Here is a 55,791-nt window from a genome sequence, read left to right on the forward strand (position 1 = left end):
GATCTGGACGGTCCAGGCCGCCCGGAACGCTCCGGGCGTGAACTCACCTCCGGGTGACAGGGCGTCCAGGACCACCCCGATCAGCAGGATCGTGACGAGGGAGGCGACGAAGCCGCCGACGTTGACGATGCCGGTCGCGGTGCCCTGCCGTCCCGGCGGGTTGAACGTCCGGGCGTAGTCGAAGCCGATCATCGAGCCGGGGCCGCCGGGCGCGACGCACAGCACGAGCAGGACCAGCAGCCAGGGCGGCGCGGGCGGCGGCACGGCGAGGACGGCCGCCCACGCCGCCGCGTTGAGCGCGACGATGCCGAGGACGAGCCAGGACCGGCGCAGCGGGTAGCGGGCGACGAGCCGTCCGATGAACGGTCCGGACACGACGTTGACCAGCACGAACAGCGTCAGCAGCGTGGAGGCGGTCGCGGGGCGCAGGCCCTGCCCGGACACCAGGTACGGGTAGCCCCACATCAGCGCGAAGGTGTTGGACGAGAACTGCGTGACGAAGTGCGACCAGAGGCCGAGGCGCGTGCCGGGGTGGCGGAACGCCTCGGCCAGGTTGGCGCCCGTCTCGCGCAGGGACGGGACGTCCGCGCGCCCGGGGCCGTCGCGCAGCACGGCGACGGCGAGCACCGCCATGAGGGCGCCGAGCGCGGCGGCGGAGCCGAACGCTGTGCCCCAGCCGGGGCCGTGCAGGAGGGCGACCAGGGGGATCGCGCTGAGCACCTGGCCGAGCTGGCCGAGCTGCCCGGTGAGCTGGGTCACGACCGGGACGTAGCGCCCGGGGAACCAGGTCGCGACGATGCCGAGGACGCTGATGAACGTCATGGCGTCGCCGGCGCCGACCATCACGCGGGCGGCGACGGCCGTCCCGACGCCGGTGGAGACGGCCATGAGCGCCTGGCCGCCGGCCATCAGCAGCGCGCCGCCGGCGACCATCCGGCGCGGGCCGACGCGGTCGAGCAGGAGCCCGACGGGGATCTGCAGGCCCGCGTACACGAGCAGCTGCAAGACGGTGAAGGACGCGAGGATCCCGGCGGACGCGTCAAAGCGGTGCGCCGCGTCCAGGCCGACGACGCCGAAGGACGTCCGGTGCAGTACCGCCACGGCGTAGGCGAGGACGCCGACGCTCCACAGCACCCACGCCGTGCGGGCGGGCTTCTTCCGGGCAGGGGCTTTCTGGGGAGTTTGGGCGGTCTGCACGTTTACTAAATTTATGTCACCCTTGCCGTCTCATGACCGGCGGGGCTTCGCGCGCAGGTGCATCCGCTCCCCCTGCGGCCCGAAAAGGCTGAGCACCTCGACCGGCCCGCCGTCGCCGCCGAACCAGTGCGGCAGCCGGGTGTCGAACTCGGCCGCCTCCCCCGGCTCCAGCACCATCTCGCGGCCGGCGAGGAAGAGGCGCAGGCGTCCGTTCAGCACGTACAGCCAGTCGTAGCCCTCGTGGGTCCGCGGCTCGGGCGGCGGGATCCGCTCGGGCACGACCATCTTGAACGCCTGGACGCCGCCGGGCCGCCTGGTGAGGGGGAGCACGACCATGTCGTGCATCCGCAGCGGCCGCGGCCTGATCCGCGGGTCGCCGACGGCGGGGGCGCCGACCAGCTCGTCCAGCGGGACCTGGTGGGCCTGGGCGAGCGGGAGCAGCAGCTCCAGGCTCGGCCGCCGCTTGCCCGACTCCAGCCGCGACAGCGTGCTGACCGAGATGCCGGTGGCCTCCGCGAGCGCGGCCAGCGTGACGTTGCGCTCCTGCCGCAGCCTCCTCAGCCGCGGCCCGACCCCGGCCAGGACCTCCTCGGTCGTCTCCATGCCCTCATTGCAGGATTGGCAACGAAGTTTGTCAAATCCGGAAGGCGTCGCGCACCCTCGGGGCATGACCGAACGAGACGTACTGATCATCGGTGGGGGGCCGTCCGGGCTGAGCGGCGCCCTCACCCTCGCCCGCGCCCGCCGCTCCGTCACCGTCGTCGACGCGGGCGAGCCGCGCAACGCCGGGGTCGACCACATGCACGGGTTCCTCACCCGGGACGGGATGCCGCCCGCCCGCCTGCTGGAGACCGGCCGCACCGAGGTGCGCGGCTACGGCGCCGAGATCGTCGAGGGGACGGTCGCCCGCGCCGAGAAGGGCGCCGAGGAGGGCTTCGTCCTCACCCTCGGCGACGGCACCCGGTTGCGGGGCCGCCGCCTGCTGGTCACCACCGGCGTGACCGACGTCCTGCCGGACGTCCCCGGCCTGCGGGAGCGGTGGGGCCGCGAGGCGCAGATGTGCCCCTACTGCCACGGCTGGGAGGTCCGCGACCAGAGGATCGCCGTGCTGGGAACGTCCCCGAACTCCGTCCACCAGGCGCTGCTGCTGCGCCAGTGGTCGCCCGACGTGACGTTCGTCCCCGTCGCTCCCGGCGACGCCGCGCCCCCGGCGGGCGAGGACGCGGCGCGGCTGGCCGCGCGCGGCGTCCCCGTCGCGCCGAGCGGGGTGCGGCGCGTCGTCGTCGAGGACGACCGGCTCACCGGCCTGGAACTGGCCGACGGCTCGGTGCTCGGCTGCGACGCCGTGTTCCTCGCGCCGACGTGGGTCCCCAAGGCCGGGCCGCTGACCGACCTCGGCTGCGAGACCGGCGAGGACGGCTTCGTGAAGACCGACCCGACCGGGCGGACCAGCGTGGCCGGCGTGTGGGCGGCCGGCAACGTCGTCGTCCCGGCCGGCCAGGTCGTCATGGCGGCGGCGGCCGGGGCGATGGCCGGCGCGATGATCAACGCCGACCTGGTCGAGGAGGAGGTCGCCCGGGGAGTCAGTGTCGCAAAGTCCCGGCCCACTTCGCTCGCCTAGGGGCTCGCTACGTGACCGTGCCTGGGCGAACGCGGCATCGCTTCGCGATCTGCCCGGCTCCGCTCGCCTCCGGCTTCGCTCCACCGGCCAGGTCACGCGTTCGCGCTCATGGCCGAGGCCACCTCGAAACCCGTCCTAGGCTCGGGGGTGTGGCGGACGAGGAGGAGTGGCGGCGGGCGCGGGCGGAGCTGAACGCGGGCCGCGGACGGCTGGGCGAGGTCGCGGACGGGCTGTACCCGGACGTGCCGCGCGTCGCGGGGACCCCGCTGCTCTGCCGCGACGACTGGATCCCCGGGGCGCCGATCCCGCTGGAGGAGATCCGGCTGGAGTGGGACGCCCGTCCCGTCCCGGCCGCGATCGCCGACCCGGCCGACGGGCTCCCGGAGGGGTACCGGACGTACGCGGAGGCCGTCGCCGCCCTCGCCCCTCCGAAGGTGTTCGAGGACCGTCCGAGCTACCGGCTGGTCGCGGCCGAGCCGCCGGTGCTCCGGCTCGGCCCCGCCCGCTACTTCGACGCCGTCAACGTGGGCGAGTCGGTCGCCCACGAACTCGCGGCCGGGGTGGACGGGCTGCCGCTGCGCGACCGCGTCGGCGACCCGTGCGACCTGTCACGCAGGGCCGCGCTGCCCGCCGTCACCACGGTCACCGTGACGACGTCCGGGCGGTACGTCCTGCACCGGCGCGACGCGGCGAAGGTGGCGCACGCCGGCGGGCTCTTCCAGGTGATGCCGGTCGGGGTGTTCCAGCCGCTCGGTGACGAGCCGCCTGATCTGTGGCAGTGCATGGTTCGCGAGTACGCCGAGGAGCTTCTCGGCGCCGACGAGGACTACGGCGACGGCTTCGTCCAGGAGGACTGGCCTTTTCACCAGGCGATGACCGCCGCGCGCGACGGGGGACGCCTCCGGGCGCACTTCCTGGGGCTCGGAGTGGACCCGTTGACGCTCGCGCTCGACCTGCTGACGGTCGTCGCCGTCGACGACGCGCTGTTCGGCGAGCTCTTCGGCGGCCTCGTCGCGGTCAACGACGAGGGCGAGGTGTCGATGGCGCCGTTCGACGGGGCCGTTCCCCGGCCGATGCAGCCGGCGGGGGCCGCCGCGCTGGGTCTGGCGCGGCGGCACCGGGCGGCCCTCGGGCTGTAGCGGCCTCATTCGCGGCAGAGCGAGCGCAGCTCGTCGAGCGCGTCCACCAGGTGGTCGATGATCTCCGAGGGGTCGGGGATGAGCTCGCGGCAGGCGACGATGCCGACGTCCACCTTCCCGTCGTAGGAGAACACGGTGATGTTCAGGCCGCCGCTGACGTCGGTGATGACCGAGATCGGATAGTAGGCGAGCACCTTCGCGCCGCACAGGTACAGCGGGAACTGCGGGCCGGGCACGTTGGAGATGACCAGGTTCACCGCGCGCAGCGACACCGCCGGCGCGGCCCGCAGCGCGAGCCGCGTGACCGCCCCGGCGAAGGGCGCCGGGAGCAGCCCGCTCATCTCCCGCACCCAGCCGCCCGACGTCCCGGTGAACCGCCGCTTGGCCAGCTCCATGTCGCGCTGGACGGCGGAGTACCGGTCGGCGGGGTCGGGCAGGTGCGTGGCCAGCGGCGTGGTCATGATCGAGACCTGGTTGCCCGGCTCCGCGGCCGCGCTCGCGCCGCGCCGCAGCGACACCGGGACGGCCGCGACCAGCGGGCGCTCGGGCAGGTCGCCGCGCTTGTCGAGCCACTGCCGCAGCGCCGTCGCGCACAGCGCCATGACCACGTCGTTGACGCTGCCGCCGAGGGTCCGCCGGATCTCCTTGATGTCGGCGAGCGGCAGCTCCCCGCAGGCGACCGCCCTGCGCCGCCCGATCGGGCGGTTGAACGGCGTCGGCGGCGCGCTGATCCGCGGCGCCCTCGGCAGCTCCGGGCGGCCCAGCACGCCCTGCATCCACGACGACATGAGCCCGACGCCCGGGACGGACGCCAGGCCCGGGACCTCGTCCAGGTACGGGGCCGTGCGCACCGCCGACACCGCCGACCGCACCGGGTGCAGCGCCGTCCGCAGCAGCCCCGTGCCGAGCATGCTCGCGGTGCCGGGCGCGCGGGCCGGGACGGTCTCGTCGGCCGGGAGCTCGCGGGGCTCGGGCGTCAGGTCGAGCAGCGCGGCGAGCGTCTCGGCGGCCATCACGCCGTCGACGGCCGCGTGGTGCACCTTCACGTAGACGGCCGTCCGGCCGCCGGCGAGGCCCTGGATGAGGACCATCTCCCACAGCGGGCGGGACCGGTCGAGCGGCTGCTCGTGGAGCATCGCGACCAGGTTGGCGAGCTGGCGGTCGCTGCCGGGCTCCGGCAGCCCGAACTCGGAGATGTGCCGCTCGGGCTCGAAGTCGGGGTCGTCCTCCCAGTACGGGTTGTCCAGGCCGAGCGGCACCTGGACGAGCCGCTGCCGCAGCGGCCGGGCCGCGAGGTGCGCGCGGGCGCGGATCAGCTCGGCGACGTGCGGGACGGTGAGCCGGCCGCCGGGGCAGGTCCCGGGGTCGACGATGCCGAGCCCGGCGATGTGGGCATGGGTCGTCGCGTTCTCGGCATGGAGGAAGGTGGCGTCCACCGTGGTCAGCTGGGTCATGCTCTCTCGTCCGTCCGCTCGTCCTGGGCCGGCTTACTCTCTAGGAGTTATGCGCTGGAAGTCCGCAGGTCAATGAAGGCCGCCAGGAAGTAACAGCGACTTAACGGGACGTTTCACCCAGTTCATCGACCACTTTTCGCGGCGCTGGAGAACATTTGCCCGTGTCCCGACCTGATGTGGTCAGAAAACTTCACAACATCGATCAAGCGGGCAATCGTTCACCGGCGCCAAGATCATCCCAGTAGGCTCGTACCCCATGACGGCACGACCACTCTCGGAGATCGTCGAGGCGGGATGGGCGGCCGCGCTGGCCCCCGTCGCCGGGACGATCGCCGCCGCGGGCGACTGGCTGCGCGCCGAGGTCGCCGCCGGGCGCCGCTACCTGCCCGCCGGGAACCACATCCTCCGCGCCTTCACCCAGCCGTTCGACGACGTGCGCGTCCTCATCATGGGGCAGGACCCCTACCCGACGCCCGGCCACCCGGTCGGCCTCAGCTTCTCGGTCGCCCCGGACGTCCGGCCGCTGCCCGGCAGCCTCGTCAACATCTTCCGCGAGTACGGCGACGACCTCGGCCACCCGCAGCCGTCCAACGGCGACCTCACCCCCTGGACGCGGCAGGGCGTCTGCCTGCTCAACAGGTCGCTGACCGTCATGCCGGGCAAGCCGGGCTCGCACCGCAACAAGGGCTGGGAGGAGGTCACCGAGCAGGCCATCCGCGCCCTCGCCGCCCGGGACCGCCCCCTCGTCGCCATCCTGTGGGGCCGCGACGCCCGCAACCTCAAGCCGCTGCTCGGCCGCGTCCCCTGCGTCGAGTCGGCCCACCCGAGCCCCATGTCGGCCGACCGCGGCTTCTTCGGCTCCCGCCCCTTCTCCCGCGCCAACCAGTTGCTGGAACAGCAGGGCGCCGCCCCGGTCGACTGGAAGCTGCCGTAGCCCCAGGGGGCGACCCCCTGGAACCCCCGTTACGAGCCGGGCGATCCTTACGCCACGGTGCGGGTTTCCGTGCCCGTGCGGTCTGGTGTCGTGTCGCTGCGGTCGCCCGGCTCGGCGGGTCGTGCGACCTCCAGGCGCCAGAGCGCCTTCCGGCCACCCGACCCGCGCCCGTGGCTGAGGCCTAGCTCATTCCTTGGGGAGCTTGCGGAGGAAGAGGGCGAACTCGCCGGCGCCCTCGGCCGCGTCCGGGGAGAGGGGGGTGAGGCGGCGCTCGCCGTGGCTCCAGTAGACGCCGGGGGCGCAGGGGTCGTCGGCGTTGGCGTGCATCTCCCGGACGACGTCGGCGAAGACGGGCAGGACCTCGCGGACGGCCGTGGAGGTGATCGGGTACAGCAGCAGCGTGCTGTGGCAGGGGACCCCGACGAGGGCGCCGTGCTCGTTCGGCCACGGGACGAACTGGTGGACCTCGCTGAGCAGCGCCGACACGTAGCGGCTGCCGGGCTTGCCGACGACGCGGACGTTGCGGCCCGGCAGGAGCGGCTGGTCGTGCACGGACACGTCGGCCAGCTCGCGGTCGTGGGTGTTCGTCATCACGTAGCCGAGCTTGTGCAGGCCGAGCAGGCCCGCGCGGGCCTTGGTGAGGGGGCCGCCGTAGCGGGGGTGCTCGATCATCACCATGGCGTCGAAGTGGTCGCCGGCGGGGACGACGACGAGGCCCTCGCGGTCGCGGGGGTCGAGCTTCGGCACGATGCGCAGGCGCAGCAGCTCCCGGACGTCGCCGAACAGCTCCATCTCACCGACGGCGAGGAACGCGCGGTCGCCGACCTCGCGGACCCACTCGTCCACCACCTTCGGCCACGCCGAGCGCGGCTCGCGGGCGCAGCGCTCCAGCACCGTCCAGCTGGAGGCGCGCGCCTCCGACCGGCCCACGGGCAGCACCACCTCGGAGGTGCCGTGATCGAACCAGGCGCTGGGCGCCAGGGCGGGCAGCACGTCGCGGATGAGCGCGTGCACGTCCGCCGCCGCGTCCAACGGTTCCATGGGGCTCATCCTCCCTCAGCATTCGGCGGATCAGTTGCACACCCACCTTCTCAGAGTTGGACCCGGTTGTGCGATGCATCGCGATCCCCGCCTCGCACTCGCTGATCAGGAGTTGCTCAAGTACGGTGCCTACATGCGCGAACTCGTGTACCCACCGGTGATCAAGACGGCTCTCGGCGTGTTCAAGGCCCTGAACATCAGAATCCGTCTGGAGGGGACCGACCAGATCCCCAGTACCGGCGGTGCGGTGCTCGTCAGCAACCACGTCAGCTACCTGGACTTCATCTTCGCGGGCCTCGCCGCGCACCCGGCCGGCCGGCTGGTGCGGTTCATGGCGAAGAAGGAGATCTTCGACCACCGGATCGGCGGCCCGCTGATGCGCGGCATGCACCACATCCCGGTGGACCGCGACGCGGGCGCCTCCTCCTACGCGGCGGCGCTCAAGGCGCTGCGGGGCGGGGAGATCGTCGGGGTGTTCGCCGAGGCGACGATCAGCCGCTCGTTCACGGTGAAGGACATCAAGAGCGGCGCGGTGCGGATGGCGGTGGCGTCCAAGACCCCGCTCGTCCCGGTCGCGATCTGGGGCCCGCAGCGGTTGTGGACCAAGGGCCGCAAGCGCCGGCTGTTCCAGCGCAACGTGCCGGTGACGATCATCGTCGGCGAGCCCATGCACCCCAAGCGCGGCGACGACTACGAGCAGGTCACCCGGGATCTGCACGCCCGGATGGCGGAGCTGCTGGAGAAGGCGCAGCGCGAGTACCCCGACGTCCCGCGCTCGGACGAGACGTGGTGGCAGCCCGCCTACCTCGGCGGCACGGCGCCGACGCCGGAGGAGGCCGAGAAGCTCGACCTGGAGGAGGCCGAGGCGCGCAAGGCCGCCCACGCGGAGCGCGAGGCCCGGGAGGGCGGCGGCTCCTGACCCGCCCCGGCCCCGACGAGCGGGCCCGACCGCGGTGCGCGGCGCGTCCGGCTAAATCGGTGGACGCGGCGCGCCGCGGGGCGTGATCATCGGTGTCATGACCATGTCGCAGGAGAAGCCGCAGGAGGTCCTGCATCTGATCGAGCCCCGGGAAGGCGCCGAAGCGCCGGAGCCCGCGCTGCCCGTGGTCTTCAACCTGTCCGACAACAACTCCCCCGCCGACGTGATGGACGTGCTGTCGCTGCGCCCCTTCGCGTCCGGGGAGCAGCCCTGGTCGCGGTCGACGCGGCTGGAGAACGTCCGGACGGAGGCGCCGCTGCGCCCGGACGGTGCCAGGCTCGTGCGGGTCGCGCACGAGAAGGGCAAGGAGTCGGTGCTCGCCGAGGGCGACGGCTGGACGCTGCTGAGCAACCGGTGGAAGAGCGGCATCGCCTACGTCGCGGTGTCCGCGGTGACCGACGAGCTCGCCGAGACCGTGCTCGCGGCGTCGGTGAAGGACGCGACCGAGCCGCCGAAGGTGGACGAGACCAGCGTCGAGATGGGCTTCTGGCACATGGGGGCGCACGGCCCCGTCCGCAGCGAGCGCGCCATCACCGCCGACGCGTGGGAGGACATCCGGCGCAACTACACCGCGCCGGTCGCCGACGCGCTCGACGCGGTGATGAAGCTCACCCGCGAGGAGGTCTCCGGACGGCTGCTGCTCCTGCACGGGCCGCCCGGCACCGGCAAGACCACCGCGCTGCGCGCCCTCGCCCGCTCCTGGAACGACTGGTGCCAGTCCGACTGCGTCCTCGACCCCGAGGCGCTGTTCGGCACGCCCAGCTACCTGATGGAGGTCGCGGTCGGCGACGACGAGGACGAGAACCGCCGCTGGCGGCTGCTCATCCTGGAGGACTGCGACGAGCTGATCCGCGGCGAGGCCAAGCAGTCGACGGGCCAGGGCCTGTCGCGGCTGCTGAACCTCACCGACGGGATGCTCGGCCAGGGCCGGGACGTGCTGGTGGCCATCACCACCAACGAGGACCTCGCCATGCTGCACCCGGCGGTGGTCCGTCCCGGCCGCTGCCTCGCCCAGATCGAGGTGGGCCGGCTCACCCGCGCGGAGTCGCTCGCCTGGCTGGACGGCACGGACGTGCCCGGCGCGGAGATCGGCGCCGACGGCGCGACGCTCGCCGAGCTGGCCGCGCTGCGCAAGGGCGAGAAGCGTCCCGAGGGTCAGGACGCCCCCGCCACCGCGACCGGCTTCTACCTCTAGGGCGTCTCCTTTCTAGGCGGCCTTCCGCAGGGCCTGCTCGATGTCGGCCCAGAGGTCGTCCGGGTGTTCGAGGCCGACGGCGAGGCGCACCGTTCCCTCGCCGATGCCGGCGGCGGCGAGGGCCGCGGCGTCCAGCTGCCGGTGGGACGTGCTGGCCGGGTGCATGACCAGGGTCGCGATGTCGCCGAGCGACGGGCCGAGCGAGACCAGCTCGACGGCCTCGGAGAAGGTCCGGCCCGCGTCCCGGCCGCCGGCCAGCTCGAACGCGAGGACGCCGCCGGCGCCGTCCGGCAGCAGCCGCCGGGCGATCTCGTGCTGCGGGTGGTCCTCAAGCCCCGGGTAGTGGACGCGGGCGACCGACGGGTGACCGGCCAGGCGCCGGGCGATGTCGAGGGCGGACTCGCTCTGCCGGGCCACGCGCAGCGGCATCGTGGCGAGGCCCCGGACGGTCAGCCAGGCGGCGAACGGGTCGGGGGTGGAGCCCAGCTCGACGGCGTGCTCCCAGACCCGCCGGTGGACGGCCGGGTCGGCGAAGACGGCGGCGCCGCCGATGGTGTCGCCGTGGCCGCCGAGGTACTTCGTCGTGGAGTGGACGACGATGTCGGCCCCGTGCTCGATGGGCCTGCACAGGAGCGGGACGAAGGTGTTGTCGACGACGGTCAGCACGCCCGTCCCGCGGACGGCCTCGGTGAGCGCGGGCAGGTCCGTCACGTGGGTGGTGGGGTTGGCGACGGTCTCCAGGTAGAGGATCCTCGTCGTGTCGCGGAGCGCGTCCCGCACCTCGGCCGGGTCGTCGCCGGAGACGAACGTGACCTCCACGCCCCACCGCGCGGCGAGGTCCTGGAGCAGCGCGTGGGTTCCGCCGTAGAGGGCGGCCTGCGCGACGACGTGGTCACCGCTGCGGAGCAGGCCCGTCAGCACCGCGTTGACCGCGCCCATGCCCGACCCGGTGGCGAGCGTGCCCGCCCCGCCTTCGAGTTCGGTGAGCGACTGCTCCAGGGCGCGGACGGTCGGGTTGGCCATCCGGGCGTAGAAGAACGCCTGGTCGGGGCCCTGGAACGCGGCGGCCAGCGCGTCGGAGGCGTCGAAGGAGAACAGGTGGCCCTGGTAGATGGGGACGCCGAGCGGGCGGCTGCCCTCGGGCACGATCACGGGCGGGTGCACGGCTCGGGTCTGCGGGTGATGTGCGGTCATGCTCCCAGCGTGCGGCGGGATCGGCGCGGCGGAAACGGCCAATCGCGACCAGTGGCCCGGTGCGCCCCCTTGCTCATGCTCGTGCTCGCACCGCGCCGGACCACCGGCCCGGCCGAAGGCGCCGCGTCCCCGGCCGGCCGGTACCGTCTCGCCGCCGGCCCGCCCACCCCGCAGGGGCGAACCGGCGGTCGAGGCCGTCCGGCCGGGGAATGAAGCGGCGTCCTCGACCGGAGACTCGATCATCGCCCGCGCCGGGGCCCGCCCGCCATCCGGGAGATCACTGGCATTCGGCGGGGTTTGTACGTACCACCTCCCCCGCGCACTACGGGGTCGCCCGGGCGAACAGCCTCCGGTACACGCTCCGCAGACCGTGGAGATCACTGACGGGCTCGGCGAACGGGAGCCGCACGTCGAACGAGGACGGCGCGTCCGGCGGCGGCGCCGGGCAGCGCAGCCACATGCCGTACCGGTCGAGCCCGAGCGGCCGGACGGGTCCGGGCGGGACCGACTCCGGCAGCAGCCGCGGCAGTTCGGCGCGGTGGGCGGAGTCCAGGTGCGTCAGGATGCCCGCCTCGACCGCGACGAACGGGTCGGGCGCGGCGCCGGCGTACTCCTCCGGCTCCAGGATGGCGCTCCCCCAGGCGTCGTCGATCTCCACCTGGGCGACGTCGAGGGCGAGGACCGTCCATTCGCGGCCGTCCCGCCCGGCGCCGAGGTCGAGCAGTTCGGGACGCGGGTGCGCGTGGGAGAGGCGCAGCGCGGCGGCGCGCAGCTCTCCGTCCGGCACCTCGCCCAGCCAGCCGTGCAGCCAGGCCCGGCCGCGGACGCGGTCCGGCAGCGGCACCGGCGCGACGTCGCTGATCCGCAGCGTGGCGGGCACGTCGTCCTCGCCGGCCAGGGCCGCGGCGATGGGCGCGTCCGCCCGGACGAGCAGCAGCGGCCGGCCGTCCCGGTCGGTCGTGTGCGCCGGGACGGGGGCGTGGGGCACGCCCGGCGCGACGAGCACGCCGTCCGCGACGCCGTAGGCGAGGGTCCGCGCGCGCTCCGCCGCCGTGGGGCCCTCGATGGTGTGCGTGGCCTGCGTGGTCTCCGCTCGCGGCACCGTGCCTCCTTGACGTCTCAGGTTAGGCTTACCTAACTTAGGATTACCTAACCATCAAGGAGCGTGATGAACAACCCCCGTCCCAAGGTGCGGCTCTCCCGGGCCCTCGGCATCCCGCTGACGCCGAAGAGCGTGAAGTACTTCGAGGCGCGCCCCTACCCGCCCGGCGTGCACGGCCGCGCCCGCAAGCAGGAGAGCGACTACAAGGTCCGGCTGCGCGAGAAGCAGCGGCTCCGCGCGCAGTACAACATCCGGGAGGCGCAGCTCCGCAACGCCTTCGACAAGGCCGCCCGGACGGGCGGCAAGACCGGCGAGGCCCTGCTCGTCGACCTCGAACGCCGGCTGGACGCGCTCGTCCTGCGCGCCGGCTTCGCCCGGACGATCTACCAGGCCCGCCAGTTCGTCGTGCACCGCCACGTGCTGGTGAACGGCCGCCGCGTGGACCGCCCGTCCTACCAGCTGCGGCCCGGCGACGTCATCACGGTGGCCGAGCGGAGCCGCGCGATGGTCCCGTTCCAGGTCGCGGCGGCCGGCGGTCACGCCGCCGAGGTCCCGCCCTACCTGGAGGTCCGGCACGACGCCCTCGCCGCCCGGCTCGCCCGGCTGCCGGAGCGCGCCGAGATCCCGATCCTCTGCGACGAGCAGCTCGTCGTCGAGCACTACTCCCGCTAGCGGACGCTCGGCGCCGTGCTAGCGCAGGTCGCCGAGTTCCTCGCGGGCGGTGGTGCGCAGGACGCGCAGCGCGTCCACGAGGACGCGGCGCTGCTCCTCGGTCAGAGGGCCCGCGAAGTGCGCGCGGAGCGTCTCGGCATGCACCCGCAGGGCCTCGTCCAGCTTCGCCCGCCCGGCCGGGGTCAGCGCCACGTTCTGGCGGCGCCGGTCGTCCGGGGCCGGCTCCCGGCGGACGAGCCCGGCCTCCTCCATCCGGTCGACGATGCGGGTCATGCCGCCGCTGGTCAGGATCAGCTCGCCGGCCAGCCCGCCCATCGACACCGCGCAGTCGCCGCCCTCGCCGGACAGCCTCAGCAGCACCTCGAAGACCGCGTGCCGGATGCCGCAGCGGCGCTCCAGCTCCCGGCCGGCGATCCGCTCCAGCACCGACGCCGCGCCCAGCAGCGCGCCGAACTCGTGCACCAGCGCGTCCGGGACGGCCGTGCCCTGCCCGTCCTGCTCCGTCACGATCGCCATGATGCCCCCGTCTCCGTCCGGCCGCCCGCCGGCCGCGCGGCACCGTCGCCCGCATAACGCGCGAGCGCCCCGCACGGCTTCCGTGCCGGGGCGCTCGCTCGGGCCTCGCGGGCTCAGTTCTTCGGCTTGCCGCTCTTCTCCGCCGCGGGCGACTTCGACGCGCCCCCGCCCGGAACGGCCGGCAGCTGGTTCTGCTGGTTCTGGTTCTGGTCGTTGACGCCCGACGCGTACTGCTTGGTGACCTTCCACTTCCCGTCGATCTTGGCCAGGGCGAGGCGGAGCAGCGTCGCCGGGGCCGCGGTCGCGCCGTCCTTGGTCCGGACGTCGATGTCGACCATGACGACGGCCGTGGCGAACCTGCCGTCCACGCTGCCCACGAAGACCTGGTTCGTCTTGGACGTCAGCGACAGCTCGGGGTTGCTCTTGAACGTCTCGCCGAGGCTGGGCAGCGTGGTGTTCTTGAAGCTCTCCAGCAGGTCGCCGCCCATGAGCTTCTGGGCCTTGTCCATCTGCGTCTGGTAGTTCTGCGCGTTGTAGTTGAGCGCGACGTCGCCGTAGTCGGACGCCACCTCGCTCACCGCGTCCCGCTCGTCCTGCTTCGACGACAGGGAGCTCGCGCTCGTCCACTGCCAGATCGCCAGGCTCGCCAGCAGCGCGACCAGGACGACCACCACGACCGCCTGCGCCATGCCGAGACCGAAGACGCCCGGCCGGTCCGAAGAGGACGCCGAGGCGCTCGGACGTGCCGGGGCCTTCTTCGGCGTCTCCTCCTCCTCCTCGACCTCGTCCTCCGGCGGTTCGAGGCGGGTCGGGCGCGGCCTGGGCCTGGCGGCGGGCTTGGCGGGGGCCTTGGCCGCGGGCTTCGCCGCCGGCCTGGCCGGACGGGCCGGAGCCTCGTCCGGGGCCTCCTCGTCCTCGGCGTCGAGCGCCTCCAGAACCTCGTCGAGGTCCTCGTCGTCGATGACCTCGATGACCCGCACCCGGCGCTTGCGCCTGGCGGCGGGCCGGGCGGGCCGCTCGGCGGCCTCCGGCTCCGCGGCCTCGGCCGTCTCGGGCGCCGCCTCCTCGGCCGGGACCGCCTCGACCTCGTCGGACCCGCCCTTGGTGGTCTTGGCTGTCACTTCGGATACTCCTCGGGTTGGGGTCAGTCCTTGCCCCGACGCAGTCGGGAAAGGCGGGACACCACGGGCACCGAGCCCATCATGACCCTGATCAGCACCAGAAGGGCGATGATCGGGGGAACGTACACCAGCCAGATCGGCGGTCCGCCGGGAGAGTCGCTCTCGTTCGCGGCCTTCCTGGCCTGCACGTTCCGCTGGAGGGCGGGATCGTGGGTGGGGATCGTCTCGCCCGGGTTCTTCGCCTTGTAGGGCTTCTGCTTGGTCACCGCGGGGGTGCGGCCGCCGGGGCAGGTCGGAATCCGGTTCACCGCCGGCTGCGCGCGCGGGTACTTGTACTCCAGCGTGGCGAGCCTCTTCAGCGTGACCTGGAAGACGACGTTCAGGACCGGCTGGCCCTGGTCCCTCCCGATCACGTTGTCCAGGACGACCTTGAGCTGCGGCGCCACCGCGAGCGTCTTGCGCAGGTCGTCGAGGTAGTTGGGGTCGTAGCTCCCGATGCCGAGGTTGCCGAGCATGTCCACGGCGCAGCCGAAGTCGGGGCCGGTCTGGTCGAGCAGGTCGTTGACGGTGGCGAGCAGGCCGGGGCCGCGGTCGCGCAGCTCGGCGATCTGCCCGCGCACCTGGCTGAGCGCGGCCATGAGCGCGGCCAGGTCGTCGATCCCGGCGCCGAGCGAACCGCGGTTCTGGTTCAGCACGTGGGTGATGCGGCCGAGGTCGTTGGTCAGCCCGTCCAGCAGCTCGGTGTTCTGCGCGAACGTCTGGGTGAGGTCGTCGCTCCCGTTGACGATCTGGCGGAGCGAGCCCTCGCGCCCGGCCCATCCGGCGGCCAGCTCCTGGGTGAGCACCTTGGCGTCGTCGGGGTCGATCGCCTTCAGGGTGTCGATGACGGCGCCGAACAGGTCGCCGTACTTCGGCGGGACCTTCGTCTGCGACACCGGGATGACGGTGCCGGGCTTCATCGGCGGGGCGCCGGACCTGCCCGGCCCCGGCGTCAGCTCGACCACCGGCTCGCCCACCGCGGACTTGCGCGCCGCGGCGGCGGTAACCCCCTGCGGGATCTTGACGCCGCGCTCCATGTCCAGCCGGACGACGACCTTGTCCTTCTCCAGCCGCACCGAGTCGATCTTGCCGACCCGCAGGCCGAGGTAGTCGACCTCGAAGTTCGGGTGCAGGCCCGGAGACGACTCGAACTCCACGGTGATGTGGTACGGCCGGTCGATGAAGTCGAAGCGGACGACGTTGTTGAACGCCCACACGACCATCACCGCGGCGAGCACGCCGAACGCCGCCAGGTTGATCGTCAGCCGTCTGTTCATCCGCGCGGCTCCAGGATCTTGTCGAGGTCCGGAAGGGCGCCCTGGAGCTGCTTGGGGATCTCCGGCGTCCCGGCCTGCTTCTTCTTGGGGCTCTGGCCGAGGCCCGGGAAGATCGGCGTCCCGTCCGGCCAGACGATCCGCAGCAGCGGGTACAGCAGCAGCTGGCCGTCGTAGGTGGCCCGGGGCAGCTTGTCGGTGAACTGGACCAGGCCGTCCACCAGCGCCGTGAGCCGCCTGCGGTTGCTGCCGAGCTGCTGAAGGACGGGGTCGAGGTCGCGCAGCAGCGAGCGGAACCGCTGGATCCGCCCCTCCAGCACCTTGTCGTTCAGCTCGTGGGCCGTCTTGGTGAGCTTGTCGACCATCTCGATGATCTTGTACTTGTCCTTGTTCAGCAGCCGCGTGGTGCGTTCGAGCTGCGCGGGCGTCTCGTTCAGGGCGTCGCTGCCCCGGGCGAGGGACCGGCCGAGCCGGGCGAACCGGTCGACCGACTCGCCGAGCTCGCGGCGCTGCTCGGCGAACATCCCCAGCAGCGCGTTCACCTGCGCGATCGTCTTGTTGAGCTTCTGCCCGTTGCCGTCCAGGGCGGTGGCGCCCGCGTTCACGACCGTCGCGACGTCGTTCCCGGCCAGGGCCTGGACCAGCGGCCCGGCCTGCCCGACGACCTGCTCGAACGCCGGCTGGACGCTGGTGTCGGTGATCGCCGCGCCGGTGGCGAGGAACGGGCCGCGGTCCATGCTCGCGCCGGGCGGCATCTGCAGGTCCACGTAGTTCTCGCCGAGCAGCGAGGTCACCTTGATCTCGGCCCGGGTGCCTCGCGGGATCCTGACGTCGTCCTCGATGGCCAGCGTCGCCTTCGCCCGGTAGCCGGCGAGCTCGACCTTCGTGACGGTGCCGATCGTGAGGTCGGACATCTTCACGCTGTGCCCGGCGACGAGGCCCTGCGCGTCGTCGAACGTGGCGGTCAGCGTCAGGCCGCCCTTCGGCGCGCCCGCCGTCTTGTAGGAGCAGCCGGAGACGGCGAGGGCCGCGACCGCGACGAGCACCAGCAGCAGCCGGCCGGTGAGGAGGGACCTGCCCATCAGTTGCCTCCGTTCTGCCAGGGACAGTTGGAGTTGGGTGCGGGCAGCGGGCAGTCGACGTCGTCGGAGTTCATCAGGCCCTTGAGCCAGGTCCGCAGGAACGCGTCCGTGGCGAACCGGATCTGCAGCGACTTGTTCTTCGGGTTGTAGCCGCCGATGAGCGCGTCGCTGATGCCGGGCAGCACGCGGATGAGCTGCGCCAGCTCCCTGGCGTTGCCCTTGAGGATCAGGGCCGTCCGGGTGAGGACCGCCAGGTCGTAGGGCAGGTTCCCCTTGTACTTGCGCAGCAGCTTGTCGCCGTTCTTCGCCAGCTCCAGGATGCCGCTGATCAGCTGCTGGAGCTCGCCGCGCTCGGAGCTCAGCACCTGGCTCGCGGTGCCGAAGTCGCGGATCATCGTGCCGAGGATCTGCTCGCGCCCGCGCACCACCCCGGCCAGCCGGCTGAGGTTCTGCGCGACCTCGATGAGCTCCTTGTCCTGCCCGGCGACGTTCTCGACGAGGCGGGCGCTCTGCTCCAGGGTCGCGTTGAACTCCCTGCCGTTGCCCCTCACCGTGTCGGCGGCCGTGCCGAGGGCGGTCTGCATCTTGGTCGGGTCGAGCGCGTTGGCCAGGTTGGTGAACGAGCTGAGCGCGTCGTCCACCTCGACGGGCACGTGCGTGCGCTCGATCGGGATGACGTCCGCGGTCTCCTTGGCCTCCCCCGGCTTCCACGCCGGGTGCAGGACGAGGTTGCGCTCGCCGATCAGGTTCAGCGGGACGATCGAGGCCTGCACGCCCTTCGGCAGCGGGACGTCCCGGCGCAGATGGAACGTGACCTTCACCCGGTCGCCCTGGTTCTCGACCTTGTCGACGAGCCCCACGTCGGCGCCCATCACCTTGACCTTCGACTCCTTGTAGAAGGAGCGGGCCTTCGGGACGTAGACGACCATCGTGCGCTCGCCGCCCGCGGACGGGGCGAGCGAGCAGCCGCCGAGCGAGGCGGTCAGGGCGAGGCCGAGCGCGACGGCCACGCCGCGCAGCCGGCCGCGCCCGGGGACGGAGCCGGGGCCTTCGGGGGGCCGTCCCCCCGTGCCGTCGCCGCTCATCAGTTGCCTCCCTGCGGTCGCCGCGTGGAGATCGGACCGGCCGGCTGCAGCGGGCCGAGCCCGGTGAGCAGGCCCTCGATGTACCGGCCGTTGCCCTTGAGGTTGGCGACCTGCTGGAACGTCGGGCCGAGCAGCGAGAAGTCGGTGTTCAGCGCGTCCATGTTGGGCGCGAGCCGGGTCGTCAGCAGGTGCAGGTTGTCCAGCAGGGTGTCGAGCTCCTTCTGGTTCCTGGAGATCACGTTGGACAGCGTCCGGACGGTCCGGCTGCCCTGCCCGATCGCCGCGGCCAGCTCGTTGCGGCGCCGGACGAGCGACTGGAGCAGCACCTGGCTGGCGTCGATGATCTGACGCAGCTCCTGGTCCTTGCTCGCCAGCGTCCCGGTGATCGTCTTGCTGTTCTCGATCAGCCGCTGGATCTCCGGATAGGAGTCGTTCAGCGTCCGGGACAGCTCCTGGATGTTGGCCAGGATGCGGCCCAGCTTCACCGCCCCCGGCGACTTGATCTTGTTGATCTCGGTGAGCAGCTTGTCGACGCTGCGCTGATCGAGTCTGCCGACGATGTTCTGCGCGCCCTCCAGGGCCTCCGGCACGGTGAACGGGACGCTGGTGCGCGACAGGGGGATCCGCCGCCGCGACTCCGGCACGTCCGCCAGGTAGGGCTTGGAGACCGGGCCGGACAGCCGCAGGTACCGGCCGCCGAGCAGCGTCGTCGTCTGGATGTCGGCGCGGGTCTTCGGGCCGAGGTCGATGCCGGCGTTCACGTGCCAGGAGACGATGACCCTGCCGTGGGCGAAGTCGGGCTCCACGGAGGTGATCCGGCCGGACTTCACCCCGGCGACCCGCACGTCCTGGCCCTTCTTCAGCCCGGCGGTGTCGCTGAACTCGCCGCTCATCGTGTAGCCGCGGTCGAGCAGGTGCAGCTGGCCGAGGGCGAACGCGAACACGCAGCCCGCGCCGAGCGCGGTCAGGGTGACGATCGCGACGATCTTGTGGTTGACGTCGCGGAGCGACTTCAGCGCCATCAGCCGCCACCCCCCATCAGCATCTTCCTGAGCTTGGTGAGGTCGTCCTTGCTGGGCTGCCCCGCGCCGGGCGATCTCGGCAGCTCCATCGGGAACGGGCAGGGGCCCTGCACGACGTTCAGGCAGAGCGCGTTGGTGCGCAGGTAGTGGCCGCCGTTCGCCGACGCGAACAGCTGCCGGAGGGTCAGCGGGAGCTGCTGCACCATCTTCTCCAGCTGGTCGACGTTCAGCCGGAACGTCTCGCTGAACCTGCCGAGGTTGGCGATGATGCGGGCGAGCTGCGCGTCGTTGCCGCCGAGCACCTGGTTGAGGTTGGTGGTGACGCCCGCGACCTCCACGACCGCGCTCTCCAGCAGCTTGCGGTTGTTCGCGAAGACCCGGGTCAGCGACTCCAGGTTGTCGGCGCTGGCGGCGATCTGCCGGTCCCGGGTGGCGATGGCGTCGCTCACCGTCTCGTAGTCGTCGATCATCCCCTTGATCGTCTTCTTCCGGGCCGCGAACGTCTGCAGCAGGAGGTCCAGGTTGTCGGTCAGCAGCGAGATGTTCTGCTCGTTGCCGTCCAGCGCCTGGGAGAAGGCGAACAGGATCTTGTTGAGCTGGTTCGGGTCCAGGTTGCGGGTGAGCGGGCCGAGGCTGTTGACGATGGCGCCGAGGTCCACCACCGACCTGGTGTGCGGGACGCGGTCGCCGTCGCCCAGCCTGCCCCGCTCCTTCCCGGGCTCCAGGTAGACGACCCGCTGCCCCATCACGTTCCGCCAGCGGATCGCGGCGGTGGAGTCGGAGGGCAGCCGGACCTCCTTGTCGACGGCCATCTTCACCACGGCCTTGCCGCGCACCACCTTGATGCTCTCGACCTGGCCGACGGGCGTGCCGGCCACCTTTACGGCGTCGCCCTCCAGCAGGCCGGTGACGTCGTCGAACGTGGCGGACAGGCGGTAGCGGGACGTGAAGCTCGTGCCGAGGATCTGCTGGCCGATGTAGAACGTGAGCAGCCCGGTCAGCGCCACGAACACCGTGAACTTCAGGATCGTGATGTACTCCGGCCCGCGCGCGGTCTTGCCGCGCAGCCGCGGGCTCACGGCCGCGTCCCCGTCGCCGTGCGGCGCTGCCCGCCCTGGTTGCCGCCCGCGCCGGGGAGCGGCACGTCGAACGCGGTCGTCTTGGGCTTGACCGGGCAGACGTCGATGAGGATCTGGCAGATGTCCAGCGGGAGGTCGTCGCGCGCCTGGGCGATCAGGGTGCCCTCCGGGCCGGGGATGCGGATGATCTGCGCCAGCAGGCCGAAGAACCCGGTCAGGCTGTCGAGCAGGACCGGGACGTTGCGGCGCTGCCCGTTGAACACGCGCACGACCTCGCCGCCCGAGTCGATGATCTTGCCGATGTTGCGGCCGTGCTGCTCCAGGTTCGTGCCGACCGTCTGGCCGAGCCGCGCCGACTCGTCCAGCAGCTGGGTGACCTTGTCGGGCCGCTCGTTGACGACCTGGGAGAGCCGGTTGAAGTCCCCGGCGAACCGGGTCAGGGTGTCGCCGCGCGACTCGAACGTCCCGGACAGGCCGTTGATGTCGCTCAGCAGCGACTGGATGGCGGCCCGGTCCTTGTAGGTCGCGTCGACGACGATCGCGCCGTTGTCGATCGTGCGGCGCAGCGCCGGACCCTGTCCGGCGAGCCCGGCGCCGAACGTCTGCAGGATCGTCGCCACGTCGTCGGGGTTGATCGCCCGGGTGAGCCGGTAGGTGGGCCAGGCCGTGTCCGACAGCTCCTGCGGGTCGTTGGTCTTCGCGATGCGCCCGCCGTCCCTGAGGTAGGGGCCGGTGAGCTCGTGCGCGCCGAGGTCGAGGGCGAGGTCCTTCGGGCCGAACACCGAGACCGGCTCGACCGTCGCGACCGCCGTGTCGGCCACCTTGACGCCCCTGTCGACCCGGAGCCGGACGGTGACCCTGCCGTTGCGGTCGAGCTTGACGGCCTCGACGGCCCCGACGGCGATCCCGCGGACCTTCACGTCGGACTTGCCGGGGTCGAGCCCCTGCCCGGCGCGGCCGAACGTCGCGTCGTAGTAGGTGGAGCCCGCGTGGGACGGCGTGGAGCCGACCGCGACGAAGGCCGCGGCCGCCGCGATGACGCCCGCCCCGACCAGCCCGAAGACCGTCCGGGAGCGGCTCGACATTGATTCGTCGCTCATCCGGTCAGCCTCACCGTGCTGCCGTGGCCCCAGAAGATGTACGACAGGACCAGGTTCATCAGGATCATCAGGATGGTCGACTCCCGGATGGCGCGGCCGGCGGCGACGCCGACGCCGACCGGGCCGCCCGCCGCGTAGTAGCCGCGGTAGCAGTGGATGAACATGATGATGAAGGCGAACACCGCGACCTTGATGACGCTGTAGAACACGTCGATCGGCGGAAGGTAGAGGTGGAAGTAGTAGTCGTAGATGCCGGGCGACAGGCCGAAGTACTGGATCGTGATGAACCTCGTGGCGAAGAACGCCATGAACAGCGAGACCAGGTACAGCGGCACCAGCGCGATGACGCCCGCGGCGACCCTGGTGCACACCAGGTAGGCCAGCGAGTTGATGCCCATGACCTCCAGCGCGTCGATCTCCTCCGAGATCCGCATCGCGCCGATCTCGGCGGTGAACCCGGTGCCGACCTGGGCGACCAGCGCGACGCCCGCGATGATCGGGGTGACCTCGCGGACGTTGGAGTAGCTCGCGACCAGGCCGGTGAACGCCTCGGCGCCGATGCGCTCCAGCCCGGGGTAGCCCTGGAGGCCGACCATGGCGCCGGTGGCGAGCGACATCGTCGCGATCACGAAGATCATGCCGCCGCCGATGACGAGCGCGCCCACGCCGACGGTGATGTCGCTGACCTGCTTGGCGAGGGTCTTGCCGTACTTGCGCCGGATGATGATGTCGAACAGCAGGTGGTACAGGACCCGGCCGAGGAACACCGGCAGGTCGGCCGACGCGGCGAGGCCCGCGGTGCGGCCCCTGACGGCGCGGCCCAGCTTGCGGACGGGGGATATGGCGACCATCAGAACCTCGGGGGGAAGAGGACCTGGTAGATCATGGTGAGGATGTAGTTCGTCGCGAACACCACGATCGAGGTGACGACCACGGCCCGGTTCACCGCGCGGCCGACGCCGACGGGGCCGTAGTCGCAGTTCATGCCCATGTAGCAGGCGACCGCGGCGGCGATGAATCCGAACACCCACGCCTTGAACAGCGTGATCATCAGGTCCGAGAACTGCAGCAGGGTGGTGGCGCCGTCGAAGAACGCGCCGGGGCTGACGCCCTGCTGGATGACGTTGAAGTAGTAGCCGCCGATGACGCCCGCGAGGATCACCACCGAGCAGAGCAGTCCGGACACCGTGCTCGCCGCCCACAGCCTGGGGGTGACCAGGCGGTGGATCGGGTTGATGCCCATGACCTCCATCGCCGCGAGTTCGTCGCGGATGTTGCGGGCCCCCATGTCGGAGGTGATGGCCGATCCGCCCACGCCGGAGACCAGCAGGGCCGCGGCCAGCGGCGCCACCTGCTGGATCATCGCCGCGGTGAGCAGCGCGCCGGTGCCCGACTGCGCGCCGAGCTGCCGGGCGATGTCGCCCACCTGGAGCGAGATGGTCGCGCCGAGCGGCACGGCGATGAGCATGACCGGCACGCTCGTGACGCGTGCGAGGAACCAGCACTGTTCGACGAATTCGCCCCACCACTGGCGCAGGTCCCAGGTGCGGCGCAGCCCCTCCAGGAGGGTCACGCACAGCAGTCCGGTCTCGTCGAGTGCTCTCCCGACGCGTCTGCGTGCCAGGTCCGGGGCCTTGGTCAGGCTCAGGGCCATCAGCCGGTGCCCTCCCCCGGGGCGGGGTTGAGAAGGGTCACTCCAGCCTCCTTCGTGCTCGGACGTCGGCGCCCATCCGAAACACCGGATCCTGCCGGTACCGCGGGGGCGCCCTCGTCATGCTCGTTCGCGCGCCACAGCGGTCTCGGCCGAGACCGGTACCACAGGCGACTCCGCGCACCCTCCAGAGCACACGGGCTCCGCCTGTGATTTGAGGCACTCTATTGGAAGAAGGTCTAAGAAGCGAGTACTTACATCTGGTTTTGTCCGAAGCTACGATCAGCCGGTGCAGACCGAGGCGCGACGAGGCGTAGAAGACGAGATGGACGACGGCGTGGACCCGCTGGTCATGGGCGTGCGCGACCGCTGGGAAGGCCAGGGGCTGCTCGGCGATCCGTGGCCGTTCCTGGCGATCTGTTCGGTCGGGCGGCTCAACCAGCTGCTCAAGAAGGCCCTGGACGTGGAGCTGAAGCGGCTGGACCTCACCCGGACCGGCTACTTCCTGCTGACCACGCTCGCGCTCACCGTCCACGGGCGGGCCCGGCTGAGCGCGCTCGGCCGGATCCTGATGATGCACCCGACGACGGTGAAGCTCACCGTCGACCAGCTGGAGGCGGCCGGGCTCGTCGGCCGGACCCCGCATCCCCGCGACCGGCGCGCCACGCTCGTCGAGATCACCGCGGCGGGACGGGAGCGGGCCAACGAGGTGAGCATGGCGCTGGAGGCGCCCGGAGGCGCGCTCGCGGCGTTCGACGGGATGCACCGCGAGCTGTTCGAGGCGCTGCAGCCCGCGCGCCTGGCCGCCGGCGACGTGGAACTGCTGAACCCCGCCGGGGAACGCGGCCGTGGACGTCGGGCCGGGTGAACCGGGTATCGTCCGGCCTGCGTACTTGCTCTTCGAGAGCACCACACCCGGGCGATAAGGCAGTCTTCTCCTATGCCACAGAGTCACGGCACACGCAGACGTCCCGCCGAGGAAACCGGAGGCGCTCAGGGGGGCGCGGGGAGTCGTCGCGGCTCCAGGAGGGCCGGTACGAGGCGCGCCACGCGCGTGCCGGAGCCGCGCGCGTCCGCTGACGCCCGCGGCACGGGAGGACCTCACGGACCGGATCCTTCGGAGCCGGACGACCCCCGCGGCCCGTACGAGGAGCCGGAGACCTTCCGGGAGCCGCGCGAGGGCGGGCGCCGCGTCCGGCGGGTGCTCACCAGCAACGTCACCATCACGATCGTGGCGATCGGCGCGATCGGCGGTGCGCTGACGGTCGTCGACCTCGGCAGCTTCGTCGACGACGCCAGCGAGCCGCCCAAGGCCGCGGGCGCGGGGCTGTCCACCAACGACATGCTCGCGAAGCTGACCTCGGCGTCCGACATGGACAAGGTCGCGGCCGACGCGGTCGCCGTCGCCAAGGAGCGCGCCTACAAGGAGCACCAGCGCGAGCTGAAGCGGCTCAAGGAGAAGGCCAAGCGGGACGCGGCGGCACGGGCGAAGCTCAAGGCGGAGCAGGAGCGCGAGCGGCTCGCCAAGTCGAACCCGAGCGCCGGGCAGAACAAGGCGTACGGCAAGAAGATGAACGAGCTCAAGGGATGGGGCCGATGCTGGCCGTCCCTGCTGACGCTGTGGAACCACGAGAGCGGCTGGAACGAGCGGGCCGAGAACCCCTCCAGCGGCGCCTACGGCATCCCCCAGGCCCTGCCCGGCTCCAAGCTGGCCAGCGCGGGCGCCGACTGGCGCACGAGCTCCCCCACCCAGATCGCATGGGGGCTCGGCTACATCAAGGCGCGCTACAAGGACCCGTGCCTCGCCTGGGACTGGTGGCAGGCGCACAACTGGTACTGAGCCCACCGGGGCGGCCCGGCCTGGCACCATGGGGGGATGCGGACGAGCAGGGCGCGCCGCGCCGGCGACGAGCGGGCGAACGGCACGGGTGAGGGCGCCGGGGCCGAGGGCGGCGGGAGCCGCCAGTGGGCCCGCGCCGACGCGACCCGCCAGGCGCTGCTGACCGCGGCGCTGCGGGTCTTCGCCGACCGCGGCTACGCCGACGCGGGCATCGCCGAGATCGTGGAGCGGTCCGGCATCAGCGTCGGCAGCCTCTACCACCACTACGGCGGCAAGGCCGGCCTCTACGTGGCGCTGTGGGAGGACCTCACCGAGGAGCAGGAGGCGAGCGCCGCGCAGGCGGTGTCCGCCGCCCGCAAGGACGGCGAGTCCGACCCGATCGCGCTGTTCATCGCGGGCGCCCGCGCCTACCTGCGGGTGTGCTGGGAGCGGCGCGAGGCCGCCCGGCTGTTCCTCGCCGGGGAGGGCCCGTCCGGGTCGTCGCTGATGCGGCGCAGCCGCGCCCAGCACTGGATCGCGCAGAACACCAAGCTGCTGCGCGGCCCGTCCGGCGACGCGCCCGCCGGACGTCCCGAGCAGGTGCTGAGCCTGGTGCTCACGACGGTGATCGGCGAGGCCGGGCGGGAGATCGCCACCGCGGAGAACGAGGCGGAGGCGGCCGAGATCATCGACGAGGTCTGCCGGATCCTGATCCGCCTGGCCCGCTGACCTCCTGACCCGCTGACCTCCTGGCCCGCTGACCTCCTGGCGCAGGGCCCCCGCCGGCGCCATGGCGGACTCCGGAAGCCGTGTCCCGGCGGACGCGGTGGTCAGGGGCGGGCGGTGTGGACCCGGCGGACGGAGAGCCGGATCGGGGGGACCGGCTGGAGCGGGCGCGGGTGCCGGGCGCGGGCGGGCTGCGGCGGGAGCGTGCGGAGCCGGGCCGCGGTGGGGCGCTTGTCCGCGACCCGCGAGCCGGCGGCGCGCAGGCGGCGGCGCGCGGCGAGCGGGACACGGCCGTCGGAGCGCCGGATCAGCCGCATCCGGAGCAGCAGGAGCACCACCCCGGCCGCCAACGCGGCGAGGAACCCCGCCTGGAGCGCGGTCAACTCCTCGATGGTGAACGGCTCCGGGGGCAGCCTGTGCAGGTTCGACACCGGGACGAGCGGCCCGGAGTCGGGCGCGATCTGCGGGGACTCGGCGGACACGATCGGCGGCAGCGCCACCTGCGGTCCGGTCATCCCGGCCAGGGGGTCGGAGTCCGGCGGGGTCAGCGGCGGGACGCCGGGCGTCGTCGGGCTGATCCCCGGCGGCAGCGCCCCGGACCCGGATGTGATGATCAGCTTGTAGCTGCGGGACACGCTCCTGGCACGGGCCGCCGAGACGGCCGCACGGAGGGTGATCACGCCGGGCTTCGCACCGGACGGGGCCCGCACGGTCGCGATCGCGGAGGCGCCGCCGGATCCGACACTGCCGAGGGACTGCGCCCCGGGACCGACCGTGGCGCCCGAGGCCGACATCCGCAGGACGATCCCGTTCGCGGTGGCGTTCGCCGACGCCACCCGCACGGTCGCGGTGATCGAGCCGCCGGGCCGCATCGTCGCCGCCGACACCGTCAGCCCCAGGGACAGGACCGGCGTCTTGGGCTTGCCCGGGCCGGTCGGCGGCTTCGTCGGCGGATGAGTGGGCGGCTTCGTGGGGGGATTGGTCGGCGGCTTCGTCGGCGGGTCGGTCGGCGGATCCGTCGGCGGGTCGGTCGGCGGGTCGGTGGGCGGATCCGTCGGCGGATCAGTGGGCGGGTCGGTCGGCGGATCCGTCGGCGGGTCGGTGGGCGGATCCGTCGGCGGATCCGTCGGCGGGTCGCTCGGCGTTTCGGTGACGGTGGTGGTCGGCGTGGGGGTCGGCTCGTCCGCGAGAACCGGATGGACGCCCACCATGCCGATGAGCGTCACCGCTCCGAATCCGGCCAGGAGCGAAGCCGATCGTGAACGCACCCCGAACGCACCTCCACCGCATTACGGTTATTCCGCCGAATTGCATTGGATTGGATGGAAGCATGCGGCGATTCGGGGAATCAACCCCGCAGGTCAAGGTTCGTTTCAGGTGCTCAATTCGCGCCGAGCGGCTATTGGGCGATTGTCAACCGGTGCTCGTTCCCGCGCGGCGACGCCATCCCACGCGGCGCTCGTGCCGGGCGGCCGGGCGGCGCGTGCGCGCAACCGCGTCGCACGCAGCACGGCCTCGATCGCGAAGCGCGCCTCGCGGTCGGTCAGCCGGTCGCCCAGGACTCCTTCGACCTGCCGCATCCGGTAGCGGACGGTCTGCGGGTGGATGCCGAGCTCCCTGGCGATGTCGTTGGCGGTGCCGCGGGTCACCAGCCAGGCGTGCAGGGTCTCCAGCAGGCGGTCGCGCTGCCGGGGGCTGAAGCCGTCCATCCCACCGAGGTGGCGGTGCGCGAGCTGGTCGACGAGGGCCTGGTCGGAGAGCAGCCAGAGGGTGATGAGGTGCTCCTCGCAGTCGATCACCGGGGCGTCCTCCAGCACACCGGTCTCGACCAGGCCGAGGGCGCACCGCGCCCAGCGCAGCGAGTCGGCGACGCCCGCGATCGGCACGGTGAGGCCGATGACGAGCTGCCTGTCGGGCAGGACGCGGAGCAGGGATCGCCGGCGCTCCGGGGTCGGCCTTCCGGGAACGACCAGGAACGGCTGGGTGGCGGTGAGGTCGGCGAGGACGTCCTTGTCCAGGAGGGCCCGGACGTACCGGGCGCCGGGCGGGGCCACGACGGCGGTCGCCTCGTCCGGCAGCGTCCATCCGGCCCGTTCGGCGGCCTCGGCCAGGACGCGGGACGACACGTCGCGGCGGAGCAGGAGCTCCAGCAGGCGGCGGCGGTGCGCCTCCGCCTCGCCGTCCGGGCGGGCGTCCAGGTAACCCTCCAGCGCGAGCGCGGCCAGTTCGTCGATGTAGGCGAACAGCGCGTCGGCGAGCTGGGCCATCACCTCGGGCGACAGTCGCCGGCGCGGCCCGACCTTCATGATGCGCCGCCACGCGACCTGGACGCCGATGCGCAGCGCGGCCTGGAGGGTGTCGAGCGTCCGGCCCTCCTGGGCCTCGAAGCGGCCGAGCCTGCGGTAGGTCTCCTGATGGCGCACGCTCGGTTCCAGCGGGTTGGCGACCCGGTCGACGAAGTCCGTCAGGGCACGGTCGACTCCGATGCGCAGTGCCTCGACGTAGGGCCCCTTGAGGGGACGCCCGTACTCGGGGATCGAACGGCGCACCTCGTCGATGATCTCCCCGGCGAGGCTGGGCAGTTCCGGGCGCATCAGCACGGCGAGCCGGCGCGGCAGCCGGCTCGGGCGACTCGCCGACTCCCGTGTCAACGTCTGCTGTGCCATGGGGTCGGCACACCTCCAGACACCGCCATCGCGGACGAGGGGTGTTCCGGGCGGGGCACCCGGTCGTCCGGATGATCGGCCATATGGCGTCAACACCGAGGGCGGCCGAGCGGGGACCCTGCGCACCCTCTGCATTCTGTGAGCTGAAACACGTCGAACTTAGATCATACGAAATCCGGCAAGGTAAAGGGAAGGTAAATTCAGCAGGCAGTGGCACCGCAGTCACATTCAGCGCCCAATAGGGGCCGGTCTCATTTCAGCGCGGAGCCGCGCTCCCGCAACCGGTACGCGCGCAGCACCGCGTCCAGCGCGAAACGCGCCGCCGGGTCGGCGAGCTGCCGGTCGAATTCCGCGCTGATCTGCCGCATCCGGTACCGGACGGTCTGCGGGTGCAGCCGGAGCCTCTGCGCCGCCTCCACCGCGTTTCCTTGCGCGTCCAGCCACGCGCACAGGGTTTCGGTCACGCGCATACGCCGGGTGCGCGGCATTTCCGCCAACGCGCCCAGTTCCCGGCGGGCGAGCTGGTCGAGCAGCGGCCCGTCCGAAAGAAGCCACAGCTCCAGCAGGTGCCGCTCGCACAGCGTGGGGCCGCCGTCCTCCAGGCAGCCCGCCTCCACCAGCGCCAGCGCCCGCCGCGCCCAGCGCAGCGAGTCGGCCGCCTCCCCCAGCGGGACGGTCAGCCCCACCGCGGAGCGGCGCTCGGGCAGGGCGCGGCTCAGCATCGCCGCGCGCTCCGGGCCGTATCCGCCGGGGATCAGCAGATGGGGCTCGGCGTCCGCGAGGTCGACGAGCACGTCGCGGTCCATCGCCTCCCGGACGCACCGTGCGCGCGCCGGCATCGCGACCATCGTCACCGTGGGGGGCACCGCCCAGCCGGCGGCCTCGGCGGCCTCGGCGAGCGCGCCGCTCGCCGCGCCGGGCCCGAGCACCATGCGCAGCAGGCGCCGGTGGTCGCCGGGCAGCTCGTCGGCGGACGACCGGACCTCCAGGTAGCCCTCGACCGACAGGGAGGCCAGCTCGTCGATGTAGGCGAACAGCGCCTCGGCCAGCCGCGTCGTCACCTCCGCGGGCAGCCGCCGCGCCCGAGCCACGGCCGCCACCCGCCGCCACGCGACCTGCACCCCGACCCTGTAGGCCGCCTGCAGCGCGTCCAGCGTGCGCCCCTGGTAGGCCTCGCTGCGACCGAGTTCCCGGCACAGCTCGTCGCGCCGCTCGTAGCCGTCGACGCCGCCTGAGACCTGGTCGACGAAGGCCGCCATGGCCTGCTCGACGGTGATCCGGTACGCGGACGGTTCCGGCATCCCCTGCCGGGCGTACTCGGGAACCGACCGCTGGACCTCCTCGAGGATCTCCTCGGCCAGCGAGGGCAGCTCGGCACTCAGAATGGCGATGACCTGTGGCGGGAGAGCTCCGGGACGCCCCCCTCCCCCAACGAGGGCCCTCGTCATTCGCTCCTCCGCTCGCACCGTTCAAGAAAAGCCTCGAAAAAATGTAACCCACATCACGGCCGCCGCACATCATTACGGAGGAGATCGCGCGTCCGAATGGCCGCGGCACTCACTGGCCGACAAAAATGGCCGGATTGAATGATCAATGGGAGACAATCCGGAGAGGCAGTGACCCCCGGCCGTTGACGCCCGGCCGCCCCCGGGCCGCCGATCACATCCGCACGCCATCCGAAACTGTCGGCACAATTCCGTCATTACGCGACGCAACGACTGTCCCTCACCGCAGTCACGGCGGTGCCGTGCCCGCGGGATCGCCGCGGACACGGCACGGTCGAACGGGCTCGGCTTCAGAGCTGGCTGTAGTTCTTCGACACGAGGTACTCGTTCTGGATCATCGTGTTCTTGCCGGCCGCCGAGGGGAATCCACCCACCTGGTTGACCAGCCAGTCGGCGATGCCGCCGCCGAACACGCACCCCTTGGCGCCGGGCACCGCGAACGAGTTGCCGACGTGCTTGGCCTGCAGCACCGGCGGCGTCGAGTCCGGCCGCGCGATCGAGAGACCCTCGCCGGTGATGGGCGTGTTGGGGGCCGGAGGGCTGGTGGTCCCCGTGGTGAGGCTCACCCTGATCGGGTTGCTGTTGGTGCCGACCGTGCAGTTGCTTCCGAGGAACGGGTTGATGAGCCGGACCTTCAGCCCGATGTTGATCTCGAAGCTGCTGCTGACCGGCATCTCGAAGACGCCGGCGTACTCGACCTTGGCGTACACGGCCGACAGGAGCGGGTCACCGAACAGGCCGGGCTGGACGAGCATCTTCGGGGCGTTGATCGCGCCGAAGACCGTCTTGGTCTCGAAGGTGCTGGGGTTGAAGGTGTTCGCCCACGTGATCCTGATCGGCTGCTCGATCTTCTGGTCGAAGTTGCCGACCTTGAACGTGCCGCTGGTGACCACACCCACCCAGCACTGCGAGTAGTCCGGCGACGCACCGTCCGGGAGGGGCGGGCAGTCGGAGAAGCTGAAGCTCGACGGGATCGGGTCCGGGTTGGCCGCCGAAGCGGGGGAAGCCAGGCCGAAGCTGAGCAGCGCAGCACCGAGCACGGCGGGAAGCGCCAGCCGGGAACTGCTTCTCCGGAAACGAATCGACTTCACCGGTTCGTCCTTTCTTCTTGCCGGGAGAAACGGGCACAGAGCGCCGGGCAGCCACAGTGTGATCCCAGCCGACGCGGAACCGTGAAGCGGATCCTCGATGAGAAAGATCCTCGATTCCCAATGGGAGAGTAATACTGAAACAATGCCGGTTCAATACACCGCGACGCACGAGCATGGAGATTTTCTCGCCTTGTAAGCGAATAGCAATGACGGCGGCCCGGGAGTGGCCGGTATTGTCATCGACCGCAGATCGCCGGGAGCGTCGGCCCTTCACCCGGACTCGTTCGTCCCGTCTGCTTCATATGGCGGAGAGCCAGAGGAGTCACCGTACTCGCCGCAGGCCGGCGACGGCCTGCAGCGAGCCGGTCTGGCCCTGCCGTCGCCCGGGGTGGTGCAGGCAACGATGCGGCCAGTCCTGGAGGGCCCGGGGACTTCCGGCGCGATTCAGATCGCGCCGGAACGAGAGGCCCATGGCGATGGGAGGTTCGGTCAGGGGGAGGTGATCCGCTGAGTGGGACGGAAGACGAAATCGCCCTTGTATGAATTGAAGACGCTGAGGAAGTCCGTGAACCCGGGGATCTCGCACGTCGAGTCCCCCGACGGCATCAACGTATGTGAATTCATGGAGAAGGTCCCGTTGTCATAGGAGCCTTCGAGAAGCCCAGGAGCCTCACGCTGCCCCGGGAGGAAGATTCTCCCCAGGTTGTGGGAGATCCGCAGCGTACAACGCCTCCCTCCGCCGGTGTCCACGGTCGCGTCGAGCAGCACGCCGTTGATCTTCATCGCCGGCCGGCCGGTCGCCGCGTCGATGGTCATGTTCAGCCACAGCGAGCCGTCCTGCGTGACCTTGTCCGCCACCTGGTAGACGGTGCCGTCCGACGCTTCCACCTCGCAGCCGTCGAGGGACATGTCGCCCTTGCCCAGCCTGAAGCGCGACTGCCAGTGCCCCCGTTCGAGGTCGAGCCGCATGGTCGCCGACTCGCACCTGAACTCCGCGTTGTCCCCGGCGTACCCCAGGGTGAACGGTTTCGCGACCGCGGTGACGACCCCGCCCGGATCCACGGTGAAGGTCTGAGGAAGCGCGCCCGCGCCGTCCACGCAGCGGTTACCAGTGGTGACCTCGCACCAGAGTCCCGATTCGAGTCCCGCGTAGTTTCCCGCCCCGGAGACACTCGCGGTAAGGATCGGGCTGAGATCTTCGGTCACTCCGCAACCGGAGAAGGAGGGGATCGTGACGTTCTGGGCGATCAGCGGCTGCCCGCTTTCGTACTGAGTCGTCCCCGTTCTCAGCGTCCCCATGAATCCAGTCGCGGAAAGCGCGGTGGGGCTTGTCATGCATTTGTTGCCGAGATCGAGGGGAACTCCGTTGACCTCGGCCTTGCCCGCTTTGATGCGCACGTATGCACTGGCTTTGAGTTGTTGCTGGTCGACGGTCGGACCCGAAATATCGAGTTCGGTCGACAGCTGCTGGAGAATCCGCATGTTTCCTGTGATCGGGCCGGACCCGCCGGCCCGCGGGGAACCGACCTGAACGGCTTCCGCCACCGCGCGTGTCGGCATGAAGCCGAAACCCAGCATCGTGGCGGGGGTTGGATAGGTGCGGTTGACGAAGTATCCGCGGAAATCCGTCCAGTTCGGCCCGAAGAAAATATTCCCCATATAGCTTTCAGTCAGCGCCCGAACATTGTTCTCGAAAGCAACGGGAGCGGCGTTCCCGACCTTTTTGATGTTGAAGAACCCCGTCGCCTTGAGGCAGTACATCAGTCCATCACCGGTGTCGGCGTTCAGGCCGTCCGGATTTTCCGGGGACTCGAAGATCTTCGCCAGTTCGGGATCGTCGCTGATGGCGTACCGCGGATCCTGCCCCCGGGCAGGGATCAGCTTGCACAACTTCTCCGGAGAGGCGGTGGGCTGACGGGGCGCAGCGCTCGACGCGCCGGGGATCGCCGGCTCGTTCCCCCGCCCCACCCGCAGGCGTCCGAGTACCGGCGCCTTCTCCGCCGCACAGCGCAGCTTCAGTTCGGACGCGTCCTTCCCCGTCGCCGCGTCGCCCGGCACCAGCGACAGGCCCACTGCCCCGGCAGACCATGAGAGCTCGCCCGGCGCTTCGGGGACCAGCGGGGGCGCCACCCCGCTCCCGGTCAGGTGCACGGCCCCGTCACCCCGTGGCGGTGCGGCCGCCAGGGCGAAGGCCGGCCACCCGGCGCGCCCGTCGCCGCCCGGCCCGTGGACCGCGACCTGGATCTCCGCGACCCCTCCGAGCGCGGGGGAAGGCGTGGGCGACGGGGCGACGCTCGTCGCCGGTGGTGTCGACGCCCCGGCGGGGGAAGCCGCCGACATCCTTTTCACCACCTCGGGCGGGAGACCGATGTCGATCTTGATGGTGCCCAGCTGGACCGGCTGGCCGACGGTCCCGGTCGACGGGACGGTCGTTTCGATCCGCAGCGCCACATCGTGCGTTCCGGACTCGCCGGAGCAGACAAGCCCCATGTCGACGCCGATGTCCGCGATCGCCGCCGGGACCGCCACCAGTGCGCCGCCACTCACGGCGAGGCCCGCGACCGCCGCGATCCGCGCGACACCTCGGAACGTCCGATGCATTTCACATCCTTGATCGACGGGGAACCGCACCCGGGCGGCGAGCGCCCGGGTGCGGCTTCGGTCAGAGGCGTGCTCTCACGTCACGTGCGAACGACGGTCGGGCCCTCCTTGGCCGTGGAGTTGACACCCCTCAGTTTGATCACGCCGGCGAGCGTGGCCGTGTCGCCGTTCTTCACGATGTTGGTGGGGCACGTCGCGGAGACGCTGGTCGCGACGAGGTTGTTGGTGGACCCGAACGGCAGCGAGAGGGTACTGGCGGCCCCGGCGCTCGTCGGGTTGGTGTGCGTACCGTTGATGAACCCGTTGGTGCTGGTCGATCCCTGGAACGTCGCGGAGCACGGGATGCTGGGGATGTTCACCACGATCCTGACGCCGCTCAGCCGGCCGGGGGTGGCGCCCGAAGAGGTCAGGCCCGTGGTGGAGAGGGACCACGGCAGGTTCTGGGGCGTCACCGTGGCGACCTGGCTGGAGACCGTGCAGTTGCTGAACGTCAGACCGGTCACCGAGCCGACGGGGTCCACGACGCCGGTGCCGACCTTCACCGTTCCGGTGGCCGTCAGGGCCTTCGCAGCGCCGGTGTCGACGCAGGTCAGGACCCCGCCACTACTGCTGGCGGCCGCGACGGAGCCGCTGTTCTCTCCGGTGACGGCCTGGGTGGAGGGCGAGGGCACGCCGGGCATGGTGACGTTGATACCGGCCGCCCAGGCGGGGGTCGCGGTGAGAGCGGCGGCGGTGGCCGTGACCGCGGTGACGGTCAGAGCCATTTTCGAGATCTTTCGCATGTCAGTCCGCTTTCCCTTCACGGGGGGTGGTTTCTTCTTCTCGTAGGGACACTGACCGCGTTCTACAGGTCCAACTCCTCCGGGTTGACGAGCGCAGAACCCCGAAAGTCGAACTTCGTCGACTTCACCACAAGACCACCCAGTCCTGCCGTACTAATATCGGAATATACCCGCCAGTAGTGAACTTCTCAAGAGGCTGTTCGACTTCCCCTTAAAGCACTCCGCGGATCCATACACGCTTTGTCACCGGATTAGTTTTCGATCAAGCTGTATTTATCACCGGATTCGAGTCTCGTGACGATTCGGGGGTCACGCGCCGAGGGTGTCGATGGCGGAGATCTTCCATTTGCCGTCGGCGTACAGGGCATCGACGGCGAAGACGGCCGCGGAGTAGCTCGTCTTGTTCGTGTCGGTGCGGGTGTTGCGCTGGTCGGCGAAGACGAGGAGACGGGCGCGGTCGCCGGCCAGGGATTTCACCGCCGAGTCGGTGACCGCCGTGGTGAGCACCTGCTTCTGCTGCGGAGCCTGCTTGCGCACCAGGGCGAAAAGCTGGTTGTACTGCTGGACGGCCTTTCCGGTGAGCAGTTCCTGCGCCGCCTTCTCCGTCTTGGCCACGTCGGCGTAGTTGTAGGAGAACACCGTGTTGACGGCCGTGGTCACCTGGCCCTTGACCTCGGCGGTGCGGCCATTGTCGCTGAGGGCGTCGTTCTGCGCGGAGGCCGCACCCGTGAGGTCGCGCTCCTGGGCGTTCGACCAGGCGGCCACTCCACCGAGCGCTACTGTCAGCGCCCCAAGGAGGATGACCAGGCGGGTGCGCGCGGTGCCGGGGACGAACCGTCCGGCCGAAGTGATCGCTGCCATTTCGCTTTCTCCTCCCCGCTCAGGGCGTACCGGTCGGGGCCTGGCCGAGCGCCGACAGTTTCCAGCCGTCCGAGGTCCGGGTGAGCTGGCCGGCGAACCGGCGGGTGTTGTCGACCGGCCTGCCGTCGGCGCCGGTGATGGTGATGCGGACGGCGGCGATGACGGCCGCCTTGCCCGCGCGGGAGTCGAGTTCGGTCAGCCCGGATTCGAGGATCTTCGCGGTGCTGGTCGTCTTCGCCTTCTGCACCTCGGTCCTCAGCCGGGCCTGACCCTGGACGATCTGGTCGTAGAGTTGCGCGGTCGCCGAGTCCTGCCACACCTTGAGGCCCGCGTCGACCTGCCGGTGGTCGAGGGTGTTGAGATTGACGATCTCCTGGCCGGCCACGGCGAGCACCCGATCCCGTTCGGCGGCGTAGGCCATCGAGTCGTCGCCGGACGCCGTGTGGTACGACCAGCCGAACCACGCGGCGGCACCGGCCGCGACCAGCGTCACGAGCGACGCGATCCGGATCAGCGGATCCTTGGAGAGGCGGTGCCGGGGCCGCTCGGCCGCGTCCTTCGCCGGCGGCCTCGCGGCCGGCGCCTCACCGGTCTCCTTCTCGGACGGCGACGGCTCCGGGTCCGGGTCCGGCTGCGGGTCCTCGGCGGCCCCCTCCCCCGCGGGCTCTGGAGTCTCGGCCGCGTGGTCCGCGGACGGTTCCGGTTCGCGCGGTTCGCCGGCGGGGCTCTCGGGCTCGTCCGCCAGCGCCTCGCGCTCGTCGGCCGCCGGATCGGCGGTCTTGGTCCTGGTCTCGGTCACCTGAGTCCACCCCTTCTTTTCAGGCGGCCCGGAGGTCGCTGATGCGCCAGCCGTGGTCGTCGCGGGCCGTGACGATGAGCTGGGCCGCGACCGGCGGACCGGTCGCCCTGCCGCCGCGGGTGGCCTGCTGGTCGAGCAGGACCAGCAGGACCGCCGTCCCGTCACGGGAGAGTCTGATCAGACCGGCCTTCGCGACCTTCGTGGTGAGGGCGAGCTTCATGACCGGCGCGTTCTGCTTCACGAGGCCGAACAGTTCGCGGTAGTCGCCGACGGCGCGGCCGGTGAGGGCCTCGTTCGCGGCGCGTTCGGTGGCCGCCGGGTCGGTGTAGGAGTAGGTGAAGATCCGCGCGACCTTCGCCGAGACGTCGGCGACGACCGCACCGGTCCGGGCCTTGTCGACGAGTGCGCGGTTGGCGGCCGGTGACCGCTCGCTCCGCCTGGCGGCCCAGGCGTCGACGGCGAGGGCGGACAGGCACAGCGCCAGCGCGAGGGCCACGGGCCACCCGAGCCCGGCCGCCCGCCTGAGTCCGGAGACGAGCGTGCGCCGGGCGGTCTTCCTCTTCCGCGGGGCCGGGTCGCGGCGCGCGGGGCGCTCCTCGGTGATGCTCACGGGCCGCTCCCCCCGGGCGCCGGCGCTCTCAGCGAGCTGATCTTCCACACGCCACCGACCCTCTGCATCCCGACCTCGTAGCGTTTGCGCTGCTCGGTGCCCTGGGCGGCGCCACCGGCGGGCTCGGTGAAGATCCGGACGGAGGCGAGGACGGTCGCCTCGCCCGCCGACCGGTCGAGTGCGGTGACGGCGAGTGCGGTGACCCGTCCGTGCGAGGGGGCCTTCTGCCCGGCGAACCTCGCGCGTGCGCCCGGGATGTCGCGTTTCAGTGCGTCGGCGAACGGGCCGGTGGCGACGTCCAGCCAGTGCGTCATGTCCAGCTCCGCCACCTTGGGGTCGATGCTGTTGATCAGCGCCAGATCGCGGACGGCGGTCCGGCTCACGTCGTCCCGCGCGGTGGCGAGGTCGTGGTCCGCGCCCCGTCCGGACTGGAACAGCGACCAGAACGACAGCAGCAGGAGGACGGTGGCGGCGGCCGTGAGGGCGTGGCCGGCCGGACGGATCCAGCGGATCATCCAGGTCGGCTTGCGCAGCACGGCCGCCACGACGGTCACGGCGCGCCCCCGAGCCCGAGGAGGGCGGCGAGGTCGCCGGACGGCGCCTGCTGCCGCGCCAGTCCGGCCAAGCCCAGCGAGGCGAGCAGGCCGGTCGCCTCCGGGCCGCCCAGCGCGCCCGGTCTGGCCGGCGCCGGGACGCCCTTGCGCGGCGCGTTGGCGGTGCCGCGCACGTTGATGCCGCTGCTCGGGCTCTCCGCGCAGTGCGCGTCGGTGTTGAACGGCGCGGGCGACAGGGTGAGGCCGTCGCGGTACCTGGTCTTGCCGTAACCGCGGGTGCAGGGCTGCGGGTTGAAGAACGTGGTGACCAGACCCATCCGGAGCTTGCCCCCGTCCACGATGCTGGGGCCGATCGCCGCGACCCGCGGGAGATTGGCCAGCATCTCCTCGATGGCGGCCTGGCGAGGCTCGGCCACGCGGGCGGTCGTGAGAAGGTTCGCCAGCAGCACGCCGAGGCTCGGGTCCAGGTCGTGGAGCAGGCCGGACAGTTCCGCCGCCGCGCCGGGCCCGGCCGTGATCAGCTCGCGCAGATCGGCGTCGGAGTCGCGGAGCCGCCGCGCGAGCAGGCTGGAGTCGGTCGCGAACGCCTTGAACGCCCCCGACATCTCGTTCTGCGTCCGCAGCACCGCCTCCCCGTTGTGGATCAGAGCGCGCGTTTCGGGGAAGGCCGCGTCGGACGCCGAGATGAACCGGGAGCTCGTGTCGAGGAGCTGCTGGAGGTGCGGGCCCTGCCCGGCGAACGCCAGCCCCAGCTCGTCGATGAGGATCCTGGTGTCGTTCAGCGGGAGCGAGGCGGTGAAGTCGTTGACGCTCTTGAGCGTCTCGTCGACCGGCGCCGGGGTGGTGGTGACGCTGCGCGGGATCGTGGTGCCCTGGGCCAGATAGGGCCCGGTGTCGGCGCGGGGCCGCAGGTCGACGTACTGCTCGCCGACCGCGGAGCGGTTCGCGACGATCGCCTGGAGGTCGCGCGGGATGTCCGGCGCCGAGTCGTCGATCCGGAGTTCGGCGATGACGCCGTCCCGCGTCAGGTCGAGCCTGCCGACCTTGCCGACGGTGACGCCCCGGTAGGACACCGCGGACCCTTCGAAGAGGCCGCCGGTGCTGGGCAGGTCGAGCCGGACGGTGTAGTACCCGCGCAGCCCGACGTAGCGGCCGACGTCGGCGTAGTTGACGCCGATGTAGGCGACCACGACGATCGCGATGACGGCGAACACGGCGATCTTGATGCGGGTGACCAGGGTCAGCACGTCAGTTCCCCTCCCCCAGCGTCGGCAGCGGAAGGGCCGGCTCGCTGCTCGGGCTCTCGGTCCGGGGTGCCCGGCTCGGCGTCCCCGGTCGCGGCGTCCCCGGGGTGGGGGCCCCGGTGGGCGGAGTCCCCGTGGTGGGGGTCCCGGCGCCGGACACCGCGGCTCCGGAGCCGCGACCCGCCGCCGTGTCCGGGCAGGGCGCCGGCTGCGGGCCGGGGACCGTGGGCGTCGCGGCGAGGGCGCGCGCCCCCTCCTCGTCGTCAAGGCCGTCGAACGGCCCCTCCTCCTTCACCGGCGCCATGACGCAGTCGAAGCCGTCGGCGGCGATGACGGTGACGTAGGCGTTGAGGTAGTCGCCCTTGATCGCCTTGAGCGCCTCGTCGGTGAACGGGTAGGTCAGCAGGATCTCCAGGGACTTCGGCAGGTCGCGGCCGGAGTCGGCGAGCTTGCGCAGGACGACCGCCAGAGAGCGCAGGTTCGCGGCCGTGTCCTCCTTGCTGGCGTTGATCGTCTTGACGGCGACGTCCGAGAGCCTCTCCAGCCGGCGCAGCATCTCGACGAGCAGACCGCGCTGCTCTTCCAGCACCTTCAGGCCGGGCGACAGGTCGTCCAGGACGGTCCCGACCTGCCCGTTGCGGGCCCTGACCGTGGACGACAACCGGTTCAGCCCGTCGAGCGCGTTCACGATCGACTGCCGGTTCCGGTTGAGCGTGCCGGTGAAGGTGGCGAGGTTCCGCAGCGCGGACCGGACCTTGTCCTCGCGCCCGTTGAGCGCCTGGTTCAGTTCCCGGTTGATGGTCCGGATCTGCGGGAGCCCGCCGCCCGACAGCAGCAGTGACAGCGCGCCGAACACCTCCTCGGTGTCGGCGTTGCGCGTCGTCCGGGACGCCGGGATCACGGCGCCGTCGGCGAGCCGCTGCGGGGACGGCGCCGTCGTCGGCGCGGCGAGCCTGACGTACTTCTCCCCCAGCAGGCTCGACTGCTCCAGGTTGGCGGTCGCGTTCGCGGGCAGGTGCACGTCACCGTTCACGGCGAGCGTCACCTCCGCCTGCCACGCCCCCTTCGGCAGCGACACCTTCTTCACCCGCCCGACCGGGACGTCGTTGACACGGACGGCGGCCTGCGGGACCAGGTTCAGCACGTCCTCGAACCGCACCTTCACCGTGTAGGGGTGGTCGCCGAGGTCGGCGCCGCCGGGCAGCGGGACGTCCTCCAGCCGCACCGAGCAGCCCGCCGTGAGGACGACGCCGGCGGCGAGGGCCGCGACGAGCTTGTGCGTGCGCATCAGCGGTCCGCCTTCCCGCCGGTGCCGGCGTAGATCTTGCCCGCGGGCGGCAGCGGCAGCGCCGGCAGGCCGGTCTCCCGGGTCGGCGCCACCGCGACCAGCCCGCCCCTCTTCAGCCGGTCGCACTGCTCGCGGAGCGTCCGCGTGGCGGACGCCGCCGCGGCGCACACCGGCCGCTGGTCGGCGGCGATCGGGTCGACGCCCGGCTGGTCCAGGCTGCCGAACGCCTTGGTGATCTCCAGGAGGTCGCCGCGCGCCATCAGCGTCCGGGTCTTCGGGTCGTAGGCGCTCAGGGCGTTCTGCGTCACGAGCGGCGCGGTGTCGATGAGCTCGGCGAGGGACGCCCGCTGGTCGACCAGGACCTGGGTGACGTCCGAGAGCTTGCCGACGTTCCGTGCCAGCGCCGCGCGGTTGTCCTGGATGAACCCCTTCACCTCGGCGAGCGCCAGCGCGAGGTTGCGCAGGGCCGCGCCGAGCTCGTCGCGGTCGGCGGCGAGGAACCCGCTCACCTCGGCGAGCTGGTTCTCGGCGAGGCGGATCCGCCCGTCGTTGGCGCGGAGCATCTCGCTGAACTTGTTGAGGTTGGCGACCGTCGCGTACAGGTCGCCGCTGTTGTCGGCGAGCGTCTGCGACGCCTTGCCGAGGTCGGAGATCATGGTGTTGAGCGCCTGCCCGTTGCCGCCGAGGTTGGCGGCGCCGACCCGGATGACGTCCGACAGGGCGCCCTGCGCGTTCAGCCCCCGCGGGCCGAGGTCGCCCGAGATCTTCCGGACCGCGGCGTAGAGCTGGTCGAGTTCCAGCGGGGTCGCGGTGTTGCTCACATCGATGGACGCGCCGTCGGCCATCTTCGGGCCGCCGTCGTAGGCGGGGTCGAGCTGGATGTACCGGTCCGACACCAGGTTCGGCGCGATGACGATGGCGCGGGCGCCGGCGGGGACGTCGACGTCGTCGTCCACCCGCATCTCGACCCTGACCCTGTCGCCGAGCGGTTCGACGGAGTCGATCGAGCCGACCTTCACGCCGAGGACGCGGATGTCGGAGCCGGGGTAGACGCCGATCGCGGTGGCGAAGTACGCGGTGATCCGGTGCGTCGGCCCGCCGCCCAGGAAGGGGACCAGCGCGATCACGACCAGCAGGACGAAGACCGTGATGAGCGCTTGCACCACCCGCGTCCGGTGGTCGCGGATCGGCGAGCCGAGCTTCGGCAGCCTCACCGGGCGCGTCGAGGGGGACGCCATGTCACCGTCCTCCCGTCAGGTGCGGCGGCTTGCAGCGGTCCGGGTCCTCCGGTTGCCACCTGCCGTTCACCAGGTACTCCTCGGGGACGGTCCCGCACAGGTAGCCGTCCACCCAGCGGCCGTTGCCCGTCGCGTTGCCGAGGACGCGGATGTAGGGCGTGGCCGTCGTCAGCACGCGCTCCAGGTTCTTCTGGTTGCGTTGGAGGACGCCGACGACCCGCTCCAGGGACGCGAGCGTCGGGCCCAGCGTGCGGCGGTTGTCGTCGACGAGGCCGACCAGCTCCGTGCCGAGCCGCTGTGTGCCGACGAGCAGCGCGTGGATGGCGTCGCGGCGCCGGCGCAGCTCGCCGAGCAGCAGGTTGCCGTCCTTGAAGAGCGTCTCGAACTGGGAGTTCTGCGCGGCGATCGTGCCGGACAGCTGCTTGGTCCCGGCGAGCAGGCGGGACAGCTCGGCATCCCGCGACGCGATCGTGGAGGACAGCGCCGACAGGCCGTGCAACGCGACCCGGACGTCGGCCGGGGTGTCCTCGAACGTCGTGGAGATCGTCTCCAGGCTCTGCGCGAGCCTGGTCGTGTCGAGCTGCTCGAACGTCCGGCCGAGGTCCTGGAACGCCGTCGTGACGTCGTAGGGGGCCACGGTCCGGTCGAGCGGGATCGGCTCCTTCGGGTTCTGCCTGCGGTAGCCGAGCGGGTCCAGCTGGAGGTACTTCGACCCCAGCAGCGTCTTGATCATGATGGTGGCGCGGGTCGCGTTCCCGACCCAGGTGTCCTTCACCCGGAACGTGACCTTGACCTTGTTCCCCTTGAGCGAGACGCCGGTGACCTTGCCGACCTTCACCCCGGCGACGCGGACCTCCTGGCCGGGGTTCAGCCCGGCGGCCTCGGAGAAGTACGCGCTGTAGGTCGTCCCGCCGCCGACGAGCGGCAGCCGGTCGGCGCGGTAGGCGAGCGTGCCGAGGACGAGCAGGATCACGATGCCGACGACCGCCACCCCGATCGGGTCGCGGTCGCGCAGCGGCTTCAGCCGCGGCCGGCCCCGCTTCGGGCGCGGCAGGGCGCGCGGCAGCGGCGGAGGCGGCCCGCCCGCCGGGGGGACGGGGGGCGGGCCGCCGGGGGGCGGGGTCGGGGGCGTCATCCGCGGCACCTCGCGTCCTTGATGGGCAGGCCGGTCGGCGGCGGCTGGTTCGACAGGTCGGAGCCCGCGTAGCTGACGCCGATCAACTTCACCTCGCACTGGTAGAAGTTCACCCACGAGCCGTAGGAGGCCAGGCGGCCGAAGGTCGCCATCTTCCCGGGCGAGCGCTGGAGGAAGCGCGTCAGCAGCGGCTCGTCGCGGTTGAGGTTGTCGCTGAGCCGGCCGAGCTGGACGATGTCGTCCTTCAGCGGGTCCCGCGTGACCTGGAGCAGCCCGGCGGTGGCGGTGGTCAGGTCGGCGACCGACCCGAGCGCCCGGCCGATCGGGACGCGGTCGGTGGCGAGGCCGGAGGTGAACCGGCGCAGCGTGGTGACCAGGTCGACGAGCTGCCCGTCCCGCCCGTTGATGGTCTGGACGACGCTGTCGAGGTTCGCGATGAGCTGGCCGATCACCTTGTCCTTGGCGGCGAGCGTGCTCGACAGCTCCCCGACGGTGCGCAGCAGGCTCTCCACGGTGCCGCTCTCGCCCTGGAGCACCTTGACGACCGACTCCGAGAGCTTGTTGGCGTCCCCGGGCGACAGCGCCTGCATGAGCGGCTGGAACCCCTGGAACAGCTGGGTGAGGTTGAGCGTCCCGGCGGTGTGCTCGACCGGGATCGTCCCGCCGGGCCTCAGCACCTCGCCGGGCGAGCCGGTGCCCTGCCCGAGGGAGACGTACCGTCCGCCGACCAGGTTCAGGTACTTGACGGCGGCGGTCGCCGACGCGGGGATCCGCCGGTCCCGGTCGACGGAGATCTTCACCCGGGCGAGCCGGCGGTCGCTCACCTCGATCTCCTCGACCTGGCCGACCTCGACGCCCGCGATCCGCACGCCGTGCCCCGGATGGAGCCCGGCCACGTCGGTGAACTTGGCGTAGTAGGTGACGCGGTCGCCGCTGGTGGCGCCGGTGATGCTGGACGCCAGCAGCGCGGTCGCCAGCACCGTGACCACGATGAAGATCAGCGAGCTGACGAGGGGGAAGCCCATGCCCTTGATCCCCTGACCGGTGAGCCTCACTTCACCGTCACCTCCGTGCCCCGGTAGATCGGCCCGACCAGCACGCTGGACCAGTCCGGCAACTCCTCGGGGACCTCGTCCAGCGGCGCCCCGGCGAGCTCGTTGACCAGGTCGTTCTCCGCCGCCGAGTTCGCGGGGCCGAGGCCGCTGCCGGCCGCGCCGCCCTGGCCGGGCGCGCCGCCTGCGGGCAGCACCCGCACCCCGTCCCCGGTCCCGAGGTAGGGGACGCCCGGGCAGCGCGGCCCGCCGCCGCCGTCGTAGCGGGGGGCGTCCTTGCCCGGGACGTAGCGGCCCTTGCTCGTGACCGGCACGACCACGCCGTGGACGCCGTGCTCGTTCGTGCCCTTGCCGAGGACCTTGTTCATCGTCGGGATGAAGCCGGCGAGCGCGCGGAACGTGCAGGGCGCGGCCGGGGCGTAGCGGCGCATCAGGTCCAGGCTCCCCCGGCTCTCGGTCGCCAGCGCGATGATGTTGCCGGAGTTGGCGCGCAGGAAGTCCTCGAGGTCGGCGGACGATCCCGACACCGCGTCGTACAGGGTCGCGAGGGCGGTGCGCTCGTCGACGATCGTCCGGCTGGTGACCGTGAAGTCCGTGAGCGCCTGAAGCAGGTCGGGCGCCGCGTCGGAGGCGTGCTGGGTGAACGCCGCCAGCTCCCGGAGGTTGCGGGCGAGCGCCGGCACCTCCGGGTTGAGCCTGGTCAGGAACGCGTCGAGCTGCTCGAAGTTGCGGCCGATCTGGTCGCCGCGCCCTTCCAGCGCCCGCGCCATGGCGTTCAGCGTCGCCGAGAGCTTCGCCGGCTGGATGGTGTCGAGCAGGTCCATCGTGTGGTTGAGGACCTCCGACAGCTCCACCGCGTTCTGGCTGCGGTCCTCGGAGATCACGTCACCGTCGGTGATCGGCCGTCCCGCCGACCCGGGCGGCGGGACCAGCGAGACGAACCGGGCGCCGAACACCGTCGTCGGCAGCAGCCGCGCCTGGACGTCCGCCGGGATCCGGTCGGTCATCCCCGGTTTCAGGGCCAGCTCCAGCTTCGCGCCGGCCCCGTCCGCCGTGATGGACCGGACCTCGCCGACGACGACGCCGCGGACCTTCACGTCCGCCATCGCGTGCATCTCGTGCCCGGCCGTCGAGGTGCGCAGCGTCACCATCGTCGCGTCGGTGAACTGCTTGTCGTAGATCGCGATCGACAACCAGACCAGCAGCGCCGGGACGAGCAGGAACGCCACCCCGGTGAGGCGCTGCCCGACCACGTGCCGGGTGGTTCGCCGGGCCATGTCAGCTCCACCCCATGTCAGATCCACCCATGTCAGTTCGGCCCATGTCAGCCCGTCACCTTCACGGTGGTCGTGGCGCCCCAGATGGCGAGGCTGGCGAAGAAGTCCGTCACGCTGATCAGCACGATCGCGGTACGGACCGCGCGGCCGACGGCGACGCCCACGCCGGCGGGGCCGCCGACCGCGCGGTAGCCGTAGTAGCAGTGCGCGAGCACCACCATCACGCTGAAGATCAGCACCTTGGCGAACGAGAGCAGCACGTCCTCCGGGGCGAGGAAGATGTCGAAGTAGTGGTCGTAGGTACCGGCCGACTGCCCGTTGAACCAGAGCGTCACCTGTCTGGAGGCCAGATAGGAGCTGAGCAGCCCGATGCCGTACAGCGGGACGATCGCGACGGTCCCCGCGATGATCCGGGTGGTGACCAGGTAGGGCACCGACTGGATGCCCATGCCCTCCAGCGCGTCGATCTCCTCGTTGATCCGCATCGCGCCGAGCTGCGCGGTGAACCCGGCGCCGACCGTCGCCGACAGCGCCAGCCCGGACACCAGGGGGGCGATCTCGCGGGTGTTGAAGTACGCCGACACGAAGCCGGTGAACGCCGCCGACCCGATCTGGTCGAGCGCGGCGTAGCCGGACAGGCCGACGACGACGCCCGTGAACACCGTCATGCCGATCATCACGCCGACGGTGCCGCCGATGACGGCGAGCGCGCCGCTGCCGAACGCGACCTCGCCGAGCAGCCGCAGCGACTCGCGCAGGTAGCGGCGCATCGCGCGCGGCGTCCACAGCAGCGCCCGGACGTAGAAGCCGAGCTGGTCGCCGGGCTGGTCCAGCCAGGAGACCAGACTCACCGGGCGGAGGCGGCGACCCCCGGGAACCGCCATGTCACGCTCCCTTCGGGGGGACGACCTGCAGGTAGATGGCGGTCAGCACGAGGTTGACGAAGAACAGCATCAGGAACGTGATGACGACCGACTGGTTGACCGCGTCCCCGACGCCCTTCGGGCCGGGGTTCGGGTTCAGGCCGCGGTAGGCGGCCACCACGCCGGCGATGAATCCGAAGATCAGCGCTTTGAACTCGCCGATGTACAGGTCGGGCAGCTGCGCGAGCGCGGAGAACGAGGCGAGGTAGGCGCCGGGCGTCCCGTCCTGCAGCAGCACGTTGAAGAAGTAGCCGCCCGCGACCCCGACAACCGAGACCAGGCCGTTCAGCAGCACCGCGACCGCCATGCAGGCGAGGACGCGCGGGACCACGAGGCGCTGGATGGGCGAGACGCCCATCACCTCCATCGCGTCCATCTCCTCGCGGATCGTCCGGGAGCCGAGGTCCGCGCAGATCGCCGACCCGGCCGCACCGGAGATCAGCAGCGCCACGATCAGCGGGCTGGCCTGCTGCACGACGGCGAGGACGCTCGCCCCGCCGGTGAGCGACTGCGCGCCGAGCTGCTTGGCCAGCGACCCGACCTGGAGCGAGATGACCGCGCCGAACGGGATGGACACGAGCGCGGTCGGCAGGATCGACACCGACGCGATGAACCAGAACTGCTGGACCAGCTCGCGGAGCTGGAACGGGCGCCGGAACGACAGCGCCAGTACCGTCGCGGCGAGCGCGAAGAGCCGCCCGGTCTGGCGCAGTGCGCCGGCGCCGGGAACGGCGGAATCAGGTGCCGCCACGCGCGTCTCCTTCCTCGGGCACGCGCGCGTCGCCACGCGGTGCGGTCGGCTCGTCGGTTCGAGGGCGGTCAGTTCGCATCGGGGACGCCGCCCTCCGGCGCGTGCCTGCGGTTGGCGTAGATCGCCTGCTGCGCCCGGTGGGAGAGGCGCGGCATCATCTCGTCGAGGCGCCGCGCGTGCCGCAGCTCGCCCTGCCGGGGCGGCGTCCCGGGTGTGGGGCGCAGTTGCGGCGGGATCTCCAGGGTGCGCTGGAGGGGCGCGGGGCCGGCGGCTTCGGCGGCGAGCAGCGCGGCGTCCTTCTCCTCCGACATGCCGATCGGTCCGCGCGTGTCGCCGTGCAGGAACTGCAGGACGGCCGGTTCGTCGCTGGTCAGCAGCGCCTCGCGGGGGCCGAACGCGATGAGGTCGCGGCGGTACAGCATGCCGATGTTGTCCGGGACGGTCGCGGCGATGTCGATGTTGTGCGTGACGATCAGCATCGTCGCGTCGATCCGCGCGTTGACGTCGATCAGCAGCTGGGAGATGTGCGCCGTGCGGACGGGGTCCAGGCCGGAGTCGGGCTCGTCGCACAGGATGATCTCCGGGTCGAGGACGAGCGCCCGGGCGAGGCCGGCGCGCTTGCGCATGCCGCCGGAGATCTGGCCGGGCAGTTTGCGCTCCTCGCCGACGAGGCCGACCATCTCCATCCGCTCCATCACGATCCGCCGGATCTCGGACTCCTTCTTGCGGGTGTGCTCGCGGAGCGGGAACGCGATGTTGTCGTACAGCGGCAGCGAGCCGAAGAGCGCGCCGTCCTGGAACATCAGCCCGAACCGCTTGCGCGCCTCGAACACCTCGCGGTCGCGGTCGTTGACCATGTCGACGCCGCCGATCAGGACGCGGCCCTCCTCCGGCTTGAGCAGCCCGACGAGCGACTTGAGGAAGACGGTCTTGCCGGTGCCGGAGGGGCCCAGCAGCACGCTCACCTCACCGGGCGGAAGAGTGAGCGTGACATCACGCCAGATCGTCTGCCGGCCGAAGACTTTCGTCAGCCCCTCGACGACCACTTCAATTCCCACGACACCACCGCTCGCGCTAGGAAGAGAGGTTTCGAGGACATTACGGCGCAGTAGACGCAGCATTCAATAGGAGATCGCGAGCTCTTCGGCACAATTCGGTAAATGGCCTCAGAAATTTGTCACCGACTTAGCCCTCTCCCGCTCCGAAACCGTCACCGGTTGACTACCAGCCAGTAACTTGAGGCCGGCCGACGGCACGCCTGCCCCTACGGGCAAAGAGTTTCATCACCGGCCCAGCAACCGAACGCCGTTCTTGTCACATCACGCGCAAAGATGCGCCGCCGTGCGGGCGATCGAACCGCAGACCCTTGCCACCGCCGACTGGCGACTTTATGTTCACGGTGTTATCGATTTCATTCCAGGGTGTTCGCCTCCCGTCCGGCACACCCCATCCAGCGCCGCCGCCAGGACGGCGCCACGGCGCCCGGCCGGCTCGATGTGGAGGTTCGCTTTCCCATGTCGCAGGCATTAGATTTGTCTGAACACGACCGGAGTCAGACTGACTTCCAGGAATTCCTCGGCCTGCTGCGCGCGGAACTGTCCGACGTCACGAACGAGATCGTCACCGAGATCAAGCGGAGCATCCCGGAGTACGACCGGCCCGATCCCGCCTACGACCAGACCCTCCGGCTCTGCGCCGACATCCTGCTGCCGACCTTCCTGGACCGGATCTCCGATCCGGACGCCTCCACCGACCAGCGCGACGAGACCTGCCGCGCCCTCGGCCGCTTCGAGGCCATCGAGGGGCGCAGCCTCGACCACCTCCAGGCCGCGGCCCGGATCGCCTTCCACGTCGCGTGGCGCCGGACGGCCGTCCTCGCCGAGCGCGCTCAGGTCCCCACCTTCGTCGTGTCCGCCGCGGTCGACGCCATGCTCGTCTACCTCGAGGAATCCGTCGCCCAGGCCCGCCTCGGCTACCAGCAGGCCACCGGGCACGCCGACCTGCGCCGCCGCGAGGAGCGGCGCCGGCTGCTGCATCTGATCCTGCAGCGGCCCGCCGTCGTCCCCGAGGCCATCGAGGACCTCGCCAAGTCCACCGGCTGGTGGCCGCTGCCGGCCGAGGCCACCCTCGTCGCCGTCCACCCCGAGGCGCCCTGCACCCGCTCCGCGCTCGACACCGACATCCTCACCGACTTCGACTCGGCGGAACCGTGCCTGCTCGTCCCCGGGCCGCTCACCGCCGACCGGCGGAACATGCTGCGCGCCGCGCTGCCGGACGCCAGCTGCGTCCTCGGCCTCACCCTGCCGCTGGAACGGGCCGCCCACTCGCTGCGCTGGGCCCGCCGCGTCCTCGACCTCGCCGAGGAGGGCATCATCCCGGACGGCTCCCTCATCCCCTGCGAGGACCACCTGATGACCATGTGGCTGCTGTCCGATCCGCCGCTGGTCGAGGAGCTCACCCGCCGGCACCTGGAACCCCTGCAGGACGTGTCGGACGGGCAGCGCAAGCGCCTCGTCGAGACGCTCACCGAATCCGTCACCACCCGGGCGACCGCCGTCGACATCGGGGAGCGTCTGAAGATCCACCCGCAGACCGTCCGGTACCGGCTCCGCCAGCTGGAGGGCTACCTCGGCGACAGCCTGGAGAACCCGGACGCCCGGTTCTCCCTCGACGCCACCCTCCGCGCCGCGAGTCTGTACCGTCGCCGGCGCGCCCGCCGGGGCCAGCCCGGCGTACGGTGACCGGGATCCGCCAGGGGCGCGGGTGACGTTCGGGTCACAGGGAGTGCGGCGGGCCGTTATCCTGACCTCCTGGTTACCGGTTCCTGACGGAAAGTCGAAGGGGTCCATGCCGACGTCGACCTGGTTCCGCCTCAACGTCGCCAAGCGCGAACGCGTGCTCGAAGTGGCGATGCGCGAGTTCGGAGAACACGGGTACTCGACCGGCAGCCTCAACACCATCGCGCGCGAGGCCGGCATCGCCAAGGGCTCGCTGTTCCAGTACTTCAGCGACAAGCTGGAGTTCTTCGCGTTCGTGTGCGACGAGGCGTCGCGCCGCATCCGCGAGGAGATGGAGCGCCGCATCGAGCGGATCGACTTCGACCAGCCCTTCGACGAGTGGCTGGTCGACGTCCTCTGCGACTGGACCGAGTACATGGCCGACCACCCGCTGGAGCGCGGCGTCACCGCGGCCACCAACTTCGAGCTCGACAACGGCGTCCGGTCCGTCGTCCGCGACACCGCCAACCAGCACTACCTGCTCGTCATCCACCCGACGCTGGAGCTGTGGAAGGCGCAGGGCGCCATCGGCGACGACGCCGACCTCGAGGTCCTCGCCACCTGGCTGATGATGATCCTGCCGTTCCTCGCGCTCGCTCCGTACTACGACGGCCTCGACCCGATCCACGACCTGCGCGGCCGCACCCCGGCCCAGCAGCGCCCGGTGATCCGCCAGCTCGTCGCGGGCTTCCGCCCGATGTTCTCCCCCGGCAAGTGAGCCCGACGGGCCCTCAGGGCTGCCTGGCGTAGTCGTAGACGGTGCTCCGGGAGACCCCGGCAGGTCGGCCTCGGCTCGGCCGTGGGCGTTGGGGTGGGAGGGAACGCGGATGGAACACTGTGCGCATGACTCTCGGGACGATCGTGCTGACCGGCGCCGCCGGACGGGTCGGCACCGCACTGCGGGCGCCGCTGCGCGATGAGGCGGAGCGGCTCGTACTGGCCGATCTCGCGCCGATGCGCGTCGAGGCGCCGAACGAGGTCGTGCACCGCGGCGACCTCTCCGACGCGGCGCGGATCGTGCGGGGCGCGGACGCGATCGTCCACCTGGCCGGCGTCCCGGACGAGGCGCCGTTCCCCGACCTGGTCGAGGGCAACATCCTCGGCGCCCAGCGGATCCTGGAGGCCGCCCGCGTGGCCGGGGTGCCGCGCGTCGTCCTCGCCAGCAGCAACCGGCTGACCGGCTGCTACCCGTCCACCGAGACCGTGACGCCCGCCATGCCGCCGCGGCCCGACGGCCTGTACGGGGTCAGCAAGGTCGCGGTCGAGGCGCTCGGCCGGCTCTACGCCGACAAGTTCGGCATGGACGTGGTGTGCCTGCGCATCGGCAGCCTCGAACCGCGCCCGACCGAGCCGCGCCACCTCGCGACCTGGCTGAGCCACCGCGACTGCGCGGGCTTCGTCCTCGCGGCGCTGACCGTCCCGTCGCCGGGGTTCCTCGCGGCGTACGCGGTGTCGGCCAACGCGCGCCGGTTCTGGGAGCTCGACGAGCGGCTCGGCTACGCGCCCCACGACGACGCCGCCTCCTACGGCATCCCCGACACGTTCGTCGGCGACGGCGTTCCGCAGGGCGGCGACTTCGCGTCCGCCCAGTTCACGCTGCGCCATCTGGAGGGATCCGCGGAAAACGAGTGACGCTCGGGTCACGAAGGGTGCGGCAGGCCCACCCCGGTCCAGCAGCGCCCAGTGATCCGCCGGCTCGCCGCGGCGCCCGTCAGTCCTCGATCTCGGCGACCAGGATGTCCATGTGGCGGGCCGCCATGCGGGCGGGGGGCGGCAGTTCGGCGGCGTCGGCGGCCGTCAGCACGCGCGGACGGCCGAGCCGGCGGACGCGGCCGAGCCGTTCCACGCCGCCGCGGCCCTCGGCGAGCAGGTTGCGGACCCAGTCGGCGTCCCGCCCGTACGGCAGCCCGACGATGAGCCGGTCGCCGCTGCGGAACGCGGTCACCGGCGTCCGGTACTCGCGCCCCGACCTGCGGCCCCGGTGGACGATCATGGCGAAGGGCGGGAGGTAGGGCGCGTAGACGCCCTGCACGCGGTTCGTGACGGCTTTGTTGAACCGGGCGACCGATCTCGGCATCAGCGGTTTCACCATGCCTCCTGAGTAGCACGGCCTCCCGCCCTCGCGCGCGGTCAGCGGGTGAGGACGAACTCCTCCGGTCTGGCCTTGCGGGAGCCGGCCCAGAACTCGAACGTGTGGCCCGGCCAGAGGGTGCGGTTGACGCCCTGGTCGTCGAGGTACCAGCTGTTGCAGCCGCCCTCGTTCCAGACGGCGCGGCGCAGCCGCCGCTGGAGGCGGTCGTTGAAGCGGCGCGCGGCCTCCGGCTTCGGCTCGATGGTGTCGGCGCCGGCCTCCTGCATCAGGCGCAGGCAGCTCAGCACGTGCTGGATCTGCACCTCGATCATGAAGACGACGGAGTTGTGGCCGAGGCCGGTGTTCGGGCCGAGCAGCATGAAGAAGTTCGGCAGCCCGGGGATCGTCGTGCCGCGGTGCGCCTCGATGCCGTCCGCCCAGATCTCCTGGAGCTTGACGCCGTCGCGGCCGGTGACGCGCAGGTCGGTGAGGGCGTCGGTCACCTTGAAGCCGGTGCCGTAGATGATGCAGTCGACCTCGTACTCGCGCCCGTCCTCGGTGACGATCGAGTTCTCCCGCACCTCGGCGATCCCGGAGGTCTCCACCTCGACGCCGGGGCGCGCGAGCGCCGGATAGTAGTCGTTGGACAGCAGGATCCGCTTGCAGCCGATCGTGTAGTCCGGCGTCACCTTGGCGCGCAGGACCGGGTCGGCGACCTGGCGGGCGATGTGCCGGCGGGCGATCTTCTCCTGCGGGGCGGACAGCCGCGGGTCGATCGTGAAGCCGACGGCGCGGGCCTCCAGCGCCCAGTAGATTCCGCCGCGGAACGCGCGGGCGGCGCCCGGCACCTTCCCGAACAGGGCGCGGACCGGCGCGGGGATGGACACGTCGGGCTTGGGCTGGATCCACGGCGGGGTCCGCTGGAAGACGACGAGCTCGCCCGCCTGCTCGGCGACCTTCGGCACGAACTGGATCGCGGAGGCGCCCGTGCCGATGACGGCGACGCGCTTGCCGGTGAGGTCGTAGGAGTGGTCCCACTCGGCGGAGTGGAACGCCGTCCCCCGGAACCGCTCGACGCCCGGCAGGTCCGGGTAGGACGGGACGTGCAGCGCGCCGATGCCGGACACGACGGCCTTCGGGGTGAGGACCGTCCCGTCGGCGAGCGTCACCTTCCAGCGGCGGGCGTCGTCGTCGTACTCCATGGCGTCGACCGCCGCACCGAAGCGGATGTGCTCGCGCACCCCGTACCTGTCGGCGGTGCGCTCCATGTAGGCGCGGATCTCCGGCTGCGGCGCGAACATCCGCGTCCAGCCCGGGTTCAGCTCGAAGGAGAAGGAGTACATGTGCGACGGGACGTCGCAGGCGCAGCCCGGATAGGTGTTGTCGTGCCAGGTCCCGCCGAGCGCTTCGCTCTTCTCCAGCACGACGAAGTCGTCGAAGCCGGACTGCTTGAGCCGGATCGCCATGCCGAGGCCGGCGAAGCCGGAGCCGATGATGACGATCGCGGGGGCGCGGTCGCTCATGACCCCTCCTCTCAGTTAACCTACTCGCAGTAAGTTACCGGGAGTAGGTTACTGACGGTAGGTCCAACAGAGGAGATTTCCTGTGAGTGGCGCCACACCCCCGCCCCGCCGCCGGATGTCGCGCCCCGAGCGCGAGCGGCAGATGCTGGACGTGGCGGAGCGGGTGTTCGGCGAGCGCGGCTACCAGGCCGCCTCCATGGACGAGATCGCCGAGCGCTGCGGGGTCTCCAAGCCGATGCTCTACGAGTACTTCGGCTCCAAGGACGGCCTGCTCGTGGCGTGCGTGACCCGGTCCAAGGCCGAGCTGTTCGACGTCACCCAGAAGGCGATGGCGGGCGCCACCACCCCGGAGGACATCCTGTCGCGCGGGATGGTCGCCTACTTCCGCTTCATCGACGAGCACAGCAGGTCGTTCGCGATGCTGCTGCGCGAGCCGATGGCCGCCGCCCCGGAGGCCATCCGGGCCATCGACGAGACCCGGCGGCAGCAGAGCGGGCTCATCGCCGGCGTGCTCGGCACGTTCGCCCCGTCAGCCCCCGCCGGGACGATCGAGGCGTACACGCAGATCATCATGGGCGCGAGCGAGCGGATGGCGCTGTGGCAGACGGGCCGTCCCGACGTGTCGGCGGAGGACGCGGCCCGCTACATGACCGACTTCTGCTGGAACGGCCTCAGCCCTTACCTGGCGCCCGCCGGGGAAGCGCGTCCAGGGCCCCGATGAGCAGGTCGAGGCCGAACTCGAAGTCGGCCTCGGCGTCGAAGTCGGCCAGCGCCGGGCCGTAGGCGATCACGTGCGGGAACTCGTCCGGGTCGAGGCGCGTCCACGACTCGGCCCCCGTCTCGGCGAGGTGCCCCAGCATCTTCGCCATGCCGATCTCGCGCATCTGGGCGCCGAGGGCGTAGGCGATGAGCGCCCGCATGATGCGCACGGCCGTCTCGCCGTCGAACCCGGCCGCGTCGGCGAGGGCCAGGGCGCGCTCGGCCGGCCGCAGCCCCACCGGCGTGTCGACCTTGTGGGTGAGGACGATCGACATGCAGCGCGGGTTGTCGTGGGCGACCTTCCGGAACGCCCGGACCAGCGCACGCGCACGTTCCTGCCATGACTCGGCCGGGTCGTCGGGCAGTTCCAGCCCCGCGACGACGTGCTCGGCCACACCCTCCAGCAGGGCGCCCTTGTTCGGGACGTGGTTGTAGAGCGACATCACGGCGACGTCCAGCTCGGCGGCGACCCGGCGCATCGACAGGCCGTCCGCGCCCTCCCGCTCGATCAGGTCGACCGCCGCCTCCACGATGCGCGCGCGGGTCAGCCCCGGTCGCGGAGTGTCGGAGGTCACACGCCTCGCCATCGCTTCCCGCTCCCCTCGCCGTTGACACCCGTAAGTGTCCCATGACACGGTACGTACATTGTACGTAGGACGTACAGCGTACGTCTGCGCTCGGGGAGGACGCCCATGTCGACCCACGACCTGTACACCGACTCCGTCCCGTCCGACGCCTGGACCGTGCCGATGACCGGCGACGCCAGGTTCACCTGGGAGTACGACGACGGGCGCGACCGTCTCCTCGCCCTCTACCAGAAGGGCAAGGACAAGCAGTGGGACTCGGTCAAGCGCATCGACTGGGACCTTGAGGTCGACCCGCACGACGTCCTCGGCGTCCCCGACCAGTCCCTCGCCATCTACGGCACGAAGTACTGGGACATGCTGTCCGAGAAGGAGCGCGGGGAGCTGCGGCGGCACTCCACGTCCTGGCAGTTCTCCCAGTTCATGCACGGCGAGCAGGGCGCGATGGTCACCGCCGCCCGCATCGTCGAGTCGGTGCCCGACCTCGACTCCAAGTTCTACTCGGCCACCCAGACGATGGACGAGGCCCGCCACGTCGAGCTGTTCACGCGGTTCCTGCACGAGAAGGTCGGGATGGTCTACCCGATCAACACCAAGCTGCAGGACCTGCTGAACGAGACCCTCACCGACTCGCGCTGGGACATGCCCTACCTCGGCATGCAGGTCCTCATCGAGGGCCTCGCGCTCGCCGCGTTCGGCGTCATCCGCGACATCACCACCAAGCCGCTGCCCAAGCAGATCCTCGCCTACGTCATGCAGGACGAGGCGCGCCACGTCGCGTTCGGGCGGCTGGCGCTGCGCGACTACTACAAGCAGCTCTCGCCGGCGGAGCTCCGCGAGCGCGAGGAGTTCGTCATCGAGGGCTGCTACCTGATGCGCGACCGCATCCGCGGCCGGGAGATCTGGACCAACTTCGGCATCGACCCGAAGGAGGTCGACGAGATGGTCGAGAACTCGCCCTACATGCGGATGTTCCAGAGCCTGCTGTTCAGCCGCATCGTGCCCTGCGTGAAGGACATCGGGCTGTGGAGCGACCGCATCCGGCGCGCCTATGACGACATGGGCGTCCTGGACATGTCCAAGGCCGACCTCGACGCGCTCATGCACCAGGACGAGGAGATCGCCGAGAAGGTCGACGCCGAGCGGTTCGCCGCCGAGGAGACCGCCCGCAGAGCGGAGGTGGACGCCGTCATCGCCGACGCGGCGGCGGCGGGCTGAGTAACGTTCAGATCATTCGATCCGCCGCACACCTCGGAGGTCTGGATGCCCCTCGCGCACTTCGACGGAGCGCTCGCCGTCGTCACCGGAGCCGGCAGCGGAATCGGCCGGGCCGTCGCCCTCGCCCTGGCGGGGAACGGGGCCGCCGTCGTCGCCGCGGACATCGACCTGCCCGCCGCCGAGCGCACGATCGCCCTCGCCAAGACGCTCGGCGCGGGCGGCACCGCCTACGAGGTGGACGTGGCGGACGAGGCCGCGATGGAGGACTTCGCCGCGCAGGTGAAGGAGACCCACCGCGTCCCCGACATCGTCGTCAACAACGCCGGCATCGCGGTCACCGGCCCCTTCCTCGACACCGGCGTGGAGGACTGGGAGCGCATCCTCGGCGTGAACCTGTGGGGCGTCGTCCACGGCTGCCGGCTGTTCGGCCGCCAGATGCGCGACCGGGTGGACGCGCTGCCCAACAAGCCCGACAAGCCGAACTTCGGCGGCCACATCGTCAACATCGCCTCGGCCGCCGCGTTCGCGCCGTGGCGCGCCATGCCCGCCTACTGCACGACGAAGTCCGCCGTCCTCATGCTCAGCGAGTGCCTGCGCGCCGAGTTGGCCGGCTCGCGCATCGGCGTCACGGCCGTCTGCCCCGGTTTCGTCAGCACCAGCATCGTCGACAACGCGATACACCTGGAGGGCGACGAGGCGGCCCGCGCCCGCCTGCGCGAGCGCGGCCAGCGGGCCATCAGGCTGCGCAACTACCCGCCGGAGAAGGTCGCCGAGCGGGTCGTCAACGCCATCATCAAGAACAAGCCCGTCGTGCCCGTCAACGCCGAGGGGCACCTCCTGCACGCCCTTTCCCGGGTGTCCCCCGCCTCCCTGCGCCTGCTGGCCAGGATTCCCGCCCGGGGTTAGCGTCCGCCCGACGGGCGCGGCCCCCGACTCTCCCCGCGGTGAGAGGAGAAGGATCGATGCCCCCCGACGTCCTGCTGAGCGACGGCCGCCCCCGGAACTGGACGGCCCGGATCCGGTGCGCGGACGGCGACCACGCGCTGGAGCTGACCCATCGCGAGGTGGTCGCCGAGCGGCTGCTGCGCGCGTCCCGCAAGCACTCCTTCGACCCGGACGTGGACGTCGACTGGGACGCTCCGCAGGACCCGGACGTCTTCTACTTCCCGCCCCAGCTCGCGTCGCTCTACGAGACGCCGCTGTGGGACGGGCTGACGCACCGGCAGCGGGTGGAACTGACCAAGCGGGAGATGTGCAGCATCGCCTCCTTCGGCATCTGGTCGGAGATGCTGCTGATGCGGTCGCTCGTGATGCACGCCTACCGGCACCGCTACGACAGCGACCACGTGGCGTACGCGCTGACGGAGATCGCGGACGAGTGCCGGCACTCGACGATGTTCGCCCGGATGGTGCGCACGTGCGGGCTGCGCACGCACCGGC

The 55,791-nt window shown here is 71.5% G+C and carries 54 protein-coding genes (2 of these 54 running past the window's edge); 16 read left to right on the forward strand and 38 right to left on the reverse strand.

What is annotated here, in order from left to right; all coding sequences use genetic code 11:
- On the reverse strand, positions 1-1,197 hold the 5' portion of the coding sequence (locus tag ABWI04_RS05680) for an MFS transporter (RefSeq protein WP_353831664.1). The gene continues 78 nt to the left of window position 1, outside the view; only the first 1,197 of its 1,275 coding nucleotides appear in the window; it begins with the start codon at positions 1,195-1,197; its stop codon lies off the left edge, out of view.
- A 30-nt stretch (positions 1,198-1,227) separates the two neighbouring features.
- A complete protein-coding gene (locus ABWI04_RS05685) occupies positions 1,228-1,800 on the reverse strand; it encodes a helix-turn-helix domain-containing protein (RefSeq protein ID WP_345182744.1) in 573 nt (190 codons plus the stop codon).
- Positions 1,801-1,864: 64 nt separating this feature from the next.
- On the opposite strand from ABWI04_RS05685, the gene ABWI04_RS05690 reads away from it, so the two are divergent.
- Both ABWI04_RS05690 and ABWI04_RS05695 read left to right on the forward strand, forming a co-directional pair.
- The gene (locus ABWI04_RS05690; RefSeq protein WP_353831665.1) at positions 1,865-2,818 is read left to right on the forward strand and encodes an NAD(P)/FAD-dependent oxidoreductase; all 954 of its coding nucleotides are present in this window, start codon (positions 1,865-1,867) and stop codon (positions 2,816-2,818) included.
- A gap of 149 nt (positions 2,819-2,967) precedes the next feature.
- Positions 2,968-3,957 carry a hypothetical protein gene (locus tag ABWI04_RS05695; RefSeq protein ID WP_345182746.1) on the forward strand — a complete coding sequence of 330 codons (990 nt, stop codon included), beginning with the start codon at positions 2,968-2,970 and terminating at the stop codon, positions 3,955-3,957.
- Positions 3,958-3,962: 5 nt separating this feature from the next.
- On the opposite strand, the gene ABWI04_RS05700 is transcribed toward ABWI04_RS05695, so the two are convergent.
- A complete protein-coding gene (locus ABWI04_RS05700) occupies positions 3,963-5,411 on the reverse strand; it encodes a WS/DGAT/MGAT family O-acyltransferase (protein WP_345182747.1) in 1,449 nt (482 codons plus the stop codon).
- Between the two features lie 256 nt (positions 5,412-5,667).
- On the opposite strand from ABWI04_RS05700, the gene ABWI04_RS05705 reads away from it, so the two are divergent.
- Positions 5,668-6,345 carry a uracil-DNA glycosylase gene (locus tag ABWI04_RS05705; protein ID WP_345182749.1) on the forward strand — a complete coding sequence of 226 codons (678 nt, stop codon included), beginning with the start codon at positions 5,668-5,670 and terminating at the stop codon, positions 6,343-6,345.
- A gap of 186 nt (positions 6,346-6,531) precedes the next feature.
- Here ABWI04_RS05705 and ABWI04_RS05710 read toward each other — a convergent pair whose 3' ends face one another.
- Positions 6,532-7,386: a hypothetical protein gene (locus tag ABWI04_RS05710; RefSeq protein ID WP_345182750.1), complete on the reverse strand. Its 855-nt coding sequence runs from the start codon at positions 7,384-7,386 to the stop codon at positions 6,532-6,534.
- A gap of 133 nt (positions 7,387-7,519) precedes the next feature.
- Between ABWI04_RS05710 and ABWI04_RS05715 the strand changes: the two genes are divergently transcribed.
- Entirely contained in the window at positions 7,520-8,305 is a 786-nt protein-coding gene (locus tag ABWI04_RS05715) for a lysophospholipid acyltransferase family protein (RefSeq protein ID WP_345182751.1), read from the forward strand.
- Positions 8,306-8,402: 97 nt separating this feature from the next.
- On the forward strand, positions 8,403-9,560 hold the full coding sequence (locus ABWI04_RS05720) for a DUF5925 domain-containing protein (protein WP_353831666.1): 1,158 nt from the start codon (positions 8,403-8,405) through the stop codon (positions 9,558-9,560).
- A 12-nt stretch (positions 9,561-9,572) separates the two neighbouring features.
- Here the strand turns inward: ABWI04_RS05720 and ABWI04_RS05725 are convergent, their stop codons facing one another.
- Together ABWI04_RS05725 and ABWI04_RS05730 are read right to left on the reverse strand one after the other, a co-directional pair.
- On the reverse strand, positions 9,573-10,754 hold the full coding sequence (locus ABWI04_RS05725) for a trans-sulfuration enzyme family protein (protein WP_345182753.1): 1,182 nt from the start codon (positions 10,752-10,754) through the stop codon (positions 9,573-9,575).
- Positions 10,755-11,076: 322 nt separating this feature from the next.
- Positions 11,077-11,856 (reverse strand): DUF2470 domain-containing protein, encoded by a 780-nt coding sequence (locus ABWI04_RS05730; protein ID WP_353831667.1) that lies wholly within the window; start codon positions 11,854-11,856, stop codon positions 11,077-11,079.
- Between the two features lie 66 nt (positions 11,857-11,922).
- Here ABWI04_RS05730 and rpsD point away from each other — a divergent pair, with 66 nt between their 5' ends.
- On the forward strand, positions 11,923-12,528 hold the full coding sequence (gene rpsD / locus ABWI04_RS05735; RefSeq protein WP_353831668.1) for a 30S ribosomal protein S4: 606 nt from the start codon (positions 11,923-11,925) through the stop codon (positions 12,526-12,528).
- Positions 12,529-12,546: 18 nt separating this feature from the next.
- Here rpsD and ABWI04_RS05740 read toward each other — a convergent pair whose 3' ends face one another.
- From ABWI04_RS05740 to ABWI04_RS05785, 10 genes are all read right to left on the reverse strand, one after another.
- Complete coding sequence (locus ABWI04_RS05740) at positions 12,547-13,044, reverse strand: MarR family winged helix-turn-helix transcriptional regulator (RefSeq protein ID WP_353831669.1); 498 nt, start codon at positions 13,042-13,044, stop codon at positions 12,547-12,549.
- A 113-nt stretch (positions 13,045-13,157) separates the two neighbouring features.
- The gene (locus ABWI04_RS05745) at positions 13,158-14,165 is read right to left on the reverse strand and encodes a hypothetical protein (RefSeq protein WP_353831670.1); all 1,008 of its coding nucleotides are present in this window, start codon (positions 14,163-14,165) and stop codon (positions 13,158-13,160) included.
- A 23-nt stretch (positions 14,166-14,188) separates the two neighbouring features.
- Positions 14,189-15,481, reverse strand: a complete 1,293-nt coding sequence (locus tag ABWI04_RS05750) for an MCE family protein (RefSeq protein WP_353831671.1) — start codon at positions 15,479-15,481, stop codon at positions 14,189-14,191.
- Positions 15,478-16,560: an MCE family protein gene (locus ABWI04_RS05755; protein ID WP_353831672.1), complete on the reverse strand. Its 1,083-nt coding sequence runs from the start codon at positions 16,558-16,560 to the stop codon at positions 15,478-15,480. The genes ABWI04_RS05750 and ABWI04_RS05755 overlap by 4 nt, the downstream gene beginning before the upstream one ends.
- Entirely contained in the window at positions 16,560-17,645 is a 1,086-nt protein-coding gene (locus ABWI04_RS05760) for an MCE family protein (RefSeq protein ID WP_345182760.1), read from the reverse strand. The genes ABWI04_RS05755 and ABWI04_RS05760 overlap by 1 nt, the downstream gene beginning before the upstream one ends.
- Entirely contained in the window at positions 17,645-18,667 is a 1,023-nt protein-coding gene (locus ABWI04_RS05765) for an MCE family protein (protein ID WP_345182761.1), read from the reverse strand. Before ABWI04_RS05765 ends, ABWI04_RS05760 begins: the two co-directional genes overlap by 1 nt.
- The gene (locus tag ABWI04_RS05770) at positions 18,667-19,746 is read right to left on the reverse strand and encodes an MlaD family protein (protein WP_353831673.1); all 1,080 of its coding nucleotides are present in this window, start codon (positions 19,744-19,746) and stop codon (positions 18,667-18,669) included. Before ABWI04_RS05770 ends, ABWI04_RS05765 begins: the two co-directional genes overlap by 1 nt.
- On the reverse strand, positions 19,743-20,846 hold the full coding sequence (locus tag ABWI04_RS05775) for an MlaD family protein (RefSeq protein WP_353831674.1): 1,104 nt from the start codon (positions 20,844-20,846) through the stop codon (positions 19,743-19,745). The genes ABWI04_RS05770 and ABWI04_RS05775 overlap by 4 nt, the downstream gene beginning before the upstream one ends.
- A complete protein-coding gene (locus ABWI04_RS05780) occupies positions 20,843-21,697 on the reverse strand; it encodes an ABC transporter permease (protein ID WP_179846536.1) in 855 nt (284 codons plus the stop codon). The genes ABWI04_RS05775 and ABWI04_RS05780 overlap by 4 nt, the downstream gene beginning before the upstream one ends.
- Positions 21,697-22,500, reverse strand: a complete 804-nt coding sequence (locus ABWI04_RS05785; RefSeq protein ID WP_173392013.1) for an ABC transporter permease — start codon at positions 22,498-22,500, stop codon at positions 21,697-21,699. Before ABWI04_RS05785 ends, ABWI04_RS05780 begins: the two co-directional genes overlap by 1 nt.
- Before the next feature lie 322 nt (positions 22,501-22,822).
- Between ABWI04_RS05785 and ABWI04_RS05790 the strand changes: the two genes are divergently transcribed.
- The 3 genes from ABWI04_RS05790 to ABWI04_RS05800 all read left to right on the forward strand — a co-directional run bounded on the left by ABWI04_RS05790 (position 22,823) and on the right by ABWI04_RS05800 (position 25,045).
- Positions 22,823-23,365: a MarR family winged helix-turn-helix transcriptional regulator gene (locus ABWI04_RS05790; protein ID WP_353831675.1), complete on the forward strand. Its 543-nt coding sequence runs from the start codon at positions 22,823-22,825 to the stop codon at positions 23,363-23,365.
- Between the two features lie 186 nt (positions 23,366-23,551).
- Entirely contained in the window at positions 23,552-24,337 is a 786-nt protein-coding gene (locus ABWI04_RS05795) for an aggregation-promoting factor C-terminal-like domain-containing protein (protein ID WP_353831676.1), read from the forward strand.
- Positions 24,338-24,373: 36 nt separating this feature from the next.
- A complete protein-coding gene (locus tag ABWI04_RS05800) occupies positions 24,374-25,045 on the forward strand; it encodes a TetR/AcrR family transcriptional regulator (protein WP_345182767.1) in 672 nt (223 codons plus the stop codon).
- Between the two features lie 101 nt (positions 25,046-25,146).
- On the opposite strand, the gene ABWI04_RS05805 is transcribed toward ABWI04_RS05800, so the two are convergent.
- The 19 genes from ABWI04_RS05805 to ABWI04_RS05895 all read right to left on the reverse strand — a co-directional run bounded on the left by ABWI04_RS05805 (position 25,147) and on the right by ABWI04_RS05895 (position 46,477).
- Positions 25,147-26,310, reverse strand: coding sequence for a hypothetical protein (locus ABWI04_RS05805; protein WP_353831677.1), 1,164 nt, complete (start codon positions 26,308-26,310; stop codon positions 25,147-25,149).
- A 105-nt stretch (positions 26,311-26,415) separates the two neighbouring features.
- Positions 26,416-27,708 carry a PucR family transcriptional regulator gene (locus ABWI04_RS05810; protein WP_345182769.1) on the reverse strand — a complete coding sequence of 431 codons (1,293 nt, stop codon included), beginning with the start codon at positions 27,706-27,708 and terminating at the stop codon, positions 26,416-26,418.
- A gap of 251 nt (positions 27,709-27,959) precedes the next feature.
- Complete coding sequence (locus tag ABWI04_RS05815) at positions 27,960-29,156, reverse strand: PucR family transcriptional regulator (RefSeq protein ID WP_353831678.1); 1,197 nt, start codon at positions 29,154-29,156, stop codon at positions 27,960-27,962.
- A gap of 347 nt (positions 29,157-29,503) precedes the next feature.
- On the reverse strand, positions 29,504-30,304 hold the full coding sequence (locus ABWI04_RS05820; protein WP_345182772.1) for a hypothetical protein: 801 nt from the start codon (positions 30,302-30,304) through the stop codon (positions 29,504-29,506).
- A gap of 489 nt (positions 30,305-30,793) precedes the next feature.
- The gene (locus ABWI04_RS05825; protein ID WP_353831679.1) at positions 30,794-32,905 is read right to left on the reverse strand and encodes a hypothetical protein; all 2,112 of its coding nucleotides are present in this window, start codon (positions 32,903-32,905) and stop codon (positions 30,794-30,796) included.
- Positions 32,906-32,985: 80 nt separating this feature from the next.
- A complete protein-coding gene (locus ABWI04_RS05830) occupies positions 32,986-33,669 on the reverse strand; it encodes a hypothetical protein (protein WP_345182774.1) in 684 nt (227 codons plus the stop codon).
- 327 nt (positions 33,670-33,996) lie between these two features.
- Positions 33,997-34,548, reverse strand: a complete 552-nt coding sequence (locus ABWI04_RS05835; RefSeq protein ID WP_345182775.1) for a hypothetical protein — start codon at positions 34,546-34,548, stop codon at positions 33,997-33,999.
- 19 nt (positions 34,549-34,567) lie between these two features.
- A complete protein-coding gene (locus ABWI04_RS05840; protein WP_353831680.1) occupies positions 34,568-35,347 on the reverse strand; it encodes a hypothetical protein in 780 nt (259 codons plus the stop codon).
- A 19-nt stretch (positions 35,348-35,366) separates the two neighbouring features.
- The gene (locus ABWI04_RS05845; RefSeq protein WP_345182777.1) at positions 35,367-35,957 is read right to left on the reverse strand and encodes a hypothetical protein; all 591 of its coding nucleotides are present in this window, start codon (positions 35,955-35,957) and stop codon (positions 35,367-35,369) included.
- Complete coding sequence (locus ABWI04_RS05850) at positions 35,954-36,511, reverse strand: hypothetical protein (RefSeq protein ID WP_353831681.1); 558 nt, start codon at positions 36,509-36,511, stop codon at positions 35,954-35,956. Before ABWI04_RS05850 ends, ABWI04_RS05845 begins: the two co-directional genes overlap by 4 nt.
- Positions 36,508-37,758 (reverse strand): MCE family protein, encoded by a 1,251-nt coding sequence (locus ABWI04_RS05855; protein WP_345182779.1) that lies wholly within the window; start codon positions 37,756-37,758, stop codon positions 36,508-36,510. The genes ABWI04_RS05850 and ABWI04_RS05855 overlap by 4 nt, the downstream gene beginning before the upstream one ends.
- A 1-nt stretch (position 37,759) precedes the next feature.
- A complete protein-coding gene (locus tag ABWI04_RS05860; RefSeq protein WP_353831682.1) occupies positions 37,760-39,043 on the reverse strand; it encodes an MCE family protein in 1,284 nt (427 codons plus the stop codon).
- Positions 39,043-40,281: an MCE family protein gene (locus ABWI04_RS05865; protein ID WP_353831683.1), complete on the reverse strand. Its 1,239-nt coding sequence runs from the start codon at positions 40,279-40,281 to the stop codon at positions 39,043-39,045. Before ABWI04_RS05865 ends, ABWI04_RS05860 begins: the two co-directional genes overlap by 1 nt.
- Position 40,282: 1 nt before the next feature.
- Positions 40,283-41,416, reverse strand: a complete 1,134-nt coding sequence (locus tag ABWI04_RS05870; protein WP_353831684.1) for an MCE family protein — start codon at positions 41,414-41,416, stop codon at positions 40,283-40,285.
- Positions 41,413-42,471 (reverse strand): MCE family protein, encoded by a 1,059-nt coding sequence (locus ABWI04_RS05875; RefSeq protein ID WP_345187406.1) that lies wholly within the window; start codon positions 42,469-42,471, stop codon positions 41,413-41,415. Before ABWI04_RS05875 ends, ABWI04_RS05870 begins: the two co-directional genes overlap by 4 nt.
- Positions 42,468-43,745 carry an MCE family protein gene (locus ABWI04_RS05880; protein WP_345187409.1) on the reverse strand — a complete coding sequence of 426 codons (1,278 nt, stop codon included), beginning with the start codon at positions 43,743-43,745 and terminating at the stop codon, positions 42,468-42,470. The genes ABWI04_RS05875 and ABWI04_RS05880 overlap by 4 nt, the downstream gene beginning before the upstream one ends.
- A 47-nt stretch (positions 43,746-43,792) precedes the next feature.
- Positions 43,793-44,629: an MlaE family ABC transporter permease gene (locus tag ABWI04_RS05885; RefSeq protein WP_345187411.1), complete on the reverse strand. Its 837-nt coding sequence runs from the start codon at positions 44,627-44,629 to the stop codon at positions 43,793-43,795.
- Between the two features lies 1 nt (position 44,630).
- Positions 44,631-45,419 (reverse strand): MlaE family ABC transporter permease, encoded by a 789-nt coding sequence (locus ABWI04_RS05890; RefSeq protein ID WP_179846517.1) that lies wholly within the window; start codon positions 45,417-45,419, stop codon positions 44,631-44,633.
- A 68-nt stretch (positions 45,420-45,487) separates the two neighbouring features.
- Entirely contained in the window at positions 45,488-46,477 is a 990-nt protein-coding gene (locus tag ABWI04_RS05895) for an ABC transporter ATP-binding protein (protein ID WP_345187415.1), read from the reverse strand.
- A 474-nt stretch (positions 46,478-46,951) separates the two neighbouring features.
- Between ABWI04_RS05895 and ABWI04_RS05900 the strand changes: the two genes are divergently transcribed.
- The 3 genes from ABWI04_RS05900 (at position 46,952) to ABWI04_RS05910 (ending at position 49,828) form a co-directional block, all read left to right on the forward strand.
- Positions 46,952-48,160 (forward strand): PucR family transcriptional regulator, encoded by a 1,209-nt coding sequence (locus ABWI04_RS05900; RefSeq protein ID WP_353831685.1) that lies wholly within the window; start codon positions 46,952-46,954, stop codon positions 48,158-48,160.
- Between the two features lie 106 nt (positions 48,161-48,266).
- Entirely contained in the window at positions 48,267-48,914 is a 648-nt protein-coding gene (locus ABWI04_RS05905) for a TetR/AcrR family transcriptional regulator (RefSeq protein WP_345187420.1), read from the forward strand.
- A gap of 125 nt (positions 48,915-49,039) precedes the next feature.
- A complete protein-coding gene (locus tag ABWI04_RS05910) occupies positions 49,040-49,828 on the forward strand; it encodes an NAD-dependent epimerase/dehydratase family protein (RefSeq protein ID WP_353831686.1) in 789 nt (262 codons plus the stop codon).
- Between the two features lie 79 nt (positions 49,829-49,907).
- Here ABWI04_RS05910 and ABWI04_RS05915 read toward each other — a convergent pair whose 3' ends face one another.
- Positions 49,908-50,288: a nitroreductase family deazaflavin-dependent oxidoreductase gene (locus ABWI04_RS05915; protein ID WP_345187426.1), complete on the reverse strand. Its 381-nt coding sequence runs from the start codon at positions 50,286-50,288 to the stop codon at positions 49,908-49,910.
- Between the two features lie 38 nt (positions 50,289-50,326).
- Positions 50,327-51,790, reverse strand: coding sequence for a flavin-containing monooxygenase (locus tag ABWI04_RS05920; protein ID WP_353831687.1), 1,464 nt, complete (start codon positions 51,788-51,790; stop codon positions 50,327-50,329).
- A gap of 82 nt (positions 51,791-51,872) precedes the next feature.
- Between ABWI04_RS05920 and ABWI04_RS05925 the strand changes: the two genes are divergently transcribed.
- Entirely contained in the window at positions 51,873-52,511 is a 639-nt protein-coding gene (locus ABWI04_RS05925; protein WP_353831688.1) for a TetR/AcrR family transcriptional regulator, read from the forward strand.
- On the opposite strand, the gene ABWI04_RS05930 is transcribed toward ABWI04_RS05925, so the two are convergent.
- Positions 52,462-53,136: a TetR/AcrR family transcriptional regulator gene (locus ABWI04_RS05930; RefSeq protein WP_345187432.1), complete on the reverse strand. Its 675-nt coding sequence runs from the start codon at positions 53,134-53,136 to the stop codon at positions 52,462-52,464. The genes ABWI04_RS05925 and ABWI04_RS05930 overlap by 50 nt on opposite strands.
- Positions 53,137-53,241: 105 nt before the next feature.
- On the opposite strand from ABWI04_RS05930, the gene ABWI04_RS05935 reads away from it, so the two are divergent.
- The 3 genes in view from ABWI04_RS05935 to ABWI04_RS05945 are tightly spaced (at most 56 nt apart) and all read left to right on the forward strand, a layout consistent with a single transcriptional unit that may run on beyond the window.
- The gene (locus ABWI04_RS05935) at positions 53,242-54,351 is read left to right on the forward strand and encodes a ferritin-like domain-containing protein (protein ID WP_345187434.1); all 1,110 of its coding nucleotides are present in this window, start codon (positions 53,242-53,244) and stop codon (positions 54,349-54,351) included.
- Between the two features lie 45 nt (positions 54,352-54,396).
- Complete coding sequence (locus ABWI04_RS05940; protein WP_353831689.1) at positions 54,397-55,257, forward strand: SDR family NAD(P)-dependent oxidoreductase; 861 nt, start codon at positions 54,397-54,399, stop codon at positions 55,255-55,257.
- Between the two features lie 56 nt (positions 55,258-55,313).
- Positions 55,314-55,791: the 5' end (the start) of an AurF N-oxygenase family protein gene (locus ABWI04_RS05945; RefSeq protein ID WP_353831690.1), read on the forward strand. Its footprint extends 494 nt past the window's final position; 478 of the gene's 972 nt are visible here — the first part of the coding sequence; the start codon lies at positions 55,314-55,316; its stop codon lies beyond the right edge, outside the window.

It is taken from the genome of Actinomadura sp. NPDC000929, assembly GCF_040492065.1.
GTDB lineage: Bacteria > Actinomycetota > Actinomycetes > Streptosporangiales > Streptosporangiaceae > Spirillospora > Spirillospora verrucosospora.

Excerpts from the sequence above, each read along its gene's own strand:
- ABWI04_RS05905 (WP_345187420.1), top strand. The coding sequence starts at position 48,267 with ATGCCGACGTCGACCTGGTTCCGCCTCAACGTCGCCAAGCGCGAACGC.
- ABWI04_RS05860 (WP_353831682.1), bottom strand. The coding sequence starts at position 39,043 with ATGCGCACGCACAAGCTCGTCGCGGCCCTCGCCGCCGGCGTCGTCCTC.
- ABWI04_RS05835 (WP_345182775.1), bottom strand. The coding sequence starts at position 34,548 with ATGGCAGCGATCACTTCGGCCGGACGGTTCGTCCCCGGCACCGCGCGC.
- ABWI04_RS05690 (WP_353831665.1), top strand. The coding sequence starts at position 1,865 with ATGACCGAACGAGACGTACTGATCATCGGTGGGGGGCCGTCCGGGCTG.
- ABWI04_RS05780 (WP_179846536.1), bottom strand. The coding sequence starts at position 21,697 with ATGGTCGCCATATCCCCCGTCCGCAAGCTGGGCCGCGCCGTCAGGGGC.
- ABWI04_RS05830 (WP_345182774.1), bottom strand. The coding sequence starts at position 33,669 with ATGGCTCTGACCGTCACCGCGGTCACGGCCACCGCCGCCGCTCTCACC.
- ABWI04_RS05775 (WP_353831674.1), bottom strand. The coding sequence starts at position 20,846 with ATGAGCGACGAATCAATGTCGAGCCGCTCCCGGACGGTCTTCGGGCTG.
- ABWI04_RS05700 (WP_345182747.1), bottom strand. The coding sequence starts at position 5,411 with ATGACCCAGCTGACCACGGTGGACGCCACCTTCCTCCATGCCGAGAAC.
- ABWI04_RS05790 (WP_353831675.1), top strand. The coding sequence starts at position 22,823 with ATGGACGACGGCGTGGACCCGCTGGTCATGGGCGTGCGCGACCGCTGG.
- ABWI04_RS05940 (WP_353831689.1), top strand. The coding sequence starts at position 54,397 with ATGCCCCTCGCGCACTTCGACGGAGCGCTCGCCGTCGTCACCGGAGCC.
- ABWI04_RS05910 (WP_353831686.1), top strand. The coding sequence starts at position 49,040 with ATGACTCTCGGGACGATCGTGCTGACCGGCGCCGCCGGACGGGTCGGC.
- ABWI04_RS05760 (WP_345182760.1), bottom strand. The coding sequence starts at position 17,645 with ATGAGCGGCGACGGCACGGGGGGACGGCCCCCCGAAGGCCCCGGCTCC.
- ABWI04_RS05930 (WP_345187432.1), bottom strand. The coding sequence starts at position 53,136 with ATGGCGAGGCGTGTGACCTCCGACACTCCGCGACCGGGGCTGACCCGC.
- ABWI04_RS05755 (WP_353831672.1), bottom strand. The coding sequence starts at position 16,560 with ATGGGCAGGTCCCTCCTCACCGGCCGGCTGCTGCTGGTGCTCGTCGCG.
- ABWI04_RS05685 (WP_345182744.1), bottom strand. The coding sequence starts at position 1,800 with ATGGAGACGACCGAGGAGGTCCTGGCCGGGGTCGGGCCGCGGCTGAGG.
- ABWI04_RS05825 (WP_353831679.1), bottom strand. The coding sequence starts at position 32,905 with ATGCATCGGACGTTCCGAGGTGTCGCGCGGATCGCGGCGGTCGCGGGC.
- ABWI04_RS05865 (WP_353831683.1), bottom strand. The coding sequence starts at position 40,281 with ATGGCGTCCCCCTCGACGCGCCCGGTGAGGCTGCCGAAGCTCGGCTCG.
- ABWI04_RS05785 (WP_173392013.1), bottom strand. The coding sequence starts at position 22,500 with ATGGCCCTGAGCCTGACCAAGGCCCCGGACCTGGCACGCAGACGCGTC.
- rpsD (WP_353831668.1), top strand. The coding sequence starts at position 11,923 with ATGAACAACCCCCGTCCCAAGGTGCGGCTCTCCCGGGCCCTCGGCATC.
- ABWI04_RS05710 (WP_345182750.1), bottom strand. The coding sequence starts at position 7,386 with ATGGAACCGTTGGACGCGGCGGCGGACGTGCACGCGCTCATCCGCGAC.
- ABWI04_RS05870 (WP_353831684.1), bottom strand. The coding sequence starts at position 41,416 with ATGACGCCCCCGACCCCGCCCCCCGGCGGCCCGCCCCCCGTCCCCCCG.
- ABWI04_RS05815 (WP_353831678.1), bottom strand. The coding sequence starts at position 29,156 with ATGACGAGGGCCCTCGTTGGGGGAGGGGGGCGTCCCGGAGCTCTCCCG.
- ABWI04_RS05935 (WP_345187434.1), top strand. The coding sequence starts at position 53,242 with ATGTCGACCCACGACCTGTACACCGACTCCGTCCCGTCCGACGCCTGG.
- ABWI04_RS05800 (WP_345182767.1), top strand. The coding sequence starts at position 24,374 with ATGCGGACGAGCAGGGCGCGCCGCGCCGGCGACGAGCGGGCGAACGGC.
- ABWI04_RS05885 (WP_345187411.1), bottom strand. The coding sequence starts at position 44,629 with ATGGCGGTTCCCGGGGGTCGCCGCCTCCGCCCGGTGAGTCTGGTCTCC.
- ABWI04_RS05720 (WP_353831666.1), top strand. The coding sequence starts at position 8,403 with ATGACCATGTCGCAGGAGAAGCCGCAGGAGGTCCTGCATCTGATCGAG.
- ABWI04_RS05880 (WP_345187409.1), bottom strand. The coding sequence starts at position 43,745 with ATGGCCCGGCGAACCACCCGGCACGTGGTCGGGCAGCGCCTCACCGGG.
- ABWI04_RS05715 (WP_345182751.1), top strand. The coding sequence starts at position 7,520 with ATGCGCGAACTCGTGTACCCACCGGTGATCAAGACGGCTCTCGGCGTG.
- ABWI04_RS05725 (WP_345182753.1), bottom strand. The coding sequence starts at position 10,754 with ATGACCGCACATCACCCGCAGACCCGAGCCGTGCACCCGCCCGTGATC.
- ABWI04_RS05810 (WP_345182769.1), bottom strand. The coding sequence starts at position 27,708 with ATGGCACAGCAGACGTTGACACGGGAGTCGGCGAGTCGCCCGAGCCGG.
- ABWI04_RS05740 (WP_353831669.1), bottom strand. The coding sequence starts at position 13,044 with ATGGCGATCGTGACGGAGCAGGACGGGCAGGGCACGGCCGTCCCGGAC.
- ABWI04_RS05750 (WP_353831671.1), bottom strand. The coding sequence starts at position 15,481 with ATGAACAGACGGCTGACGATCAACCTGGCGGCGTTCGGCGTGCTCGCC.
- ABWI04_RS05920 (WP_353831687.1), bottom strand. The coding sequence starts at position 51,790 with ATGAGCGACCGCGCCCCCGCGATCGTCATCATCGGCTCCGGCTTCGCC.
- ABWI04_RS05705 (WP_345182749.1), top strand. The coding sequence starts at position 5,668 with ATGACGGCACGACCACTCTCGGAGATCGTCGAGGCGGGATGGGCGGCC.
- ABWI04_RS05765 (WP_345182761.1), bottom strand. The coding sequence starts at position 18,667 with ATGGCGCTGAAGTCGCTCCGCGACGTCAACCACAAGATCGTCGCGATC.
- ABWI04_RS05915 (WP_345187426.1), bottom strand. The coding sequence starts at position 50,288 with ATGGTGAAACCGCTGATGCCGAGATCGGTCGCCCGGTTCAACAAAGCC.